The sequence below is a fragment of the Streptomyces violaceorubidus genome (assembly GCF_000717995.1).
Taxonomy (GTDB): domain Bacteria; phylum Actinomycetota; class Actinomycetes; order Streptomycetales; family Streptomycetaceae; genus Streptomyces; species Streptomyces violaceorubidus.
This window is the reverse complement of sequence record NZ_JODM01000016.1, coordinates 56,391-111,827: the sequence shown is the minus strand read 5'-3', so window position 1 is coordinate 111,827 and position 55,437 is coordinate 56,391. Positions and strand designations below refer to the sequence as shown.

Here is a 55,437-nt window from a genome sequence, read left to right as displayed (position 1 = left end):
TCACCCGAGCGCCGCCGCCAGCGCCGCCCGCAGGTGGCCGCCGGACTCACCCAGCAGCCGGGCGGCCGTCGGGCCGTCCACGTCGGCCAGCAGGACCAGGACGGCATGCTTGACCTCGCCGTCGGTCGCCGCCAGGGCGCGCTCGATGTCGTCCTCGGCGGCCCCGGTGGCGAGCGCGACGATACGGCGCGAGCGGGCCCGCAGCTTCTCGTTGGAGGCGCGGACGTCCACCATCAGATTCCCGTACGTCTTGCCGAGCCGGATCATCGTGATCGTCGACAGCATGTTCAGGACCAGCTTCTGCGCCGTGCCCGCCTTCAGCCGCGTCGAGCCGGTGAGCAGCTCGGGCCCGGTGACCACCTCGATGCCGTGCTCGGCGGCGGCGGCCAGGGCGCTGCCCCGGTTGCAGGCGAGGCCGACGGTCAGGGCGCCGAGCGAGCGGGCGTACTCGACGGCGCCGACGGCGTACGGGGTGCGGCCGGAGGCGGACACGCCGACCACCGTGTCGTCGGCGGTCAGCGCGAGGGCGTCCAGGTCGGCGCGGGCCAGCTCGGGGGAGTCCTCGGCGCCCTCGATCGAGGTGACCATGGCGTCCGGGCCGCCCGCGATCAGGCCGACGACCTGCCCGGGGTCGGTGTTGAAGGTGGGCGGGCACTCCGAGGCGTCCAGCACGCCCAGTCGGCCGGCCGTACCGGCGCCCGCGTAGACCAGCCGCCCGCCGCGCGCCATCCGGGCGGCCACGGCGTCGATGGCGGCGGCGATCTCGGGCAGCCGCGCGGCGACGGCGGCGGGCACGGTGGTGTCCTCGGCGTTCATCAGCCGTGCGATGTCGAGCGTCGGCAACTGATCGATCTCGGCCAGCTCCGGCCGGAACGCCTCGGTGGCCAACGTCTCCAACTGGAAACGCAGATCGGGGTGATGGGGGGTGGAGGTCATAGGAATGCGGCCCTTTTCGACGTGCGATGCCTGTACCGACCCAGCGGCGCGGGTCTGTTTCGATGTGCGGCTCCGCCGCGTGGGCGCGGCCAGCCACACTCGGCCCGCAGCCGCCCACAATGATCAAGCCCTACGGTCCCCCGCCCCCGCCCCCGCGCGGAGCGCCCCGTGCCGATGCGCCAACGCCTCGTAGGACGCCGCCAGAGCCGGCGCGGCCGACTCGTAGATCCGCTGCGCCACCCCCACGAACAGGCAGTCCACGACCAGCAGCTGACTGGTCCGCGACGACATCGCCGCCGGCCGCAGCTCGCTCTCCCGGGCGGTGGACGTGGTCAGCACGTGGTCGGCGTACTGGGTGACGGAACTGTCGGGGCGGCCCGTGATGGCGATGGTCGTCGCGCCCCGCTCGAAGGCGACCCGGAGCGGTTCGATGACGTCCCCCGTCGAGCCGGAGTGCGTGATCGCCAGGGCCACGTCCCCCGCGCGCAGCTGCACCGCGTTGGTGACGGCGAGGTGCGGGTCGCCCGGGGCGTGGGCTATGAGCCCTATGCGCAGCATCTTCTGGGTGAGATCCTGGGCGACCAGGTTGGAGGCGCCGATGCCGTACACGTCGGTGCGCCGGGCGGCGGCCAGGGCGGCGACGGCCGCGCCGAGCTGGACGGTGTCCAGACCGGCGGCCGTGTCCGCGAGGGTCTGCTGCTCGTCGTAGGCCAGCTTGGCGACCACGTCGGCGATCGGGTCGTCGACCGCGATGTCCGTGGTGATGGCGGGGGCGCGGCCGGACTGCTGCTGGGCGGCCAGCCCGGCGAGCGCGAGGCGCAGGTCGCGGTAGCCGGGGTAGCCGAGCAGCCGGGCGGTGCGTACGACGGTGGCCTCGCTGGTGCCGGTCAGCTCGGCCAGGCCGGTGACCGTGAGGGCCGCGCAGCCGGCCGGGTCGCCCGCGACGGCCTCGGCGACCCGCTGCATGGACCGGGTCATCGACGGTGCCAGGGTGCGGACCTTGGCCGCGAGGGCGGCGGGCGCGGGCGGTGCGCTCGTGCCCCCGGCGGCACGGCGGCCCCCGGAGGCACTCGCGAAAGTTTCCTTCACTTCATGGGTCACTCGTGAAAGATATTTTCGTTTCGGTCCGCGGGTCAAGAGTGCGCACAATGGGTGCATGAACCCCATCAGCCCCCTGGAGCAGGCGCTGCACGCCGCGCGCGCCCTCGTGCTCGCCGACCTGGTGGCGGGCGAGGTCGCCGAACCGGACGTCGTCTCGCTGGTCGAGGAGTCCGTCGTGCAGCGGCGCTGGTGGGTCGAGCAGTGGCCCGAGGGCGCGGAGTTCGTGGCCGGGCTGGTCGCCCAGGACGTGCAGGACGCCCTGCTGGAGCGGTACGGCCGCTGGCCGCTGTGCCCGGTGTGCGGCTCCGGCGACCCGCACGCGCTGGACGTCGAGCCGGAGCTGGGCCCCGACCCGCACTGGGTGTGCGGCAAGGCCGGCGTGAAGGTCGCGGCCGTCGGCTCGCTGGGCGCGGCCACCGGCGGCGCCCCCTCGTGAGGACCCGCCGATGACCCTCTACATCGACCCGCCGACCTGGCCGGGCCACGGCCGCCTCTGGTCCCACCTGGTCAGCGACGTCTCCTACGCCGAACTCCACGCCTTCGCCCAGGCCCTGGGCGTGCCGCGCCGCGCCTTCGAACGCGACCACTACGACCTGCCCGCCCACCGGTACACCGACGCGGTGTCCGCCGGCGCGCTGGAGGTCAGCAGCCGCGAGGTCGTACGGCTGCTGCACGGGGCGGGACTGCGCCGCCGCAAGGGGGACTTCCGCGGCGCACCGGGTGCTCAGCCGCGCAGCTCGTAGGTGAACTGCCCGGCGCCCTCGCCGCCTTCACCGCCTGCACCGCCCTCGGAGTGCTCCGCGGCGATCCGGACGAACCCGGCGCGGGCGATGACGGCCTGCGACGCGGTGTTGTGCGGCTCGGTCGTCGCGCGCACGGCCGTCACCGTCTCCCGTGCCAGCGCCCACGCGGACAGCGCGCGCAGACCCTCGGTCGCGTAGCCGTTGCCCCGGGCCGCCTCGACCAGGTCGTAGCCGATCTCCACCCGGCCCTCCTCGTCCGGCACCCCGTGGAAGCCGATGCCGCCGACCGCGCGCCCGTCCTCGCGCCGGACGAGGACGAAGACCCCCCACACCGGGCGGTGGACCCCCGTCTCATAGGCCTTCAGCAGCATTCCGGCGGCGTCCCGGGTGCCCTGGAAGGGGCCGCCGCCGACCCACGCGAAGCCGCCGTCGCCGCCCGCGACGAGATCGGCGGCCGCGGCGGGCGTGACGCCCTGGAGGGTGAGCCGTTCGGCCGGGATCACCAGGTTGTTGCGCCAGCGCCACTCGGTGACCGGGGCCCGCCCCGGCAGGTCGCCGCGGCCGGTGGCCCACAGCAGGGTGCGCCAGGGATCGGCGCCGGGCCGCACGTGCGGGAAGAGCCGGGCGAGGAGGTCCGCGCACCGCTCGGCGGGCGGTTCGTAGCCCAGCCCGAGACCCTCGGCGATGTCGTACGTGTGCAGGAACACCTCGGTGATCCCCATCGCGGCGAAGCCTTCGCGGTCCGCGCTGCGGAAGGGGTACGGGTGGAAGGCCCGGACCTCGCGGGGGGTGGTGCGCACGGTGGCGGCGAGCAGCGCGCCGGCCGTCTCCACCACCTGGAGCACGTCCTCGTTGCCGGTCCCCTCGTCCAGGGTGATCTCGAAGGGGACCCACGCCTCGGTGGCACGTCCGGCGAGCTGGCCCGCGTAGGCGAGGAGGACGCCGGCGACATGCTCGGCCGTGTACCGGGGGCTCCACTGCGGCCCCCCGCCCGGCGTCGCCTCCCAGTCCCGGTCCGTCGCCGTCCGCAGCAGCGCCACGGCCTCCGCCACGGCCTCTTCCACCTGTTCCCCGCCCAGTGTTCGCATGCGGGGCAGGCTAGAGGCCCGGGGTGTCGGGGAGCGACAGCATTTCCAGCTCGCCGGCGAGGTTGTGGCGGGCGGTCGCCTCCCACGCGCGCCGTCCGTGCGGGGTGTGGAAGAGGCTGGGCAGGCCGAGCAGTTGGCGCAGGATCGCGGCCCGGCCCTCGCGGAAGGCGTCGTTCGGCACGAAGTGGTACTCCTCGCGGACGGCCGCCGTGTACGCCGCGTACGCCGACGGCGGCGAGGCGAGCACCGCCAGGTCCGCGTCGCACAGCACCTGCCCGTCCCGGTCGTCGTCGGCCGGCGCGTGGGTGACGGTGAGCCGCACCAGCCGGGCCACCTCGGCGGTCTTCCCCGCCGGCACCCCGGCCTCGGGCAGCGCGCGCTCGGCGAGCCGGGCCGAGCGCTCCTCGTTCTCGGACCGGTCGGGCCGGTAGACGGCGTCGTGGAACCACGCGGCGAGGCGTACGACGTCCACGTCGTCGGCGTGCGCCGCCAGGACGTCGACGTGGTCCAGGACCGCGGTGAGGTGCGCCAGGGTGTGGTAGCGCCGCTGGGGCTCCTGCCAGCGGGCGAGCAGGTCGTCCGCGTACGGGGCGGGATCGGGTGCGGGGGCGGCAGCGGGGCCGGTACCGGGGGCGGTGGCTCCCGCCATGGCGAGGGCGAAGCGGGAACGCAGGGCGTCGAGGTCGGCCATGGGTGCATTCTTCCAGATAATGTTCGTGATAGCTTCTAACCAAAGTGCCCGCGTCCCCGGCCGGGCGGCCGGGCGGGACCCGAGAGGCGGCGGACGGACCATGCCACAGGCGCGCACCAGCACCCCGCGCGAGCGGTACCGCACCCAGGTGCGCGCGGAGATCAAGGAACACGCCTGGGAGCAGATCGCCACGGCGGGGGCCTCGGCGCTCTCCCTCAACGCGATCGCCAAGCGGATGGGCATGAGCGGGCCCGCGCTCTACCGGTACTTCGACGGCCGCGACGAGCTGATCACGGAACTCATCCGGGACGCCTACCGCAGCCAGGCCGACACCTTGCGGGCGGCGGCCGGGGCGGGCGCCGACCTGGCCGGCCTCGCGCACGCCCTGCGCGCCTGGGCCCTGGCCGACCCGCAGCGCTACTTCCTCATCTTCGGCACCCCCGTCCCCGGCTACCACGCGCCCGACGACATCACCGAGATCGCCGCCGAGACCATGGCGGTCATCCTCGACGCCTGTGCCGCACGGCCGTCGTCGGACGGGGTTGACGGGGCGTTCGACGCGCACCTCGACACCCACCGGCAGTGGGCGGGGGAGCGTCCGGTGCCCGCCCCGGTCCTCCACCGCGCCCTGTCCTTCTGGTCCCGGCTGCACGGCGTGCTCTCCCTGGAACTCGCCGGGCAGTTCACCGGCATGGGCTTCGACCCCGCACTTCTCTTCGAGGCCGAACTCAAGGACCTGCTGGGCCCCTAACGTGGAGTCCATGACGACTCCCGCAGACCTGCACGACGTACGCGACCCCGAGCGGCCCGGCCGGCTGCTGGCCCTCGAACGCGACGAGCTGGTGCCGCTGCTGCGCTCCCGTCCCGACGCCGACTTCGCGCTGCCGGTGGTCGCGTGTCCGGGCTGGACCGTGCGCGACACGCTGGCGCACTGCTCCAGCGCACTGATCCGGGTGGTGGAGAAACGCTTCGAGAAGGGCGTCTTCTCGCCCGAGTGCAACGACCGCGACATCGCCGAGCGCGCCGACTGGAGCACCGCCCGGGTCGTCGACGAACTGGAGCGCGGCATGACCGAGGCCGGGCCGGTGATCGCGCGCTCGGACGGCAGGCTGGACGCGGTGGCGCTGGGCGAGTGGGTGCACGCCGGTGATGTACGGGTCGCCTTCGGCGAGCCGGGGGCGTACGCGGGGCGCGGGCTGCCGGAGGCACTCGCGCTGCTCGGCACGATCACCCGGGCACGCGGTCACCTGCCGCTCCACGCCGACCTGGACGACCTCGACGAGCCGCTGAAGCTGGGCGGGGCGAGCGGTGAGCGTCCGCCGGGCCGGTTCATCGGCGACGGCCCCACCCTCCTGCGGCTCTACGCGGGCCGCCCCCTGGACGGCGCGGCCGGCGCGGCCGGTGCGCCGGCGTACGAGCTGGCCGGGGTGGAGGCGGCGGAGCTGAACATCTTCGGCGACTGAGCGGCGGCGCGGGCATCCGGGTCCGCCGTGGGGGCGTAGTCTTGGATTGGACTAGACCTGTAGCGGCCGACGAATGGGGTCCCATGAGCAAGCGTGCAGTCCTGGAGGTGATCGCCCTCGACGTCGAGGACGCGGTCGCCGCCCAGGCCGGAGGCGCGGATCGCCTCGAACTGGTCACCGACATGGCGGCCGACGGACTCACCCCGTCGGCCGCGACCGTCACCGCGATCCGCGCCGCCGTCGACATCGACGTACGGGTGATGCTGCGGCTCGCCGACGGGTTCGCCGCCGGTGACGTCGAGCGCCTGACCCGCGTCGCCGGTGAGCTGCGCGAGGCCGGGGCCACGCAGTTCGTGCTGGGGTTCCTGGACGCGGCGGGCGACGTGGACCTCGGCGCGGTGGAGCGGATCGCCCAGGTGCTGGACGGGTGCCGGTGGACCTTCCACCGCGCGATCGACCGGGCCGCGAACCGGGACGCGCTGCGCAAGCAGCTCGCGGACTTCCCGGGCCTGGACACGTATCTGACGGCCGGGGCGGCCGGCGGCGTGGACGACGGCCTGAACGTGCTGCTCGCGGAGGCGCGGCGGCGGGGGGAGCAGGGGTACGAGCAGCAGTTGCTGGTCGGCGGCGGCCTGCGCCTGGACCACGTGCCGGGGCTCCTGGACGCGGGCATCGACGGCTTCCACATCGGCGGCGCGGCGCGCCCGTCCGGGTGGGAGGGGCCGGTGTCGGCGGAGGCGGTTTCGCAGTGGCGGCGGGTGCTCGGGGGTTGAGCGGTGCACCCGCGCCGTGCACCCGCGCCGTGCACCCGCGCCGTGCACCCGCGCCGTGCGCCCACCCGTGCCGCCCCAGCCGCATGACGGCCCGCGGCAGCGGCGGGCGACTGCCCGCAACTAGGTGAGCTGGGGCGGCAGTTCCGTCGCGTGGGTCACGATGAGGCCCGACACCGCACGGGTCAGCGCGACGTACAGGCGCCGTAGCCCCGTCCGTTCGTCCGGCTCGCCGTCGACCACGGCCCGGGGCTCGTCCAGGACCACGTAGTCGTACTCCAGGCCCTTGGCCAGCGAGGCCGGGACCAGGGTCAGGCGGGTGGCGTGGGTGGTCTCCTCCCCGGGGCCGACGTGGCCGATCCCGGCCGCCGCCAGGGCCGCCGCCAGCTCCGGCACCCGCGCGTCGGCGGCGATGAGGCCGACCGAGCCCTCCCGCTCCAGCAGCTCACGGCAGGCCCCCAGCACGTCGGCTACTCCGTTCGGGGCCGTACGGATGTCGAAGAACCCCGGGTTCTCGCGGATCGACGCCACCGGCGTCAGACCCGGCGCGATGTGCGGCAGCAGCCGGGAGGCGTACGCGATGACGTCCGTCGGCACGCGGAAACCGGCCGTCAGCTCCTCGACCACCGCCTCGCCCTTGCCCAGGTGCCCCAGCGCCTGAGCCCAGCTCCGGGTCGCCCACGGCGTGGTGCCCTGCGCCAGGTCGCCCAGGACGGTCACCGAGCCGGTGGTGCAGCGCCGGCCCACCGCGCGGTACTGCATCGGTGACAGGTCCTGCGCCTCGTCCAGGACCACGTGGCCGAGCGAATGGGTGCGCTCGATCAGGTCGCTCGCCTCGTCGATCAGCACGGCGTCGGCCGGTGACCACTTGGCCGACCTCACCGAGCGGGCAGGCTTCGCCCACAGCACCGCCTTCTGCTCGTCCTCGGTGAGGATCCCCCCGGCGTGCTCGGCGAGGAAGTCCGCGTCGGCGAGCAGACGCAGGACCAGCCTGGCCGGGTCGACCTGCGGCCAGACCGACTTCACCAGCGCCTTCACGGCGGCGTTGCGCGCTACCGCGTTCTGCACCCGGTCGTCCGGCGCCTCGCCCGCCCGCTCCATCTGCACCAGCACGGCGTGCGCGACCCGCTGCGGCAGCGCCTCACGGGCGGCGCCGTAGCGGATGTCCCGGGCGAGCAGCTCGCGGACGATCTCCTCCAGCTCGTGCACCGGCACCCGCCAGCGGCGCGAACCGCGCACCACGACGACGCCCTCGGTGGGCGGGGTGACGTGGGAGTACAGGGCCCGGCGCAGCACCTCGGCCATCCGCGCGTCGCCCTTGACCACCGCCGTCGCCGCCTCGTCCGTGCCGCGCACCTCGACATGGGCGACCAGGTCGTCGACGGTGGCCTGGCGGACCGTCAGCTCGCCGAGCGCCGGGAGGACCTGCTCGATGTAGTGCAGGAAGGACCGGTTCGGGCCGATGACCAGCGTGCCCGTGCGGGCCAGGCGCTCGCGGTGCGCGTACAGCAGATAGGCGACGCGGTGCAGGCCGACGGCGGTCTTCCCGGTGCCGGGACCGCCCTGCACGCAGACCGAGCCGGCCAGCCCGGCGCGCACGATCTCGTCCTGCTCGGGCTGGATCGTCGCCACGATGTCCCGCATCGGTCCGACACGGGGCCGCTCGATCTCCTGCTGGAGCAGCCTGCTGGTGGCCGCCGCCTCGGCCGGGTCGAGCAGGTGCTCGTCCTCGTACGCGGTCAGGTCCCCGCCGGTGTAGCCGAAGCGGCGGCGCAGCGAGACGTCCTGCGGGTCCTTCTTCGACGCCCGGTAGAACGGCTGGGAGACCGGTGCCCGCCAGTCGATCACCATCGGGTCGCCGTCCGCGTCGTGCACGTGCCGCCGCCCGACGTAGAAGCGTTCCCCTTCCCCGCCCTCCGCCTGCTCGGCGCCCGGGGCGTGCAGGTAGTCGAGCCGGCCGAAGAACAGCGGGGTCTCGCTGAGGTCCGCGAGCGCCTTGATGCGCTGCTCGATCTGGCTCTCCAGGACGGCGGCGTTGACCCAGTTCGCGGTGACGTCGGTGATGTCGAGCGACTCGACGTCCTCGCGCATGGCGCGCAGCGCGGAACGGGACGCGGCCAGGTGGGAGCGCTCTTTGGAGAGGGGGTCGTCGTGGACGGGCGTGGACAAGGGGGTGCCTCCGGATGACCTGCGGTGCGGTGGGCGCGCTGTCGGCGCGCGACGAACCGTCCGGTTTCCGTCCGGACGGCGGCACTCCGTGGGGAGGCGGGCAAGAGCGGAGATTGTAGGGGAGCGGGTGCGGCGCGGGCCAACCGTTTTTCTCCGCCCCGCGGCCGACCCCTAGGGGATCACGTCATCCGCTCCGGGGGATGCGCTCCACCCAGGGTCGTAGCGCAGGCGGGTGCGGGTTGGGTCCGCAGACCGATGCCGGTCGGGGGGTGGCGGTCGCACCATGGAGACATGAGCGCAGCAACCATCTCCCCCGCCCCGGCACCGGGCCGCGCGTCCGGTGCCACGCCCGTGGCCGGCAGCCACCGGCACCGGCTCGGTGACACCCTGCGCGCCGTCAGGGTGTTCGCGGGCGCCGCCTTCGACGTGGTCATCCTCGGCGAGTACGGCGAGGAGGCCGGCGTCCGCCGCCGCTGAGCGTCAGCCGAGGACCTCGTCCGCGTCCATGATCCGGTAGGCGTAGCCCTGTTCCGCCAGGAAGCGCTGGCGGTGGGCGGCGAAGTCCTGGTCGAGCGTGTCGCGGGCGACGACCGAGTAGAAGTGCGCCTGGTGGCCGTCGGCCTTCGGCCGCAGCACCCGGCCCAGGCGCTGGGCCTCCTCCTGCCGCGACCCGAAGGTGCCCGACACCTGGATGGCGACCGTCGCCTCCGGCAGGTCGATCGAGAAGTTCGCCACCTTCGACACGACGAGCACGCTGATCTCGCCCTGCCGGAAGGACTCGAAGAGCTTCTCCCGCTGGGCGTTGGACGTCTCGCCCTTGATGACCGGCGCCCCCAGGTGCTCGCCCAGTTCGTCGAGCTGGTCGATGTACTGGCCGATGACGAGGATCTGCTGCCCGGCGAACCGCCGCACGATCGCCTCCGTCACCTTCCGCTTGGTGTCGGTCGTCGCGCAGAAGCGGTACTTCTCCTCCGCCTCGGCGGTGGCGTACGCGAGCCGCTCCGCGTCGGTGAGGTTGACCCGGACCTCCACGCAGTCGGCGGGCGCGATGTAGCCCTGCGCCTCGATCTCCTTCCACGGCGCGTCGAAGCGCTTGGGACCGATCAGCGAGAAGACGTCCGACTCGCGGCCGTCCTCCCGCACCAGGGTCGCGGTCAGCCCGAGCCGCCGCCGGGCCTGGAGGTCGGCGGTGAACTTGAAGACCGGCGCCGGCAGCAGGTGCACCTCGTCGTAGACGATCAGGCCCCAGTCCCGGGAGTCGAACAGCTCCAGGTGCGGGTAGACGCCCTTGCGGCGGGTCGTCAGCACCTGGTAGGTGGCGATGGTGACCGGCCGGATCTCCTTGCGCGTACCGCTGTACTCGCCGATCTCGTCCTCGGTCAGCGAGGTGCGCTTGACCAACTCGTGCTTCCACTGCCGGGCGGAGACGGTGTTGGTGACCAGGATCAGCGTCGTCGACTTGGCCTGGGCCATCGCGCCCGCCCCGACCAGCGTCTTGCCCGCGCCGCAGGGGAGCACGACGACGCCGCTGCCGCCGTGCCAGAAGTTCTCCACCGCCTGCTTCTGGTACGGGCGCAGCGTCCAGCCGTCCTCGGCCAGCTCGATGGGGTGCGCCTCGCCGTCCACGTACCCGGCGAGGTCCTCGGCGGGCCAGCCCAGCTTCAGCAGCGTCTGCTTGATCTGCCCGCGCTCGGAGGGGTGCACGGCCACCGTGTCGGCGTCGGTGCGGGCGCCGACCAGCGGGGCGATCCGCTTCGACTTCAGCACCTCCTCCAGCACCGGGCGGTCGGTGGTCGTCAGGACCAGGCCGTGCGCCGGGTGCTTGGAGAGGGTGAGGCGGCCGTAGCGGTCCATCGTCTCGGCGATGTCGACCAGCAGCGCGTGCGGCACCGGGTAGCGGCTGTACTCGACGAGCGCGTCCACGACCTGCTCGGCGTCGTGGCCCGCCGCCCGCGCGTTCCACAGGCCCAGCGGGGTCACCCGGTAGGTGTGGATGTGCTCCGGCGCCCGCTCCAGCTCCGCGAACGGCGCGATCGCCCGACGGCAGTCGGCGGCCTGCTCGTGGTCGACTTCCAGGAGCAGGGTCTTGTCGGACTGGACGATCAGCGGACCATTCACGGGCGGCACCCCTTCGCGTGCGTACGGCCGGACGACGGCTCGGCCAAACGTCCAGTGTGCCTGATCGCGGGGCCGGGCCTACCCGAGAGCGACGCTGATGTTGTTGATGAGCGGCCCCTCCACCGCGGCTGCCTTGGGGGCGAGGGCCCCGAACAGCGCCGCGGCGGTGATCAGAGCGGCGACGGAGACGGCGACGGCGGAGCGGGCCGTGGAACGGGCTGGGGAACGGGCTGGGGAAGGTGCGGTGGACCGGTCGGGACCTGGGGCAGCGGTCTTGCCGCGCATGGGGGCCTCTCAGGGGTTCTCGGGGGGACGGCGGGCCGGGCCCGGAAGGGCCGGGGGTCCGGCCCGCCGCCGGGGACGTGGTGGGCGGTCGGTCAGAGGGTGAGGCCTCCGCCGAGGTCGATGCCGACCGCGGCGGCCTCGGCGGTGAACGCGGCGACCAGCGCCGCGGTGGAGGCCAGGACGGTGGCGAGACGGCGAACTGCAGTGCGCATCGGGCTCTTCCTTTCGCTTCGGTGCGGGACAACCGGTGGCTGCCCGAGCCCCGACGGCTCGATGCGGTTTATGAAAAAAGCTCCCTCTCAGGTGCGAATCACCCGGCGCGGCGTGCATGGATCACGCCGTACACCCGAAAGAGGGGCGCCGTGCGCAGAACGCCCGTCAGCCCGCGTCGTCGGCCAGCTCGGCCACGCCCGTGACCCGGTGCAGCGGATAGGTGCGCACCTCGTCCGCCGTGTGGTCGTACGCCGTGACGAAGCCGCCCTCGACCCGGATCGGCGCGATCACGCGCTGGCTGGCGGCGCCCTCGGCGTTCACGTAGCCGATCCACAGCGCCTCGCCGGTCAGGACCGCCGCCTGCATCGTGGCCAGCGTCTCGGCGGCGGACGTGCGGGGCAGCGCGCCCCCCGGCGCCCCGGCCTCGCCGCCACCGCCGTCGCTCGCCCCGCTCCCCGGGCCCGGCTTGCGCGGGGCCGTGGAGGCCAGGTCACCGGCGCGCACGGCGCGGATCGCGGCGGCCAGCAGCGTGTCGTCGGGCGCCGGCGGGCCGTCCGGGACCGGCTCCGGGGCCGCTCTCGGCGGCGTGCGGTGGGAGTCCGCACGGGCGATCAGCACATCGCCCGCGGCGGACTCGGCGGCCGGCGCGAACCCGATCGCGCGCAGCCCGTCGAGCAGCGCCGCCGGGTCGGCCTGCGCGGCCAGCACGGTGGGCGCCAGACGGCGCAGGCCGAGAGCGGCGGCCCGCTTGTCGGCGAGGATCTCGTCCAGCGTCGCGTCGTCGTCGCAGCGCACGTACGCCGAGGCCGCGCCCACCCGCAGCCGTCCGTGCCGCCGGGCCACGTCGTCGATCAGGTACGTCAGGGGCTGCGGCACCGGCGTACGGGAGTGCCGGGCCAGGAAGGCGTGCAGGTCGGCCGCGCTCCGCCCGGCGTCCAGCGCACGGCGTACCGACCCCGGCGTGAACCGGTAGACGGTCGCCCCGCCCTTGGACTCCACGTCCGCGAGCATCCCCAGCACGTCGGCCAGCCCGCGCTCCAGCGGCCCCGGCGCCACCGCCGTCAGGTCGGCCTGGAGCAGCACGTGGTCCAGCGGCTCGGGGAAGAGCGGGGCGAGCAGCCGGGCGGCGGTCGTGGTGGCCGCGGCCCGTTCGGCGACGGTCGGGGGAGCGGTCGCCGTGAGCGCGCGGTGGTGGTGCACGGGGAGCTTGTCCCCCGGACCCTCGGGCTCCTCCATCTCCCCCTCCGCCGCCGGACGGGGTGCCTCGGGGGCGCCGATCAGCGCCCGCCCCGGCGCCGCCAGCGCACCGCGCCCGGTGACGCCCAGCAGCTCGGCCTCGGACAGCGTCCACCGCGCGATCCGGCTCCGCAGGTCGTCGCCCCGGCCGTCACCGGATCCGGCCTCCCGCTGCTGCGGGCCGCGCAGCGGGCGCTCCCAGCGCAGCCGGGCCAGCACCGACTCCTCGACCGGCGAGGCGCCCTCGGGCAGCCCCGCCAGCAGGGCCAGCACCCGGTGCCGCACCTCCGGCGCCGCCGAGCGGTCCAGGTTCGGGCCCAGCGCCGAGAGCGTGCGCTCCTTCGCGTCCCGCCCGCCGACCACGCCCGGCGTCCGGGTGGCCGTCAGCCACGTCCCCGCGAGCCGCGCCCAGCGCTCGGCGGGCGGCAGCTCGCGCCACTCGTCGTACGCCGGGGTCGCCGCGTACCGCTCCTCGGCCTCACCGTCGGAGGCGATCAGACCGGCACCGTAGGCCAGTTCGACCCAGAAGGCGGCGACCGGCTCGGGCACGTCCAGGGCGACGGCGGTCCGCTTCAGGTCGCGCACGCTCAGGCCGCCGGCCCGCAGCACCGAGGGGCCTCCCTCGTCCCACTCCTTCAGCAGCTCCTCGACGGTCGCCAGCGCCGCCAGGGCCTGACCGGCCGCGGTGGCGTCCACCACCTGGGGACGGTGCGTGGCGGCGGCCTCCACCGGCGGCGGCACCGGCTCCGGCGCGCGGTGCGCCCGGCCCGCGCGCAGGTGCAGCGCGACCTCCCGGGGCAGGACGACCGTGCCGGGCGCGGTCGGCAGCAGCAGGCCGCGGTCGAGCAGCGCGCGCAGATGCGCGGCGGGGTCGTGGGTGACCTGGCCGTACGGCGGCCCCCACACCAGCCGGTCCAGCACCTCCCGGGACTCCTCCGGCAGCCCGGCCAGCAGCGCGGCCATCCGCCGCCGGTCGGCGAACAGGGCGGCGAGCGCGGACACGGCGGAGACGGAGTCGTGGGTCGAGGGCAGCCGGACGGCGGCGAGGATCTCCTGGATGCGCCCCGGGGACATGCCCGCCGTCGCCTCCCGCACCGTGGGACCGAGCCCCGTCGGGGACGGGTGCTGCGGGGAGGGCGCGAGCAGCTCGCGGGCGGTGCGCACCAGCCGCAGCCGGTCGTCGGCGCCCCACACCAGCGCCTGTTCGCGCAGCAGGGCGGCGGCCCGGGGCAGCGCGGCGGCGACCGCCGGGTCCTGCTCGTCGCCGCCCATCAGGGCGAGCAGTTCGCCGTACGACGCCGGGTCCGGGGCCACGGCCAGCGCCTCGGCCGTCTGGAGCGCGAACCGGTCCAGCCGCTCCAGCGCCCGCACGACGGAGGCGCGGGTCCCGGCGCGGGTGGCGAGCTGGGTGAGGTCGGTGGGCACGGGGGTGATGAGGTCGGGACGGCTGCGCAGGAGGGCGGCCAGCGAGACGTCGTCCCTGACGCGGAGGGCTTCCGCCAGGGACCGGGGGGCCGCGGACTTCTCCTCGGTGCTCATCCGGTCCACGTTAGCGGGTGGGTCGGACGGCGGGGGTGCGTGTGCGACGGTGCGGTGCCGTCGGCCGGACGGACCGGATTCGGTACCTTCGTCCGACGGGGTACGCCGGAGTACCGCAACGCACCGCCCCGGAGGGGAACGTGGGGATCGAGAGCGACCAGGTCGTCTTCGAGTATCTGAGCCGCGTCGGCGACGTGGCCCAGCAGCGGCAGCTGCCGTCGGCCACCCGGATGCGGCTGGTCTCGGAGCTGCGCAACGAGATCGACCGGCACCGGGCGAAGACCACCGTGGACAGCCCCGCGGCCGTCCGCCGCATCCTGGACCGGCTCGGCGACCCCGACGACATCGTCACCGCGGCCGGCGGCACGAGCGCCGTGGGCCAGCAGGCGGCGCCGCCGCCCACCGCCGTGCCCGAGCAGCGGGACACCGAGGCCCGCGACGCCGAGCGGCGCAAGGGCCGGCGGCGCCCCGCACCCGAGCCCCCGGCCGCGCGCCCGGCCGCCTCCCCGCCCCACCTGGCGAGCGCGCGGGAGCTGGGTGACGTCGGCGACGGGCAGCCGGACTGGTGGCGGGTCGACGACGGCCCCTTCGCCGGTGGGGGGCTGGGCGACAGCGTGCCCGGGTTCGTCGGCGGCGTCGAGATCCCGGAGCTGCTCAGGAAGCCGCCGAGCGCGGAGGACGAGGCGGGGCGGAAGGACCCCGCGGGGCCAAGGACGCCGGTGGCGGAGGCCGAGGAGCCGGCCGCCGGGGCCGTGGAGAAGCGGGGGGTCCGCCGCCTGCCCCGGCCGTGGCCCGAGGGCGGCTGGAACAACCCCCTCCTCCTGCTCGGCGCGGCCCTCCTGATCGTCGGCGCCGCGCTCGGCAGCCTCGTCCCCCTCGGCCTGGGCTGGCTGATCGCCTACCTCTCGCGCCGACTGACCCCGGCCCAGTCGAAGTGGGCCGTCCTCGGCCTGCCCGGCACGGTCGCCGCCGCCGGCGTCGTCTGGCTGTGGGGCCGCACCGAGGGCCGCTGGGGCGACCCGGTCGCCGAGGGCCACATGAACGACGCGATCACCGAGACCTGGCCCTGGGTCCTGCGCACCGCCGCCGTGGCCACCGCCCTCTACCTCCTGTGGCGCTCCCGCCGCCCTCACGGGTGAGCGGCCTGGCGGGTGAGCGGCCTGGCGGGTGGTCGGCCCGGCGGGTGAGCGACCTGGCGGGTGAGCGGCCCTTGCGGGTGAGCGACCCCGTGGGTGGTCGGCCCGGCGGGTGGTCGGCCCGGAGAGTGACCGCTTCTGCGGCTGACCGGCCCGGCGGGTGGTCGGCCCGGAGAGTGACCGCTTCTGCGGCTGACCGGCCCGGCGGGTGGTCGGCCCGGAGAGTGACCGCTCCTGCGGCTGACCGGCCCGGCGGGTGGTCGGCCCGGAGAGTGACCGCTCCTGCGGCTGACCGGCCCGGCGGGTGACCGCCCCGCGACTGACCGCCCCCGCGACTGACCTCCCCCGCGGCTGACCGACCCGGTGGCCGGCCGGGTCCGGCGGGGGGCCCGGCACAATGGGGGCCATGGCATCCACGACCCGCCCCGCGCCCACCGTCGGCTTCGACCTCGACATGACGCTGATCGACTCGCGGCCCGGCATCCGTGCCTGCTACCTCGAACTGAGCGCGCGCACCGGGACGCACGTCGACGCGGACCTGGCCGTCACCCGGCTCGGGCCCCCGCTGGCCGAGGAGCTGGCCCACTGGTTCCCGGCCGGGGAGATCGAGGCCGTCGCCGACCTGTACCGGGAGATCTACCCGGCGTACGCGATCGAGCCGACGCTCGCCATGCCCGGCGCCCGCGAGGCCGTCGCCGCCGTGCGCGAGGCCGGCGGGCGGGCCGTCGTCGTGACCGCCAAGTACGAGCCGAACGCCAAGCTGCACCTGGCCCACCTCGGCATCGAGCCGGACGCCGTGATCGGCGGCCTGTGGGCCGAGCAGAAGGCCGTCGCGCTGCGCGAGCACGACGCGGACGTCTACGTAGGCGACCACGTCGGCGACGTACGGGGGGCCCGCGCCGCCGGTGCCCTGTCGGTGGCCGTGGCCAGCGGGCCGTGCGACGCCGGGGAACTGCGCGCGGCGGGCGCCGACGTGGTCCTCGCCGACCTCGCGCCGTTCCCGGCGTGGCTCGCGGCCTACCGGGACGGCGAGGGCGACGCCGCGGGACTCGACGCGGCGCGCGCCTGACGCCGCCCGGCGGCGATCGACCGCAGCACCCCGGCACCGGCGACCAGGAAGCCCACTCCCATCAGCATGCTCAGCCCGAACATGTAGGTGGGGAAGGGCGTCGTGCCCAGCAGCAGCGGGGCCACCGTGACCAGAGTGGCCACGGCGCCGACGAAGAAGACGATCGCACCGGCGCGGATCAGCCGGTCGCCGGGCGCGGCGGAATTCGTTTGGGTTTGTTCACGCACTCGACCAGGGTAGTTCCCAGGCCTGGGGAACAACCGGGGGACGTCTTGTCACCGGCCTGAAGACCATTAGCCTTGGTACCGGCGGGTCAGGACGACCCGCCCAAGTGCTATCAAGAGCCGTTTCCGAGCAATTTTCGACGAGTGCGAGGAGGAGACGTGCCTACCGGCAAGGTAAAGCCGGTTACCTAGGCACACAGACTCCGCTAGCCTCTCCTCATGACACTCGGTCTGCGCTACCTCGCCTGTCTCCGCCTGTCTGCCGACTCGGACGGCTCGACGTCCATCGAGTGGCAGCGTGGCGTGATCCGACACCACGTCAGTTCTCCTCACCTCTCCGGCGTCCTGGTGGGAGAGGCAGAGGACACGGACGTCTCAGGGTCCATTAGCCCCTTCAAGCGCCCCAAGCTTGGACGCTGGCTCACGAAGCGAGCCGATGAGTTCGACGTGATCATTGCAGCCAAGATGGACCGGCTTACCCGTCGCTCAATGCACTTCAACGAACTCTTGGAGTGGGCACAGGAGAACGACAAGTTCATTGTCTGCGTAGAAGAGGGATTCGACCTCTCCACCTCTCAGGGGAAGATGATGGCTCGCATGACTGCCGTCTTTGCTGAGGCCGAGTGGGACGTCATCCAGGCACGCATCCTGAACGGCGTACAGACACGTCTAGAGAACCGTTCTTGGCTTACCGGCGCTCCTCCTACCGGCTACCGGATCAAAGCTACAGAGGGCGGTAAGCGCAAGATCCTGGAGATTGACCAGGACTTCTACCCGTACGTGGAGGAGATCTTCCGCCGAGTCAGTGAGGGGCAGTCCACTCACCGGATTGCACGTGACTTCAACGGCCGAGGAATTCTGACATGGGGAGACCACCTCCGGAAATTGAAGGGGGAGGAGGCCAAGGGAACTCAGTGGCAGGCAACCATCATCAATAAGTTCATCCGCTCCTCTTGGGTTCCCGGTATCTACACCTACAAGGGGGAAGCCGTTCTAGATAACGACGGGGAACCCATCGTTCTCCCCGAGAAGCCTCTAGCGTCCATGGATGAATGGACAGGCTTGGTGGACCGGATCAAACCGGAACCCAGGCCGGAGGGAGCCCCTACGGGAAGCCGGAACAGCGCTAAGAGTCTCCTGTCCGGCATTGGCCACTGTGGGGAGTGTGGAGCGCCGTTCACTTCTCTCATGGGCTCTGGGCACACCAGGAAAGACGGCACGAAGGTTCCCGGACACAGGTACTACCGCTGTTCCAACAAGTTCAAGGGCGGCGCGTGTACTACCGGAGCGTATATCCGGGCGGACGTACTAGATGCATGGGTTGACCAGGAAGTAAATGGCTCTATCGGTAAGTGGGAGATGTACGAGAGGGCGGGTAAGGGTCCGTCTCAGGAAAGGGAACTCCAGTCGGCTAAAGCGCGTCTGGCAAAGCTGGAAGCGGATTACGAGTCTGGGAAGTACGACGGAGAGGGGCAGGATGAGTCCTACTGGCGTATGAACAAGAACCTTTCAGGGAAAGTTGCTCTCCTGACTAAGCAGGAAGAGGAAAGGGCAAACCCGACTCTGAAAGCCACGGGTAAGAAGTACGGGGAAGTCTGGGAGTCGAAAGACCAGGAAGACCGTAGGGAATTCCTCCGCACCTATCAGGTCAAGGTGCACGTCTGGAGCAAGGGGGCGGATGAGAAAGAACCGGGATTCGTCATGGATCTGGGAGATATCCAGACCATGGCGCAGGAACTGTCTATTTCGCACCCCTCCCCGGGGGGAAAGCTGAATAGGCTGGTCGCCGCCCATAACGTTCCAGAGAAGTACCGGCGCAAGCATCTGGGTGCTGGAGCTATTCTGCACCCCTGAGAGGTCGCTAGACGCTCCCGAGAGCAGAAGAGAGCCCCTGGATACCTTCCCGAGTATGGAAGGGCGTCACAGGGCTTTCTGCTGTCTGTGGTCGGCTAGCTAGTCGTGCGGCTCGAACCAAACAGTCTTGCCGTTCAGGTAGTTACCGTGTCCGTCGTTGAACTCTCGGTGCTTCACTCCCCACTTGTCGGCAAGGTGATGAACGAGGATTAAACCCCGTCCGCTCTCTGCCTCAACTCCGGAGGCAGCGATGACAAGGTCTTTGGGGGAGGCATCGTCAACCTCAACCCGAATGAAGCCATCAAGGCGAAACCAGCTCTGAGAAGAGAAGGCTTCCGCTCTCCTCATGCTGGTTGGCTTCTACTCGTGCCAACCACTTCTGGAAGACATGACGCGAGAGCGGCGCGCTTCCCTCAACAGCCGACCAACGCCATGCCTTGGCCGATGCCCCGCCTGGTCTCCTTCGTGGCTAGCGCTTCGCTTGGGGAGGGCAGTAGCCGGATGGGGGTCGTGTGTCCGTTTGCCCTCATGTGCAGGTGGGGAGAGGGCCGGTAGGCTGGTTCGACGGCCGACGGACAGCAGTACCAGGGCGTACCTGGGGTGACCGAGGGAGTGTGTGCTTTGCCGACTGGCAAGGTCAAGTGGTTCAACAGTGAGAAGGGCTTCGGCTTTCTCTCCCGCGACGACGGCGGTGACGTCTTCGTCCATTCCTCGGTCCTCCCCGCCGGAGTCGAGAGCCTGAAGCCGGGGCAGCGCGTCGAGTTCGGTGTCGTCGCCGGACAGCGCGGCGACCAGGCCCTGTCGCTTGCCCTGCTCGACCCGGCCCCCTCGGTCGCGGCGGCGCAGCGCAAGAAGCCGGACGAGCTGGCCTCCATCGTGCAGGACCTGACGACGCTCCTGGAGAACATCACGCCGATGCTGGAGCGCGGCCGCTACCCGGAGAAGACGGCGGGCAAGAAGATCGCCGGGCTGCTCCGGGCGGTCGCCGACCAGCTCGACGTCTGACCGCCGTCCCGCCGGGGGCGCCCCGTTAGGGGAACGCCAGCGCGTCCGGGCCGAGGGCCGGTACCAGGCCCTCGGCCGCGGCGCGGGTCAGCAGGCCGCGGATCGCCGCGTAGCCGTCCTCGCCGAGGTCGGCGGTGAACTCGTTGACGTACAGCCCGATGTGCTGGTCGGCGACGGCCGGGTCCATCTCCTGCGCGTGCTCCATGACGTACGGCCGGGAGGCCTCCGGGTCGTCCCAGGCCGCGCGGACGGAGCCGCGGACGGCGTCGGCGAGGCGGTTGAGCGTCTCGGCGCCCAGCGAGCGCTTCGCGATGATCGCGCCGAGCGGGATCGGCAGCCCGGTGGTCCGCTCCCAGTGCTCGCCCATGTCGGCGAGCTTGTGCAGCCCGTAGTTCTGGTACGTGAAGCGCGCCTCGTGGATCACCAGCCCCGCGTCGACCTTCCCGTCCCGCACGGCCGGCATGATCTCGTGGAAGGGCATGACCACGATCTCGCCGACCCCGCCGGGCACGGTCTCGGCCGCCCACAGGCGGAAGAGCAGGTAGGCGGTGGACGTCTCGCTGGGCACCGCGACCGTACGGCCCCGCAGGTCCGCGTCCGCCCGACGGGTCAGCACCAGCGGACCGCAGCCCCGGCCCAGCGCACCGCCGCACGGCAGCAGGGCCCAGTCGTCCAGGACGTAGGGCAGCACGGCGTACGACACCTTCAGGACGTCGAACTCGCCGCGCTCGGCCATGCCGTTGGTGATGTCGATGTCCGCGAAGGTCACGTCGAGAGCGGGGGCGTCGGGGGCGCCCGGGACGCGGCCGTGGGCCAGGGCGTCGAAGACGAAGGTGTCGTTCGGGCAGGGGGAGTACGCGATCCGCAGGGGTTCAGTCGTCATGTGGGTTCCAACTCGTGAGGACGGGTGCGAGCTTCCCGAAGGCGTCCGTGAGTGCCGCGAGCGCCTCGCCGACGCGCCAGGCGGCACGGTCGCGCGGGCCGACCGGGTTGGAGACCGCGCGCAGTTCCAGGACGGGCACGCCGTGCGCGGCGGCGGCCTCGGCGACGCCGAAGCCCTCCATCGCCTCGGCCAGGGCGCCGGGGTGGCGCTCGCGCAGCAGTGCGGCGCGTTCCGCGGTGCCGGTGACGGTGGAGCCGGTGAGGACGGTGCCGGGCCGGGCCCCGGTCGCCTCGGCGACGGCGCGGACCAGACGGGCCGGCGGGAGATGGGTGACGGTGCCGAAGCCGAGGTCGGTGACCGGCAGGAAGCCGTCGGCGGTCTCGGCACCCAGGTCGGCCGCGGTGATCGCGTCGGCGACGACGAGCGAGCCGACCGGTGCGCCCGGGGCGAAGCCGCCGCCGATCCCGGCCGAGACGACCAGGTCGTAGGGGGCCGCGTCGAGGGCCGCGGCGGTCAGCGCGGCGGCCGTGGAGGCGGCGGCGAGGGCCGGGCCGACCCCGGCGGCCAGCAGGTCCCAGCCGTCCGGCAGCCGGTGCAGGACGATCCCGGGGCGCGGGACCTCGGTGCCCGGCGCGGGGAACGCCCGAGCCACCGCGTCCCGTTCGACGGGGACCGCGGTGGCCACGAGGAGGTGCACGGAGGACGTGGGCGGTCAGTCCTTCTTCAGCTTGAAGACCCACACACCGGTGATGTTCTGGCTGTCGTCCTTGCCGTCCCGGGCCGCGACGGCGACGTTCGTCGAGTTGCCCTGCGCGCCGTACTGCGCGTTGAAGAACACGCTGCCCGGCACGGTCCGGTAGGTCTTGTCGCTGTCCTCGACCAGCTGCTGACCGTTCATCAGGATCGTCCAGTGCTTGTCGGCGACGTCCGGGTCGACGCCGAACCGCACGGTCTCGTCCTGGTCGACGGTGATGGTCTTCGCGTCCTTGTCCTTCAGGCACTTGTCGATCTCGGCGGCCGAAAGGGTCTTGCCCTCTCCGCCGCAGGTGGCCTCGGAGCTGACCGAGTCACTGCCGACGGTGATCGTCGCGATCGGGGTCGGCTCGTCACAGGCGGACAGCAGGAGAAGTCCGGCGGACACGGCGCCTGCGGCGGCGACGGCGCGGCGGCGTCGCGCAACGCGGTGTCCGAGAGCGGCGGTGCCGCGGGGCAACGTGGTCATGGCCGAAGGCTATACGGCGCCCCGGGCCCGTCCCCCACCTGGGTACGGCGTGGCGTGGTCACGCCACTCTCGGCCGAGTCCGTCCCCCGTGCCGGGCCGAGTCGAGCAGTCCCCGTACGGTCGTCAGCCACCCGGCGGCGATGATCGCGGCGGCCACCGACAGGCCCAGCGTGCCGTTGAGCGGCAGCACGATGCCGACCGCGCCGCCGAGCACCCAGGAGACCTGGAGCAGTGTCTCGGAGCGGGCGAACGCCGACGTGCGCACCAGTTCCGGCACGTCGCGCTGGATCAGCGCGTCCAGCGACAGCTTGGCCAGCGCCTGCGCGAACCCGGCGACCGCCGCCAGGCACGCCACCAGGAAGGCGCTGAAGAACACCGCGGCGACCACCGCCGCGCCCAGCACGATCGCGACCACCGCCACGATGATCACTTCCGGGGCCCGGGAGCGCAGCCACGCCCCGACCGCGGTGCCCAGCGCGTTGCCCGCACCGGCCGCGACGCCCACGATTCCCAGCGACACCGCGGCGCTCTGACCGGTCATCGGGTGCACCCGCAGCAGGAAGGCCAGGAAGAAGATCAGGAAGCCGGTCAGACAGCGGATGGCGGCGTTGGCGGCCAGCGCGTGCGTCACCGCCGGGCCCACCGTGCGCAGCCCGGGTCGCTTGCCCCGCTTGCGCAGCGGCCCCGGCAGGTGCTCCTCGTCCGCGGCGAGCAGGGCCCGGTCCTCGCCGCGCGCGGAGTCCACCTTCCGCGGCAGCGTGAACGACAGCACGGTGCCCGCCACGAAGATCACGAAAGCGCCGTACAGCGGCCAGCGCGGTCCCACCTGCTGGAGCCCCGCCCCGATCGGGGCGGCGACGCCGGTGGCCAGCAGTCCGCACAGGGTGACCCGCGAGTTCGCCTTCACCAGGGAGACCTTGGGCGGCAGCAGCCGCGGCACCACCGCGCTTCTGACCACCCCGTACGCCTTCGAGGCGACCAGCACGCCCAGCGCGGCCGGGTACAGCTCGATGCCGCCGGTGACCACCGCGCCGGACAGCACCAGCGCGAGCACCGCGCGGGCGGCCATCGCGCTCGCCATCGCGGCGCGGCGGCCGTGCGGCAGCCGGTCCAGGAGCGGACCGATCACCGGCGCGAGGAGGGTGAAGGGCGCCATGGTGATGGCGAGGTACAGCGCGACCCGCCCGCGTGCCTCGTCGGTGGGGACGGAGAAGAAGACGGTGGAGGCCAGGGCGACGGTGATCATCACGTCCCCGGCGCCGTTCACCCCGTGCAGTTCGATCAGTTTGCCGAGGCCCGACTCGCCGGCGCCGTGCGCGTGTGTCGCCCGCCGGATGCCGCGCGCCGTCCCGGTCACCGGCAGGCGCAGCGCCCGGCCGAGCGCACGGAACCGGGGGCCGGGGCCGCGCCCACGGCTCCCGCGCTTGAACTCCGTCCGTGCGGCTGCCACCCCGTCATAGTGCCCCGTCAGCGGCGGCTGTAGCGTCGATACGGCACGTATGGCGGTGATCGGGTCGGGTGACCGGGAGGCCGGCACCGCTCGGGAACACAGGCTCGTACCCCGCCGAAACTCCCGTCGGTGTAGGCCCAGGGCACATGAGCAGGTAGCGTGCGTAGCGCGCCGTGGCGAACGTTCTCGGCCGCGCGCCGTACGGCCATCCCGCAGAATGGATGACGTAGGTGCGCCCGAGCGCGATCGGGCGCGGACGTCGACGCGGTCCACAGGTCCGCTCCGTCCGCCCCTCGCACTCAGCGGCGCACTCGTGAGACGGCGTATGGAGAGAAGCGATACCTGTGAGCGCAGCGACAACGCGAAGCCGCACCCCTGACCGTCTGTGCGCCGAGGCCGTCGACCTCGCCCGCGCCGCAGCCGAGGAGGCCGCCGCCCCCGGCGTCGTCGGCGAGCACGAGGGCATGGTGTCGGAGGGCGACCGGGTCGTCACGCACTACTTCGCCTGCAAGGAGCTGGGGTACCGGGGCTGGCGCTGGGCCGTGACGGTGGCCCGCGCCTCCCGCGCCAAGATCGTCACGGTGGACGAGGCGGTGCTGCTGCCCGGCCCCGACGCGCTGCTGGCCCCCGAGTGGGTGCCGTGGAGCGAGCGGCTGCGGCCCGGTGACATGGGTCCCGGGGACCTGCTGCCCACCGACGCGGACGACCTGCGGCTGGAGCCGGGCTGGACGGGTGAGGACGAGCCGCCGCCGAACTCGGTCGTCTCCCACGAGATGGCCGACCTGGTCGAGGCCGAGGATGCCGAGGTGACCTCCGGGCCGCCCGCCGAGCTGTCGACCGTCCCGGCCCGCGGCACGATCTCGGCGGTCGCCGAGGAGCTGGGCCTGCGCCGCACCCGGGTGCTGTCCCGGTACGGCCTGCACGTCGCCGCCGACCGCTGGGAGGAGGGCTACGGCCCGAAGACCGCGATGGCCCAGGCGGCCCCCGCCTCCTGCGTCAGCTGCGGCTTCCTCGCCCGGATCGGCGGTTCGCTCGGGCAGGCCTTCGGGGTCTGCGCCAACGAGTTCTCCCCGGCCGACGGCCATGTCGTGTCGCTGGCCTACGGGTGCGGCGGGCACTCCGAGGCGGCGGTCATGCCCAAGCCGCCGCGGGTGGCTCCGCCGGTGATCGACGAGACGCGGGTGGACCCGTTCCCGTTGCGGCCCGCCGCGGATTCCGGCTCGGTGCCGGTGAGCGAGGACCAGGCGTCGGCGGAGCTGGGGCACTCGTAGCGCGGGTGCGGTCTTCGGCGCGGGTGCGTCGTGGCTGGGGTCCCCGGGGGCTGCGCCCCCCGGTCCCCCCCTTCGGCCTTGACGGCCTCGTCCTCGAACTCCCCCGGAGGGGGCACCCCCCGACGGGCTGGTTGGGCGGTACCTTCGTGGTCCGTCGATGAGGAGAGTCACCGTGAGCATGTTCGTACGGCCTGCCGCCGAGGGTGCGGATCCGTTCGGGACGGCACGTCTGCGGCGCGGGGTGCTGGACGCCTGGGCGACGAGCCCGGCCCGGTTCCGTGAGGACGCCAACGCGGAGGAGGACCTCGTCCTCGGCGGTTACCGCGACCGGCTGGTCGTCGAACTCGCGCAGAACGCCGCCGACGCCGCCGCGCGGTCCGGCGTGCCCGGCCGGCTCCGGCTCACCCTGCGCGACGGCGTCCTCGTCGCCGCCAACACCGGCGCCCCGCTGGACGCGACCGGCGTCGAGTCGCTGTCCACGCTGCGCGCCTCCGCCAAACGGGACACGGAGCAGGGCGCGGTCGGCCGGTTCGGGGTCGGCTTCGCCGCCGTCCTGGCCGTCACCGACGAGCCCGCCGTCGTCGGCCGGCACGGCGGGGTGCGCTGGTCCCTGGCCGAGGCCCGGGACCTGGCCGCCGACACCGCCCGGCACAGCCCCGGCCTGGGCGACGAGATCCGGCGGCGCGACGGGCACGTCCCGCTGCTGCGGCTGCCGTTCCCCGCCGAGGGCAGCGCCCCCGCCCCCTACGACACGGCCGTGATCCTGCCGCTGCGCGACACAGCCGCCGCCGACCTCGCCGAACGGCTCCTGCACGGCGTGGACGACGCCCTGCTGCTCGCCCTGCCGGGCCTGGCGGAGGTGGTGATCGAGGCCGGGGACGAGGTCCGCACCCTCTCCCGTCGGACCGAGGGCGGCCTGACCGTCGTGGCGGACTCCGGGGAGGGCACCACCCGCTGGCGCACCGCCGCCGCGCACGGCCCCCTCACCCCCGACCTCCTCGCCGACCGGCCGGTCGAGGAGCGGCTGCGCCCCCACTGGTCGGTGACCTGGGCGGTGCCCGTCGACGCCGACGGCGCCCCCGCCCGCCCCCGCACCAGCCCCGTCGTGCACGCCCCGACGCCCAGCGACGAGCCCCTCGGGGTGCCCGCCCTGCTGATCGCGTCCTTCCCGCTGGACGCCACCCGTCGGCACACCGCGCCGGGACCGCTCACCGACTTCCTGACGGAACGGGCCGCCGACGCCTACGCCGGGCTGCTCGCCGACTGGCGGCCGGTCACCGCCGGTCTCATCGACCTCGTGCCCGGCGCGCTGGGCCGGGGCGAACTGGACGGCGCGCTGCGGCAGGCAATCCTCGACCGGCTGCCCCGTACGTCCTTCCTGCCGCCCGCCCTACCCTCCGCGGGCCAGGACGCGGAGGACGACCTTCCGGAGTCCCTGCGGCCGCGCGACGCCGAGGTGGTGGAGGGCGCGGGCGCCGACACCGTGCGGGTGCTGGCCGAGGTGCTGCCGACGCTGCTGCCCGCCGGTCTGGAGCGCCGCGCGGAGCTGCGCTCGCTGGGCGTGGCCCGGGCGCCGCTGACCGACGCGATCGACCGGCTGGCGGGCCTGGAGAAGGCGCCCGCCTGGTGGCGCGGACTCTACGACAGCCTCGCCGGCGTCGACCCCGACCGGCTGTCCGGGCTGCCGGTGCCGCTGGCCGACGGCCGGACGACCATCGGGCCCCGGCAGACGCTGCTGCCCTCCCCGGAGGCCGCCTCCCTCGACCCGGAGGTCCTCACCCGCCTCGGTCTGAAGGTCGCCCATCCGGACGCCGCGCACCCGCTGCTGGAGAAGCTCGGCGCCCTCCCGGCCACCCCGCGCGCCGTGCTCACCACCCCGCAGGTCCGGGCGGCCGTCGCCGCCTCCCTGGACGAGGAGGGCGGGACGAACTGGGAGGAGGACGCCCTGGACGCCGAGGAGTTGGCCGACACCGTCCTCGGCCTGGTCCAGGGCGCCGGGCTCGACCCCGGGGACGAGCCCTGGCTGGGCGCGCTCGCCCTGCCCGACGAGGACGGCGAACTCTCCCCGGCGGGCGAACTCGTCTTCCCCGGCGGACCGTTCGCCCAGGTCATGCGCGAGGACGAACTCGCCGCCGTGGACGGCGAACTCGCCGCCAAGTGGGGCCCCGAGCCGCTGGCCGCCTGTGGGGTCCTCGTCACCTTCGCCCTCGTGCGCGCCACCGACGTCGTCCTGGACCCCGACGAACTGGAGCCCCGCGAAGGGGACTTCGCCGAGCCCGACGACGCCGGACTCCTCGACGCCGTGGACGTGTGGAGCGAGGACGTCCTCGACCGCTTCCCGGACACCCCCGTCCCGCCGGTCGCCACCGAGATCGTCGCCGTGCGCGACCTCGACCTCGTGGACGACGACCACTGGCCCGAGGCGCTCGCCCTGCTGTCCCGGCCGCCGCTGCGCGACGCGCTCGTCCAGCCCGTGCGCGTCCTGCTGCCCGACGGCACCCACGAGGTCGTCCGGCCGTACACCGCGTGGTGGCTGCGCGGGCACCCGGTGCTCGGCGGACGCCGCCCGGCGGGCCTGCGCGCGGCGGGCGGCGACCCGCTGCTGCGGGGCCTGTACGACGAGGCCGACGCGACCGGCTTCGAGGACGAGCAGGTGCTGCGGGCGCTGGGCGTGCGCACCTCGGTCGCCGCGCTCCTCGACGAGCCCGGCGGCGCGGCCGAACTCCTGGACCGCCTCGCCGACCCCGACCGCCCGGTCACGGCCGCCCAACTGCACGCCCTGTACGGGGCGCTGGCCGAGCTGGACCCGGAGCGGGTCACCCTGCCGGACGAGGTGCGGGCGGTGCTCGACGGCGAGGTGCGCGTGGTGGACGCCGCCGACGCGGTCGTGGTCGACTCGCCCGACCTGCTGCCGTTCACGTCGGGCGTGCCGCTGCTGCCGGTCCGCCCGGCCCGGGCCGCCGAACTGGCGGAGCTGTTCCAGGTGCGGCGGCTGAGCGAGTCGGTCACCGGGCGCGTGGACTCCGAGGGCACCGAGCACGACGTACCGGAGCCGGTGCGGGTACTGCTCGGGGCGCGGACCCCGGCGTCGTACGTGGAGCACGGGGAACTGGTCGTCGACGGGGTGGAGATCGACTGGCGGCTGACGAACGACGGTGCGGTGCACGCGGCGACGCTGGAGGGCGTGGCGGCCGGTCTCGCCTGGGCGGCGGGCCAGTGGCCGCGGCGCTTCGAGGTCGCGGCCCTGCTGGAGGACGAGACGCGCACGGCGGAACTGGCCCGGGACCGCTGGTTCGACTGAACCGCTCCGCCCGAGGAGACCTGATGTGAAGGTGCGCACACCATTCCTTCACTTCCCGTACAACCATCGCGCCGTGCCGTGGATCTATGAGGCGAGTCAGCAGACTCACGACCCTCCGGGTCCCGTCACGGTGACGACCGCCGGGGCCCCTTGTACCGACGTGGGGAACACATGCGCACACGAGTCCTGGTGGCGGCCGCCACCGGCGCCCTGGCCCTGACCGCCCTCGCCGTCCCGGCCGCCCAGGCCGACGGCGGAAGCGGCGACACCCGGATCACCAAGGTCGTCGTCGACGGCGACAACAAGGTGTCCATCGGCACCGGCAGCGCCAAGACCTTCTCGGTCAGCGTGACCGCCACCGACGACTCCGGCATCCTGGGCGCCGACTCCTTCGACCTGAAGGGCCCGGGGTACGGCTACGAGTCGACGGGCAAGCCGACCTGCAAGAAGGTCAGCGCGACCACCTCCACCTGCACGGCCTCGGTGAAGATCGACCCGCGGACGGACTACCTCGCCAACGCGATGGCCGGCACCTGGTACGTCGACGCCTGGATCGACGCCAAGGACGGCGACTTCGTCTGGAAGAGCAAGGCCGGGTCCTTCAAGTTCCAGCGCGGCAGCGCCCTGACGACCAACGCCTCGCCGGAGCCGGTGAAGAAGGGCAAGACCCTCACGGTCACCGGCAAGCTGTCCCGGGCCAACTGGGAGACGCTCAAGTACGGGGCGTACTCCGGCCAGTCGGTGCAGCTCCAGTACCTGAAGAAGGGTGCGAAGGCGTACATCGTGCTGAAGACCGTCAAGAGCAACTCGGCGGGCAACCTCAGCACCACCGTCAAGGCCGGCGCGGACGGCTACTACCGCTACGTCTTCGCCGGCAACTCGGCGTCCGGGGCGATCACCTCGGTCTCCGACTTCGTCGACGTGAAGTAGCCCGCTACGCGGGGAAGCGGCGGCCGACCCACCTCCACAGGAGTTCCAGGACGGCCGCCGCGACCACCGCGATGCCGACGGCGGCCCACGGCAGGGTCACGCCCACCAGCTTCAGCGCGAAGAAGTCCTGGAGCCACGGCACCACCAGCACGATCAGGAAGCCCAGCCCCATCGCCGCGACCAGCAGCACCCGCCACCACGTGTACGGCCGGGCGATGATCGCCAGGACCCACATCGAGACCAGGAACAGCGTCAGCGTCGCCGCGCTGGTCTCCGCGTCCAGCGCGCCCGGTCCCGAGTAGTGCTGCCGGGCGACGAGGTACGTCACGAAGGTCGCCGCACCCGCCACCACGCCGCCCGGGATCGCGTACCGCATCACACGCCGGACGAAGTGGGGCCTGGCCCGTTCCCTGTTCGGGGCGAGGGCCAGGAAGAACGCGGGGACGCCGATGGTGAGCGTCGAGAGCAGGGTCAGGTGGCGGGGCAGGAAGGGGTACTCGACCTGTGAGCAGACCACCAGGATCGCCAGCAGCACCGAGTACACGGTCTTGACCAGGAACAGGGTCGCCACCCGCGTGATGTTGCCGATCACCCGGCGGCCCTCGGCCACCACCGACGGCAGGGTGGCGAAGCTGTTGTCGAGCAGCACGATCTGCGCGACCGCCCGGGTCGCCTCCGAGCCGGAGCCCATCGCCACGCCGATGTCGGCGTCCTTGAGCGCGAGGACGTCGTTGACGCCGTCGCCGGTCATCGCGACCGTGTGGCCGCGCGACTGGAGAGCGCCCACCATGTCCCGCTTCTGCTGCGGGGTGACCCGCCCGAACACCGTGCCCTCGTCGAGCGCGCCGGCCATCTCCTCCCGCTCGGCGGGCAGCCGGCGCGCGTCCACGGTGGCCCCGGTCAGCCCCAGCTTGGCGGCGACCGCGCCGACCGACACCGCGTTGTCGCCGGAGATGACCTTGGCGCGCACGTCCTGGTCGGCGAAGTAGCGCAGGGTGTCGGCGGCGTCCGGGCGCAGCCGCTGCTCCAGGACGACCAGGGCGGTGGGTTCCGCCCCCTCGGCGACCCCGGGGTCGTCCAGGGCGCGGGTGGTGCGGGCCAGCAGCAGGACCCGCAGGCCCTGCTCGTTGAGCCGCCCGGTCTCGGCGAGCGCCGGGTCGTCCTCGGCCAGCAGCACGTCCGGCGCCCCCAGCAGCCAGGAGCCGGTGGTGCCGTCGCCCTCGTCGAAGGTGGCGCCGCTGTACTTGCGGGCGGAGGAGAAGGGCAGCGACCCCGTGCACTGCCACGCCCCGGCGGACCCGTCGACCGGGTAGGTGTCGATGATCGCCTGGAGGGAGGCGTTGGGGCGCGGGTCCGAGGCCCCGAGGGAGCCGAGCACGGTACGCACGTAGGGCTCGTCGGCGCCGTCGAGCAGGCGCAGGTCGGTGACGTCCATGCCGCCCTCGGTGAGGGTGCCCGTCTTGTCCAGGCAGACGGTGTCCACCCGGGCCAGCCCCTCGATGGCGGGCAGCTCCTGCACGAGGCACTGCTTGCGGCCGAGCCGGACGACGCCGATCGCGAAGGCGACGGAGGTGAGCAGCACCAGGCCCTCGGGGACCATGGGCACGATGCCGCCGACGGTGCGCGCGATCGAGTCGTCCAGCTCGTTGTCCTCGGCGAGCAGCTGGCTCAGGATCAGGCCGATCGCGGTCGGGACCATCATCCACGTGACGTACTTGAGGATGGTGGAGATGCCGGAGCGCAGCTCGGACTGGACCAGCGTGAAGCGGGAGGCCTCCTCGGCGAGCTGCGCGGCGTACGCCTCGCGGCCCACCCTGGTCGCCCGGAAGGCGCCGCCGCCCGCGACCACGAAGCTGCCCGACATGACCTGGTCGCCGGGCTGCTTGACCACCGGGTCGGCCTCACCGGTCAGCAGCGACTCGTCGATCTCCAGGCCGTCCGCCTCGACGCACACTCCGTCGACCACGGCCTTGTCGCCGGGGCCGATCTCGATGACGTCGTCGAGCACGATCTCGGAGGTACTGATCTCGGCGGGCTTCCCGTCCCGGCGCACCGTCGGCCGGACCTCGCCGATCACGGCCAGCGAGTCGAGGGTCTTCTTGGCCCGCCACTCCTGGACGATGCCGATGCCGGTGTTGGCGAGGATCACGAAGCCGAACAGGCTGTCCTGGATCGGCGCGACGAACAGCATGATCACCCAGAGCACGCCGATGATCGCGTTGAACCGGGTGAAGACGTTGGCGCGGACGATGTCGGGCAGGGAGCGGCTGCTGCGCACCGGCACGTCGTTGACCCGGCCGCGCGCGACCCGTTCGGCGACCTGGGCCGCCGTGAGTCCGGTCGCGGGCGAAGAGGCGTCGACGGCGTGCGCCGCGTGCGCGGGATCGCGTCTGTCCGCGTCGAGATGCGTCATGCATTCGACGGTACGTGCGGTTTTGCGGCTTCACCCACCGAGTGCGCGGAAGACCCGACCTGGGTACGAGGCGTACCGGCGCGGTGTGCTGCTCTGGTACTACGCGGTGGGACGGTCCGCCTGCGCGCCCCGGGGTCCCTGTGCGGCGGCGTCCCGCTTGATCGCGGCGTCGCGCCCCCGGACGTACCAGATGCCGATCAGGCCGAGTCCGGCCCCGGCCAGGCAGGTCCACACCCACCAGGTGTGCCCGTGGTCGTCGAACCAGCCGTAGAAGGGCAGCTGCACCAGGAAGAGGACGAACCAGAGGATGGTGCCGCCGACGATGGTCGGGACCACGGGGCCCTCCAGGGGCTCCGGCGCCTCGTGCGTGGGTGTCCACTTCGTCATGCGTACAGCTTACGAGGCGCGTGCGAACGGGTTGACGGTGCGGCGCCACACGGTGCTTATGCGGGTCTACGCGCGGAGATAGCGATCTGTGGCTCATACGTTCATACTGAACCCGTTTGTCTCTGACCACTTTCATTCGTAGAAAACACCAATAGGAACACCGACAAGGCCGTGGGGGAACCTGTTGGTGATGAGGTCTCCGCATGTCCACCTCGGCCTCCGCCAAGGTCCCCCCGTCCCCCGAGCCGCCGCAGGACCGGCGCCCCCCGCAGAACGGTCTCGACCGTTACTTCAAGATCTCCGAGCGCGGCAGCACCCTGCCCCGTGAGATCCGCGGCGGTTTCGCCACCTTCTTCGCGATGGCCTACATCATCGTGCTGAACCCGATCATCCTGGGCAGCGCGAAGGACATGTACGGCCACCAGCTCGACAACGGCCAGCTGGTCACCGCCACCGCGCTGACGGCCGCCTTCACGACGCTGCTGATGGGCGTCATCGGCAACGTGCCGATCGCGCTCGCCGCCGGTCTCGGCGTGAACTCCGTCGTCGCCCTCCAGCTCGCCCCGCGGATGTCCTGGCCGGACGCCATGGGCATGGTGGTGCTGGCCGGTTTCGTCGTCATGCTGCTGGTCGCCACCGGGCTGCGGGAGCGCGTGATGAACGCGGTGCCCTACGGACTGCGCAAGGCCATCTCCATCGGTATCGGCCTGTTCGTCATGATCGTCGGCCTCGTCGACTCGGGCTTCATCACCCGCATCCCCGACGCCGCGCAGACCACCGTCCCGCTCCAGCTGGGCGTCGGCGGGCATCTGCACGGCTGGCCGGTCCTGATCTTCGTCCTCGGCGTGCTGCTGACCCTCGCGCTGATCGTCCGCAAGACGCCGGGCGCCATCCTGATCTCCATCGTGGTGATGACGGCCCTCGCGCTGATCATCAACGCGCTCGTCGACATCCCGTCCTGGGGCCTGACCACCCCCGAGTGGCCCGGCAACCCCGTCGCCACTCCCGACTTCGGGCTGGTCGGCGAGGTCAGCCTGTTCGGCGGGTTCGACAAGGTCGGCGTCCTGACCGGTGTGCTGTTCGTCTTCACCGTGCTGCTGTCGTGCTTCTTCGACGCGATGGGCACGATCATGGGCGTCGGCGACGAGGCGAAGCTGACCGACGGCGAGGGCCAGATGCCGGGCATCAACAAGGTCCTGTTCGTCGACGGCATCGCGGTCGCCGCGGGCGGTGCCAGCTCCTCCTCCGCCACCACCTGCTTCGTGGAGTCCACGGCGGGCGTCGGCGAGGGCGCCCGCACCGGCTTCGCCAACATCGTCACCGGTGCGCTGTTCGCCCTGGCGCTGTTCCTCACGCCGGTCGCCACCATGGTCCCGTCGCAGGCGGCGACCCCGGCGCTGATCGCGGTCGGGTTCCTGATCCTGGCCGGTTCGATCAGGGAGATCGACTGGTCGGACTTCACGATCGCCATCCCGGCCTTCGTGACGATGCTGATGATGCCCTTCACCTACTCGATCACCAACGGCATCGGCATGGGCTTCATCACCTTCGCGGTGCTGCGCCTGGCGGCCGGACGGGGCCGCGAGGTGCCGGTGGCGATGTACGTGGTGTCGGCGGTCTTCGCCTTCTACTACCTGATGCCGGCCCTGGGCCTGACGTGATCCCGCGGGGTCACGGCACCCCGTAGAACCGTTCCGTCTCCTCCACGGCGGACTGGAAGCGCTGGTCGAAGTCATCGCGAATGAGCGTCCGGACGACATAGTCCTGGACGCTCATTCCTCTTTTCGCCGCATGGTCCCGGAGCCGGTCGAGCAGCTCCCCGTCTATGCGCAGGCTGAGCACGCTGGTCCCCATGGGCACGAGGGTCGCCCCGGGCGCCCGGGTGATGCTCCGTTTCCGGAAATGACTCACTCGTACGGGTGAACTGCGGGTTTCAGTGGCGGGCGTCACGGGCACACGGCCGGTCGAGCGTTGGTATTTCGCTAGCCTAATGAGTTACGCTAAGGAACATGCCGGACCTCAAGCATGGCGACGACGCCGCCGCCGTGAACTCCCTGCGCTCCGCCGTGATGCGGTTGTCCCGTCGGCTCAAGCACCAGCGGGTCGACGAGTCGCTCAGCCCCACCGAGATGTCGGTGCTGGGCACCCTGTCCAACTGCGGCAGCGCGACCCCGGGCGAGCTGGCCCGCAAGGAACACGTGCAGCCGCCGTCCATGACCCGCATCGTGGCACTCCTCGAGGCCAAGGGCCTGGTCCGGCTGGAGCCGCACCCCGAGGACCGGCGCCAGAAGGTCGTGACACAGACCGAGCAGGCCGTGGTGATGCTCGAGGAGAGCCGCCGCAAGCGGAACGCGTTCCTGGCCACGCTGGTCGAGGGGCTCGACGAGGACGAGTGGGCGAAACTGCGCGCCGCCGCCCCCGTGCTGGAGAAGCTCGCACACAAGTAAGCAGTTCTCGCGAGGAGGCGAACCTTTTGAGTACGGGATCCGGAGCAGCTTCCGCCCCCGCACCTGACGGCCACGACACCCCGACCACCACCCCCGGCGGCCCCCGCAGGACGTCGATGTTCGCCTCCCTGAAGGTCAGGAACTACCGCCTGTTCTTCCTGGGCCAGGTCGTCTCCAACATCGGCACCTGGATGCAGCGCATCGCCCAGGACTGGCTGGTGCTCAGCCTCACCGGCTCCTCGGCCGCCGTCGGTATCACCACCGCCCTCCAGTTCCTGCCGATGCTGCTCTTCGGCCTCTACGGCGGCGTCCTCGTCGACCGCCTGCGCAAGCGGCCCACGCTGCTGGTCACCCAGTCCGCGATGGCCCTGACCGCGCTCGCCCTCGCCGTCCTCACCCTGAGCGGCCACGTCCAGGTCTGGCACGTCTACGTCGCCGCCTTCGCGATGGGCCTGGCCACCGTCATGGACAACCCGGCCCGCCAGTCCTTCGTCTCCGAGCTGGTCGGGCGGGACCAGTTGCAGAACGCGGTCAGCCTGAACTCGGCCAACTTCCAGTCCGCCCGGCTCGTCGGCCCCGCCGTCGCCGGTCTGATGATCACCGGAGTGGGCACCGGCTGGGCGTTCCTCGCCAACGGCCTGTCCTTCGTGGCGCCGCTCAGCTGCCTGCTGCTGATGCGCGCCCGCGAGCTGCACACCGTCCAGCGCGCCCCGCGCGGCAAGGGCCAGCTGCGCGAGGGCCTGCACTACGTCGCCGGGCGCCCCGAGCTGATCTGGACCATCGTGCTGGTCGGATTCATCGGCACCTTCGGCTTCAACTTCCCGGTGTTCCTGTCCGCCTTCGCCGACGACGTCTTCCACGCCGGAGCCGGGGCGTACAGCCTCTTCAACACCCTCATGGCCGTCGGCTCCCTGGCCGGCGCGCTGCTCGCCGCCCGCCGCGGCACGACCCGGCTGCGTGTCCTGATCGCGGCGGCCCTCGGCTTCGGCGCCCTGGAGATCGTCGCCTCGACCGCGCCCGAGCTGTGGCTCTTCGCACTGCTCATGGTCCCCATCGGCGTCTTCAGCATGACGGTCAACGTCACCGCCAACACCAGCATCCAGATGTCCACCGACCCGGCCATGCGGGGCCGCGTGATGGCCCTGTACATGATGGTCTTCCTCGGCGGCTCCCCGGTCGGCGCCCCGATCGTCGGCTGGGTCACCGACACCTACGGCGCCCGGGTGGGCTTCGCCGCGGGCGGCGCGGTGGCCGCCACCGCCGCACTCGTCATCGGCCTGGTCCTGGCCCGCGTCGGCAACCTGCGCCTGTCGGTCGGCTGGCACCGCGGCCACCCCCAGGTCCGGTTCGTACCGCGGGAGCGACGGGAGGCGCTGGCACCGGTGGCGTAGGCCGGTTCAGGTGCCGGTGCGGTGCCGGTGCCCGGTCAGTCGCGGGGGAAGTCGTCGGTCTTCAGGGCGAGACCGACGACGGTGCCGGTCAGGTCGACGTCCTCGCCGAAGCCGAAGCTGACGGCGGCGTGGTACTTGCCGTCCCGCGGCAGGGTGTGCAGGTGCCACTCGCCGGCGTACGGGTCGACGATCAGGTACACCGGGACGCCGGCGGCGGCATAGGCGTCCTTCTTGGGACCGTGGTCGTTGCCCGCCGTGCTCCGGGAGACGACCTCGGCGACGAACTCGACGTCGTCGGGACGCCAGTGGCCCCTGTCGTCCTTCCGGGCCCCTTCGGCCAGGGCCACGACGTCGGGGGCGAAACCGTTGAGATACCCCGGGTAGTCCATGCGGACGTCGGACAGAAGGCGTCTGCGGGCGTACCTGGCACGCAGCTGCTCGAGAAGGGCCATGGTGATGTCCCAGTGGGTGTCCCGCTGGGGCCACAAGAAGATGTGGCCACCGACGATCTCGGACTTGTGGCCCTCGGGAACGGGCATTCTCTCCAGCCAGTCGAACAGCTCGTCGAGCGTGAGTTCGCCCCTGCCGTAGGTCATGCGTGTCCTGCCTTCCCGGAACCGGCGCGGCCGCCCGGTACAACGACGCGGACGACGCCAGGGGTGTGCCGGGCAGACTGTGGTCCATGAGACTGTTCGCCGCCGTACTGCCGCCCGAGGACGTCACCGCCTCGCTCGCCGACGAGGTGGCCGCGCTGCGGCGGCTGCCCGGGGCGGACGGGCTGCGTTGGACCGGTCGCCCCGGGTGGCACCTCACGCTCGCCTTCTACGGCGAGGTCGACGACGGGCTCGTACCCGATCTGTCCGCCCGTCTGGAGCGGACGGCGCGCCGTACCGCGCCCTTCGAACTGGCGCTGCGCGGCGGCGGCCAGTTCGGGCACGGGCGGGCCCTGTGGGCGGGAGCGGAGGGCGGGCTCGCGACGCTGCGGCTGCTGGCCGACCGGGCCGAGTCGGCGGGACGCAGGGCGGGCGTCGAGATGGGTAAGCACCGGCGCCACCACCCCCACCTGACCCTGGCTCGCAGCAGGCAGGCGATCGACGTCCGCCCCTACGTCGAGGCGCTGGCCGGCTTCACCGGTCCCGCCTGGACCGTGACCGACCTGGCGCTGGTCCGCAGCCACCTGCCGGGGTCAGGCGTGCCGGGCGAGCAGCCCCGTTACGAGGCGGTCGCCCGCAGCCCGCTCGGCGGCGCCGGTTAGGCTCGGGGCGTGGACCCGAAGACCCGTAACCGGATCATGGCCGGTGTGCTCGTGCTGATGCTCGTGGTGGTGGCGGTGGCGGCGGCCCTCGGCTGACCGGCCCCGGGGGCGGCCGCCGCCCCCGCTCACCCCCTCGTCCCGCTACCAGGCGAAGGCCTCCGGAGAGGGCCCCGTCCCCGGGAAGATCTCGTCGAGCCCGGTCAGCAGCTCGTCCGACAGCTCCAGCTCCACGGCCCTGAGCGCCGAGGCGAGCTGCTCGGCCGTCCGCGGCCCCACGATCGGACCCGTCACCCCGGGCCGGGTCAGCAGCCACGCCAGCGCCGCCTCGCCCGGTTCGACCCCGTGCTTGTCGAGCAGGTCCTCGTACGCCTGGATCTGCGCCCGCTTCGCGGGGTCGGCCAGGGTGTCGGCCGTCCGCCCCGAGGCCCGGCGCCCGCCCTGGACCTCCTTCCTGATGATCCCGCCGAGCACCCCGCCGTGCAGCGGCGACCACGGTATGACGCCGAGGCCGTACTCCTGCGCGGCCGGGATCACCTCCATCTCGGCGCGGCGCTCGGCCAGGTTGTAGAGGCACTGCTCGCTGACCAGCCCGATGGTCCCGCCGCGCCGGGCGGCCGTCTCGTTGGCCTGTGCGATCTTGTACCCGGGGAAGTTCGACGACCCGGCGTACAGCACCTTGCCCTGCTGGACCAGGGTGTCGACGGCCTGCCAGATCTCGTCGAACCCGGTGGCGCGGTCGATGTGGTGGAACTGGTACAGGTCGATGTGGTCGGTCCGCAGCCGCCTGAGGCTGGCGTCGACCGCACGCCGGATGTTCACGGCGGACAGCTTGTCGTGGTTGGGCCATGCCACGCCGTCGGCGGCCATGGTGCCGTACACCTTGGTGGCGATGACCGTCTTGTCGCGCCGGTCGCCGCCCTGGGCGAACCAGTTGCCGATGATCTCCTCGGTACGGCCCTTGTTCTCGCCCTGGCCGTACACGTTGGCGGTGTCGAAGAAGTTGATGCCGGCGTCCAGCGCCGCGTCCATGATGGCGTGGCTGTCGGCCTCGTCGGTCTGCGGACCGAAGTTCATCGTGCCGAGGACGAGCCGGCTGACCTTGAGTCCCGTGCGTCCGAGCTGCGTGTACTCCATGGTCCCCCAGCCAACGGCTTGGAGTGCGCTCCAGGCAAGCGGGGACGCTGGTTTCGGCGGCGAACTCGAGGATCCGGGGCTCCGGGGCTCCGGAGCTCCGGAGGGCCTACGGGGCGGGGGAGTAGGGCCCGCCCAGCCCCCACTCCTCGTCCATCGCCGTCGCGAACGCCTCCGCGATCCGGTGCTCGCCGCTCTCGTTGGGGTGCGTGCCGTCGTAGGTGTCCGTGTGGTAGTCGTACGCCGCCGGGGGCGGGACGAGCAGCAGCGGGGAGCGCGGGTCGTCGTGGTCGGCGAGGGTCTTCGCGAGGAGTTCGTTGAACTGGGCGACCTGCCCGGCGAAGGACTCGTCCGCCTCCACCCGGATGTTGTGCAGCACCGTCATCACGGCCACGCGGACGCGCGGGTTGGCCGAGCGGGCGTTCGCCACGAAGGCGCGGACGTTGGCGGCGGTCTGCTCGGCGTTGGTGTAGAAGCCGAGGTCGATCAGGCCCAGGGAGACCAGGAGCACGTCCGCGCGGCAGGTCCGTACCGTCTCCCCGACCAGCGGGGTCATGTGGTGCCAGCCCTCGCCCCAGCCGGCCAGGTGGGCGCGGGGGAAGTCGGGATCGGCGTAGGCGTACGAGGTGGGGGCGTCCGTCACCTGGTCGTGGAGGGTCTCGCGGGGGCCGACGAAGGTGAAGGGGCGGCCGTAGGAGTCGCGCAGGTGCTGCCACAGCCGGTAGCGCCACGTGTGTTCGCCGGCGCTTCCGATCGTCATGGAGTCACCGACGAACATGAACCTGAGCATCCGCTCATCATGGACGATCGGCCTGGCCGGCGCGATGTGAGCCCGACCACGCAGGGTGACCGGCGACGTGAACGCCCGCGCGGGATGGCAGGCTTGGCGCATGCGCCGACCCTTCGCCCTCCTCGCCTCGGCCCTTCTCGTGGGCGCGTTCGCCGTGCCCGCCTCCGCAGCGGACGGGGACGCCGCGCCCGCCGGGAGCGACGGCTTCACGATCAAGGACCCGCGCATCACCGAGTCCAGCGGTCTCGCCGCCTCCCGCCTGCACCCCGGCGTGTACTGGACGCACAACGACCAGGACACCGGGCCCTACCTCTACGCCGTGGACGGCGCCACCGGCGAGACCGTCGCCCGCGTCGCGCTGTCCGGCGTCGGCACGCCCCGGGACGTCGAGGCGATCGCCATCGGTCCCGGCAACAAGATCTTCGTCGGCGACATCGGCGACAACGACGGTGTGACCTGGCCGTACGTGTGGATCTACGAGCTGCCCGAGCCGACGGAGCTGAAGGACCAGACCGTCAGGGCGACGCAGTACGTCGTGAAGTACACGGACGGTTCCCGCGACGCGGAGTCGATGGTGGTCCACCCGAAGACCGGGCGGGTGTACCTCATCGACAAGCACGAGGACGGCGGGCACCTGTACGAGGGCCCGGCGAAGCTGTCGTCCTCCGGCACCAACGTCTTCAGGCCCACCGTGCCCGTGGACCTGTGGGCCACGGACGCCGCGTTCTCCCCGGACGGCGAGCAACTCGCCGTGCGCGGCTACCTCGGGGGCATCTGGTACGACTGGAACGGCGGGAAGATCCGGCGCGAGGACCGGATCAGCGTGCCCCTCGGGCAGGGCGAGTCCGCCACCTACACCATCGACGGCAAGAAGCTGCTGCTCGGCATGGAGGGCGCGAACAGCCCCGTGAAGGCCGAGGACGTGCCCGGGGCCGACGGTGGCGCGGGCGGCGGCGGTTCCGGCTCCTCCGGGGACTCCGACGGGTCCGACGGCCCGGGCGGGATCACGCTCCAGGCCGGCGCGGTCGGGCTGCTCGTCGTCCTCGTGGCCCTCTTCGGCCTGCGCCGGGCCTTCCGCCGCCGCTGAGCCGCCCGCCGCGGCCGGGCCCCGAACTCCAGGCGGTCGAAACCCGGTGCGGAAAGCCTCCTCGGAGAGGGGCGGCTCGGGGTCGGTCATCGCGCCGCCGGGTGCGGGTGTCCCCGTTGTCGACGCCCAGCCGTCCGGCATAGGCCGTCGGCATGTTCACTCATACGGCTGAGCCTGAGTCGGACGTCAGCGCATAGTGCGTCCACGAGATTACGTTCCGTCGCATGGTCAGTTCACCGCACGAAGCGTTGCACCGGATCTTCCGGGTGGATCCGGGGCTCTTCGCCCGACTTCTGCCGCGGGCGGGCATCGGTTTTCCGGAGCACACGGCGATCGAGCCCCTGGACACGGATCTCACGGAGATCAGGCCACTGGAGCGCCGAGTGGACAGTGTGTTCCGGGTACATGTGGCCGGTGAGGAGGGCGGCTTCCTGCTCGCCGTCGAGTCGCAGGGCAAGCCGGATCCGGAAAAGCACAACAGCTGGACGTACTACCTGGCCCACATGTACGCCAAGTACCGGCTGCCGCCGTTCCTTCTGGTGGTGTGCAAGGACAAGGCGACCGCGGCCTGGGCGGCGGAACCGATTCGTGTCGGGCGCGGGTTCCACACGAGCATGGTTGTCTTTCCGCTGGTCCTGGGGCCCGGAGTTCTCCCTGTGATCACTGACGCGGACGAGGCGGCCCGAGACCTTGGAGTCGCTGTCTTCTCCGCACTCGCCTATGCCACGGACCCGGGCCTGACTGCGATACTGGACGCGCTGGCGTCAGGAGTGGCGGACAACGCCGACAAGCCCGGGTCCGGGGACGTGGACCGTGTGGACTGGGCGGAGATCGTTGAAGTCGGGCTGGGCGAGGGCCCGGGTCGTGACTACTGGAGGAAACTGATGGCCACTTACACGCCGAACTTTCCGGGTAGCAACTCGATCGTCGAGGAGTCCTGGCTCGAGGGCCGTGCCAAGGGGCAGACCGAGGGCAAGGCAGAGGGCAAGGCAGAGGGCAAGGCAGAGGACATCCTGCGCATTCTCGAGGTGCGGGGGATCGAGATCCCCGACTCCGTCCGGGAGCGGATCACCGACTGCACCGATCTCGACGTACTGGTGACCTGGCTCGACCGCTCCCTGAGCGCGGTGCGGGCCGAGGAGCTGTTCGTCGAGGAGTAGGGCCCGCGGATGCGCCAAGGGCGCCCGGCGGATCGTCCGCCGGGCGCCCTTCGTCGTCGTAGCGGTGACGACTACAGCTTCTCGATCACGTAGTCGACGCACTTCGTGAGCGCCTCGACGTCCGCCGGGTCGATCGCCGGGAACATCGCGACGCGCAGCTGGTTGCGGCCGAGCTTGCGGTACGGCTCGGTGTCGACGACGCCGTTGGCGCGCAGCACCTTGGCGACGGCGGCGGCGTCGATGTCCTCGGAGAAGTCGATCGTGCCGATGACCTGCGAGCGCTTGGCCGGGTCGGAGACGAACGGGGTGGCGTACTTCGACTCGTCGGCCCACGTGTACAGGCGGGACGAGGAGTCCTTGGTGCGGGCCGTGGTGAAGTCCAGGCCGCCCTGGCCGTTCATCCAGTCCAGCTGCTCGCCGAGGAGGAACAGCGTCGCGAGCGCCGGGGTGTTGTACGTCTGGTTCTTGCGGGAGTTGTCGATCGCGGTCGGCAGCGAGAAGAACTCCGGGACGTGGCGGCCGGACGCGTGGATCCGCTCGGCGCGCTCGATCGCGGCCGGGGAGAACACACCGACCCACAGGCCGCCGTCGGAGGCGAAGGACTTCTGCGGGGCGAAGTAGTAGACGTCGGTCTCGGCGATGTCCACCGGCAGGCCGCCCGCGCCGGACGTCGCGTCGACCAGCACGAGGGCGCCCTCGTCGGCACCGGCCACGCGCTTGATCGGCATGGCGACGCCGGTGGAGGTCTCGTTGTGCGTGAGGCCGTACACGTCCACGCCGGCCTCGGCACGCGCCTCGGGGTGCGTGCCCGGGTCGCAGGAGACGACGGTGGGCTCGGCCAGCCACGGGGCGAGCTTCGCGGCCTTGGCGAACTTGGAGGAGAACTCGCCGAAGCTCAGGTGCTGCGACTTGTTCTCGATCAGGCCGTGGGTCGCCACGTCCCAGAACGCGGTGGAGCCGCCGTTGCCGAGGATCACCTCGTAGCCGTCGGGGAGCCGGAACAGCTCGCGGATTCCCTCACGGACCTTGCCGACCAGGTTCTTGACGGGCGCCTGGCGGTGGGAGGTGCCGAGCAGGGACGTGCCGGTGGCGGCCAGGGCGTCCAGCGCCTCCACCCGCACCTTGGAGGGACCCGCGCCGAATCGACCGTCCGCGGGCTTGATGTCAGCAGGAATCTGGATCTCAGCCACGAGCCGGAGGGTATCGCCTCGGCCGAACCGGGCGACGACATGTCCGTCCGATGAGACGAGATCTCCGCCGTGCGGACCTGTACGGAGCTACGAGAGACCATGCTGGAGGGCATGACCGATCTGGAGGCAGCACTGCGCAGCGCCGTCCGCGGCGAGGTCGGGTTCGACACCACCTCCCGGGCGCTGACCACCATGGACGCCTCGAACTACCGGCGGGTCCCGCTCGGTGTCGTGGCGCCGAGGGACGCCGACGACGTGGCGGCGGCACTGGAGGTGTGCCGGGAGCACGGTGTGCCGGTCGTGGCGCGGGGCGGCGGGACCTCGATCGCCGGGCAGGCGACGGGCACGGGCGTGGTGCTGGACTTCACCCGGCACATGAACCGGCTGGTCGCCCTCGACCCGCAGGCGCGCACGGCCGTCGTCCAGCCGGGGCTGGTCCTGGACCGGCTCCAGGACGCCGCCGCGCCGCACGGCCTGCGCTTCGGCCCCGACCCCTCCACCCACAGCCGCTGCACGCTCGGCGGCATGATCGGCAACAACTCCTGCGGCTCCCACTCGGTGGCGTGGGGCACGACCGCCGACAGCGTGCGGGAGCTCTCGGTCCTCACCGCACGGGGACGGCGGCTGCGGCTCGGACAGGACTGGTCCGGGGCGCCGGAGGGCCTGCGCGCGCTGGTGGAAGGAGACCTGGCCCGCCTGCGCACCGGCTTCCCCGACCTGCCCCGCCGCATCTCCGGCTACGCGCTGGACGCCCTGCTGCCGGAGCGGGGCGCGGACGTGGCCCGCTCCTTCTGCGGCTCGGAGGGCACCCTGGGCGTGCTGACGGAGGCGGTCGTAGGACTCGTCGAGTCGCCCCCCGCGCGGGCGCTGGCCGTACTGGGCTACGCCGACGAGGCGGACGCGGCGCAGGCGGCGGCCGGACTGCTGCCGCTGGGCCCGCTGACGGTGGAGGGCATGGCGGTGGACCTGGTGCCGTCCACCGAAGGGCTGCCGCGGGGCGGGGCCTGGCTGTTCGTGGAGACCGGCGGCGACACGGAGGCGCAGGCGCGGGCGCGCGCGCAAGCGGTGGTGCGGGCGGCCGAGGTCGTGGACGCCCTCGTGGTCACCGACCCGGCCGGGCAGCGGACGCTGTGGCGGATCCGGGAGGACGCCAGCGGCACGGCGACCAGGATGCCGGACGGGAGCGAGGCGTGGCCGGGGTGGGAGGACTGCGCGGTGCCCCCGGCCCGACTCGGCGGCTACCTGCGGGACTTCAGGGCGCTGCTGACCGCCCACGGCCTGCGCGGCACGCCGTACGGGCACTTCGGCGACGGCTGCATCCACGTACGCATCGACTTCGACCTCTGTCGGCGGACGGTGTGGCGCGCTTCCGCCGCTTCTCGCAGGAGCTGGCGGACGTGGTGGTGGCGCACGGCGGTTCGCTGTCCGGGGAGCACGGGGACGGGCAGGCGCGGGCGGAGCTGCTGCCGAGGATGTACGGCGCGCGGACGGTCGCCCTCTTCGAGCGTGCCAAGGCCCTCTGGGACCCGGACAACCTCCTCAACCCCGGCATCCTGGTCCGCCCGGCGCCGCTCGACGCGAACCTGCGCTTCTCCGTCCTGCCGCGCGAACCGGTGGACGTGGAGTTCGGCTACCCGTCCGACGGCGGCGACTTCTCGGCGGCGGTGCGCCGCTGCGTGGGGGTCTCCAAGTGCCGTACGACGTCGGTGCCGGGGGCGGGCGTGATGTGCCCGTCCTTCCGCGCCACGGGGGACGAGCGGCACTCCACGCGCGGCCGGGCCCGCCTGCTGCACGAGATGCTCGCGGGTGAGCTGGTGACGGACGGCTGGCGCTCGCCGGAGGTCCGGGACGCCCTGGACCTGTGCCTGTCCTGCAAGGGCTGCCGTTCCGACTGCCCGGTCGAGGTCGACATGGCCACGTACAAGGCGGAGTTCCTGCACCACCACTACGCCGGGCGCCGCCGCCCCGCCGCCCACTACACGATGGGGTGGCTGCCGGTGTGGCTCGGCTGGGCGGCACGGGCGCGGGTGGCGCCGGTCGTCAACGCGCTCGCGTCGGTCGGGCCGCTCGCCGCGGTGGCGAAGCGGTTGGGCGGGATCGCGGGGGAGCGGCAGGTGCCGCGGCTGGCACGGGAGACGTTCAGCCGGTGGTGGCGGCGGCGGGGCGGTCCGGGTGGGGTCGGGGACCTGGTGGTCCTGTGGCCGGACACCTTCACCGAGCACCTCTCGCCCTCCGTCGGCAGGGCGGCCGTACGAGTGCTGGAGGCTGCGGGGCTGCGGGTGGTGCTGCCGCCGACGCTGCGGGGCCGTGCGGTGGTCGGGGACGGCAGGTCGAGGTCGCCGCTGGCGCTGCCGGCGGCCCGCCGGGCCCGGGTCTGCTGCGGCCTGACCTACGTCTCGACGGGCCAACTGGACCGGGCCCGGGCGGTGATGCGCCGCTCGCTGGACCTGATGGCCCCGGTGCTGGAGACGACCGCGCCGGTCGTCGTCCTGGAGCCCAGCTGCGCCGCCGCCCTGCGCACGGACCTGCCCGAGCTGCTGCCCGACGACCCGCGCGCGGCCCGGCTGGCGGCGCGGGTGCTGACCTTCGCGGAGGTGCTGGAGCGCCACGCCCCCGACTGGACCCCGCCCGCCGTGGACCTTCCGGTGGTCGGCCAGACCCACTGCCACCAGCACGCGGTGCTGGGCGACGCGGCCGACCGGCGCCTGCGGGAGTCGGCCGGCCTGACCGGTGAGCTGAGCGGCGGCTGCTGCGGTCTCGCGGGCGACTTCGGCTTCGAGGCCGGCCACTACGAGGTGTCCGCCGCGTGCGCGGAGGACCAGCTCCTCCCGGCGGTGCGCGAGGCCCCGGACGGCGCGGTGGTCCTAGCGGACGGGTTCTCGTGCCGGACCCAGCTGGAGCAGTTGGCGGGGGTGCGGGGGCGGCACCTGGCGGAGGTGCTGGCGGAGGGGTTGGGGGAGGAATGAGGGTGGGGCAGGAATTGCGGTGACACCCCGGTGGGGAGACGTGCCAGAGATTGCCGGAGGCCGGCCATGTGCACGGCATGGGAACGGAACTGCTCGCCCACGCCCGCCAGGTCCTCGGCGCGGGCTGGACCTGGCGGCTCAGACGGTTCCGGCTTGGGGCCGGAGGCTCCAGGGCCGTCGGCCAGTCGTCAGACGGGGCCGCCGCTGTCGTCGGTGATCAGGTAGCAGGGCTTGTCGTCGGGGCCGGACCAGGGGAGGAGCCGGGGCTCGCGCGGTGTCGTCATGCCGCCGCCTGTAGTTCGTAGGGCGCGTGCGTGAGGAGGTACGGGCGGACGGCCGCGGTCTCGGTGCCGTCGAGAATGGTGGGCAGACCGTAGGGGCTGCGGTGGGAGGGGAGGGGGAGCGAGCGGATGACTGCCGGATTGAGCAGTGGGGGGCGCGGGGGCGGTCGTGGTCGGGTGCGGCGGTGGGCGCCTCGGGGCTTGAGCAGCAGACTCACCCACGTGACGAGGCGGCCGACAGGCTCTGTCATGTCATCAGCTCCTTTGGGTTTGGCTCGGCGCCTTCCGCTGTTGCGTAGTCCTCGTGAGACTGGACCGGTGGACCGGTCCAGTCAAGTGGATCGTCAGTAGTCGTCGTCCGCTCACTCCTGCGGAACGCGCGGCTGCCAGAAGCTGGTTGACGTGTTGACACCAACCGGCAGCTCTTCCCCGCCAGGGCGCTTGGGCGCCGATGGCAGGCGCCGGGTTCTGCGGCGGTGTCGCTGTGTGTGAAGGGGCGCGCCTCTAGCCCATGGGATAACTGTCGATCTGCTCGAAGGCGTGGGCCGGGGTGACCCCCTCCTCGCACACCAGCGCGTGGTGCCGTTGGTCGAACGCCGTGTGCAGGACGACGGCCACCGCTGCGGGCCGCTCCACGTCCAGGTGCCGTGCTTCCTCGTCCGTGGCCAGTCGCACCGTGGTGATGTCGACGCCCTCGACCGGGAAGCGGCCCGTCTCGCGGCGGACGTAGTGGGTCGTGCCCTCGGCGATCGGCCCCTTCGCGGACAGTCGCGGTGCGGCGTCCGCCACGGAGGCCGGAAACCATGCGGTCACCAGGCTGTGTGGAGCACCGTCGTCGAGGAGCACGAGCCGGACACGACGCAAGGCTTCCTCGCCTTGCGTCAGTCCCAAGGCCTCGGCGACGTGGCCGGGTGGCACCGCGCGGTCCGGCGCGCCCAGGCGGCGGTACGGCGCTCCTCCCGACAGGCGGGTGGAGCCCGCCCGGCGTCCCCCGGCGGGGCGGGCGACGGGTGTCTCCGTCACGACGTAGCCGGAGCCCTGCCGGGCGACCACGAGCCCGTCGTGACGCAGAGTGTCGTACGCCTTGACGACGGTGGCCCGTGACACGCCCCACTGTTCGGCCAGGTCACGGCCCGACGGCAGGAGGTCGCCCGTCCCGAACTCGCCGTTCGCGATGCGGGTGCGCAGATCGTCGGCGATCTGCTCGTACTTCAGCAGCGGCATGGCGCTCCTTCCCGATCACTGGACCGGTCCACCGGTTCGCCGTAACAATGTACGGATGACGAGCCCTGAGGTGACGCCGGAGATCGTGAGGTTCTACAGCGAGACCGTCGACGAGGCGGACCGGTTGGTCAGCACCGCCGACGGGCGTCTGGAGATGGTACGCACGCAGGAGTTGCTTCGCCGTCACCTCCCCTCGCCGCCGGCCCGGGTGCTCGATGTCGGTGGCGGTCCCGGCACACATGCGCGGTGGCTGGTTGAGGGCGGGTACGAGGTGCACCTGGTCGATCCCGTTCCCCGCCACGTCGCACAGGCCGTGACCACCGGTGCGACGGCCGAGTTGGGCGACGCCCGACGTCTCACGGCCGACGACGGGGCCTACGACGTCGTACTCGTGCTGGGCCCGATGTACCACCTGCCGCAACGAGCGGACCGGGACCGCGCGCTGGCGGAGGCACTTCGGGTGCTCCGGCCGGGCGGGCTCCTGGCGGTCGCCGGGATCAACCGGTACGCGTCCTTGTTCGAGCACGCCGCCTACGCGCACCTGCACCAGGAGTCGATGCGGGAGAGCATCGGGACCATTCTCGCGACCCAGATCCACGACGGGAGGAAGGCGTTCACCACGGCGTACTTCCACACCGGGGAGCAGCTGCGCGAGGAGGTGGCGGCGGCGGGGTTCCTGGACGCATCCGTCTTCGGGATCGAGGGGCCCGCCTGGTCCCTGCTCGCGGCGGCGGAGCGGAACACCGGTCAGTCGTTCCGCGAGTCGGCCCTGTTCGAGTCGGTCCTCACCGCGGCTCGTATGGCTGAGCCACACCCCGAGTTGCTGGCGGCGAGTTCGCATCTGCTGGCCGTCGCGCGGCGGCCCGTCTGAGGAGTCGGAACCGCGTGCGGCGCCCGACACTTGCTCGTTCGTAGGGACGGTTCGGGTGGGCGGGCGGAGGCGTCGCGGCGGCGGGGAGCTCGCCCACTAGTCACCCGGCCCGCCTCACCCGGAAGCCTCACGATCTAGGACCTGATCTGACCTAGACGACTCCTAGCGTGGTCCTCGACCGACGGAGCAGGAACAGCAGCAGGAACAGCAGCAGGAACACGCAGCAGGAACACCGGAAGGCGGAGACCATGACCACCGACGCATCGAGCACGAGCGAGTCCACCACCCGCGACCTGACCGGGGCCCCGGCGCCCACCGGCGAGCGCGCCGACCTGCTGGACATGCTGGCCAAGCACCGGCACTTCCTGCGCTTCACCACGCGCGACCTCACCGACGAGCAGGCCGGGCTCCGGACCACGGCCAGTGAGCTGTGTCTGGGCGGGCTGATCAAGCACGTCACCTCGGTCGAGCGGAGCTGGGCCGGCTTCATCGTGGACGGTCCCTCGGTGATGGGGGACTTCACGGCCATGACCGAGGCCGACTGGGCGCGGCGGACCGACGAGTTCCGCATGCTGCCCGGCGAGACGCTGGCCGGTGTGCTGGCCGACTACGCCGAGGCGGCCCGCCGGACCGACGAGCTGGTCGTCGGCCTGCCCGACCTGGGGGCCACCCAGCCGTTGCCGAAGGCGCCGTGGTTCGAGGCAGACACCGAGTGGTCGGCGCGCCGGGTGCTGATGCACATCGTCGCCGAGACCGCCCAGCACGCCGGCCACGCCGACATCATCCGGGAGTCCCTGGACGGCGCCAAGAGCATGGGCTGACCGGTGGCGTCCGGCCGGGGTCCGCTCACGGCACCGTCTCGCCCCGCACCAGCGGGCGGCACACCGGCTGGGCGTCCTCGGGGAGTTCGTCCGGGCGGCACCAGCGGGCCTCCAGGATCTCGAACGGGTCCAGGCGCAGCTCGCCGCCCAGGAGCCGGGCCTCGTACGCCACTTCCAGGCGGGTGCGCAGGCCGCTGCTCAGCATGACCAGCCGGCCCACCGCCACGTCGAGGCCGGTCTCCTCCCTGACCTCGCGGACCACGGTCTGCCGGAAGTCCTCGCCCTTGTGCGCGAAGCCGCTCGGCAGACCCCACTGGCGGCCCGGCGCCCACATCCGGTGCTTCAGCATCAGCACCCGCCCCTCGTCGTCCCGTACGACGCCGGTCACACCGACCACGAACTTCGCGTTCACCAGCCACATCAGGCGGCTCTGGACGGGGCGCAGCAGGCGCCAGACGCGGGTCAGGAGTCGTCTCACCCGGTGGACGGTACCCGTTCGGTCCGCGGCCGTGACCGGGCGGTCCCGGCTCGCCTGGCGGACGTGCGTTGACAGCCGTACGCCTCGGCCCCGACAGTTGCGTAAAAGCGCTACACGCCTGTCAACGTTCATCGCGCTGTACTGTGGAGTGCAGCGCACTGAACGACGTCCACCCGCACACCGTCCCGGAGCCCCCGTGAGTACCCCCAGCGCCACCCCCGGCACCTCGTCCCCGGCCCCGGCCGCCGCGCCCACCGCGCCCGCCGTCGGCCACGCGTCCGTGTCCGACGGTGCGCCGGGCGGCCGGTTCGGCTCCCTCGGCCCCGTCGGGCTGGTCCTCGCCGGTGGCGTCTCCGTGCAGTTCGGCGCCGCGCTGGCGGTGAGCCTGATGCCGCGGGCCGGCGCCCTCGGCGTGGTGACCCTGCGGCTGGCGGTGGCCGCCGTCGTCATGCTCCTGGTGTGCCGGCCCCGGCTGCGCGGCCACTCCCGGGCCGACTGGGGCACGGTCGTCGTCTTCGGCATCGCCATGGCCGGGATGAACGGCCTCTTCTACCAGGCCGTCGACCGCATCCCGCTCGGCCCCGCCGTCACCCTGGAGGTGCTCGGCCCGCTCGCCCTGTCCGTCTTCGCCTCCCGCCGCGCGGTCAACCTGGTCTGGGCCGCGCTCGCCCTGGTCGGCGTCTTCCTGCTGGGCGGCGGCGGCTTCGCCGACCTCGACCCGGCCGGTGCCGCCTTCGCCCTGGCGGCGGGCGCCATGTGGGCGGCGTACATCGTCTTCAGCGCCCGCACCGGACGCCGCTTCCCGCAGGCCGACGGACTGGCCCTGGCGATGGCGGTCGGGGCCCTGCTGTTCCTGCCGCTGGGCATCGCCGAGTCGGGGGCGAAACTGATCGACCCGGTGACGCTCGGGCTGGGCGCCGGGGTCGCCCTGCTCTCCTCCGTCCTGCCCTACACCCTCGAACTCCTCGCCCTGCGCCGCCTGCCCGCGCCGACCTTCGCCGTCCTCATGAGCCTGGAGCCCGCCATCGCCGCGGCGGCCGGTTTCCTCATCCTCGACCAGGCCCTGAGCGCCACGCAGTCCGCCGCCATCGCGCTGGTCGTCGCGGCGAGCATGGGCGCGGTACGGACCCAGGTGGGACGCCGGCGGCCGAAGGCACTCCCCGAGCTGCCGTGACCGCCCCGGCGACGGCCCCGGCGGGCGGGCCCCGGACCCGCACCGCATAGGCTGCGTACCTGGTCAGCTCATCGGGATCATGGGGAGGGAACCGATGAACCACCCGGCCGGGGTCTTCCAGCCCCTGCAGGACGACGATCCGCGCACGGTGGCCGGTTACCGTCTCGCCGCCCGGCTCGGAGCGGGCGGCATGGGCCGCGTCTACCTGTCGCACACCCGGGGCGGCCGGCCCGTGGCCATCAAGGTCGTACGGTCGGAACTGGCCGACGACGCGGTCTTCCGCCGCCGCTTCGGCCGGGAGATCAAGGCGGCCCGCAGGGTGAAGGGCGCCTACACCGCCGAACTGATCGACGCCGACCCGGACGGCGCCCCGCCCTGGCTGGCCACGCTGTACGTGCCCGGGCCCTCCCTGGCGGGCGCCGTCGCCCGGAGCGGGCCGCTGCCGGTGCCCGCGGTGCTGTGGCTGGCGGCGGGGATCGCCGAGGCGCTACAGGCCGTCCACGGCGCGGGGATCGTGCACCGGGACCTCAAACCGGCCAACGTGCTGCTGGCCCACGACGGACCGAGGGTCATCGACTTCGGCATCTCGCTCGCCGCCGACAGCACCGCGCACACGGCCACCGGAGCCACCATCGGCACGCCCCAGTACATGGCACCCGAGCAGGCGTCCGCGGGTGACATCACGGCGGCCACCGACGTCTTCTCGCTCGGTCAGACGGTCGCCTTCGCGGCACTGGGCAGGCCGCTGTACGGCGACGGCCCGGCCGCCACCGTGCTGTACCGGATCGTCCACTCCGAGCCCGACCTGTCCGAGGTGCCGGAGGGCCTGCGCGGCCTGCTCGCCCGGTGCCTGGCCGCCGACCCCGGCCGGCGGCCCGCCCCGGCGGAGATCGTCGAGTGGTGCCGCCGGGAGCTGGGCCGGGACGGCGGGGCGGAGACCGGCCCGGCCGTCTGGCGGGAGATCGCCGGGCCGCCGGTGAGGGTTCCGCCGCCGGTCGCGGCCACGGGACCGGCGACCGCCGCGGCTCCGGTCGCGGCCGCGGGCCCGACCGCGGTGCGCACGGCGCCGTGGACTGCCCCGCAGGGGACCGTTCCGGCTCCCTGGCAGGCCGCCCCCGGGCCCTGGCCCGGCGCCGCCGGACCGGGCGGGCCGACCGTGCCGCCCGGTGCGCAGCGGCCCGTCGGGCCGGAGGAGCGCAGGCGCCGCAGGAGGAACGCCGTCCTGATATCGGCCGCCGCGGTCGTCGCGTGCGGCCTGGTGATCGCGGCGGGGTCGGCGCTCCTGGACGCGGCGGGACGGGGCTTCGACCGGGCCCGGGACGCGGTCGCGTCTGCGTCCGGCTCCGGATCCGGCTCCGGCTCCGGCTCCGGAGCGTCCGGGGCCGCGTCGCCGTCCGGTACGCACCGTCCGGTGGCGGAGGGATCGGGGGCGGCCGGGGAGGGCGCGTCGGGGGCCGACCCGTCGGCCGGACGGCCAGGCGGAGGGTCCGACGGCCCCGCCGCCGGGACGACGCCGCCGCGGGCCCACGCCTACGGCGCCCTGCTGGTGAACGGGGACAACTCGATCAGCCTCACCGACGGCACGATGCGCGAGGACCGCAAGGGGGACGTCCGCTTCGACTGCGCGAACGCGAGCTGCGCCCTGGAGAGCGACACCAGCGTCTTCACCATTCTCTTCGGTGACCCGGGCGCCGACTACGAGGAGTGCCGCCGGATGACCGCCGACCAGGACGCCCACCGCCTCCCGCTGGCCGCCGCGTCCGCCGGACAGGAGATCTGTGTCCGGCGGAACAACGGGGACATCGCACTCTTCGTCGTCCAGGTGAAGTCGACCGCGCTGCCGGAAGCCGCCTTCGTCACCATGGACACGACCGTCTGGCCGGCCCGGTGACCCCGGGGGCCTGAAGCCGTTGCGACCAGGACCCCGGTCGTCAGCGCCCGAAAATCATGCAAGCGTGCTTGATTGTTAATCACCGCCCTGCCATGCTCCACACCACACCGCGCCGCACGCCGCCGTGCCCGAGGGGAGCGACCGTGTCCGACCCGACGCCCGTGATCGACGACCTGCGCGAGGAGGGCGAGGAACTCGACGCCCTGGTCGCCGGGTTGGACCCGGAGGAATGGCGCCTGGCCACCCCGGCGCCCGGCTGGACGATCGCCCACCAGATCGCGCACCTGAACTGGACCGACCGGGCCTCCCTGGTCGCCGTCACCGACGAGGACGGGTTCAAGGGGCTGATCGAACAGGCCCTCGCCGCCCCCGACCGGTACGTCGACGACGGCGCCGAGGAGGGCGCGAAGCAGGACCCCGCCGTGCTGCTGGCGTCCTGGCGGGACGACCGCGCCGCCCTCGACGGGGCACTGCGCGCCGCCGCCCCCGGAGCACGCTTCCCCTGGTACGGCCCGCCCATGGCCACCGCCTCACTGGCCACCGCCCGCCTGATGGAGACCTGGGCCCACGGCCTCGACATCGCGGCGGCCCTCGGTGTGTCCCGCCCGGCCACCGACCGCCTGCGGCACGTCGCCCGGATCGGCGTCCGCGCCCGGGACTTCGCCTACGCCGCCCACGGACTCACCCCGCCCGCCGAGCCGTTCCGCGTCGAACTCACCGGACCGGGCGGCGACCTGTGGACGTACGGCCCCGAGGACGCCCCGCAGCGCGTCACCGGACCGGCGCTCGACTTCTGCCTCCTGGCCACCCAGCGCGCCCACCGCGCCGACCTCGCCCTCACCGCCGAGGGCCGGGACGCCGACCGCTGGCTGGACATCGCCCAGGCCTTCGCCGGACCGCCCGGAGCCGGACGCCCGCCGAAGGGGGCCTCCCGGTGAGCGTGCTCCGCGTCGGCAACGCCTCCGGGTTCTACGGCGACCGCTTCGACGCCATGCGCGAGATGCTCACCGGCGGCCCGCTGGACGTCCTCACCGGCGACTACCTCGCCGAGCTGACCATGCTCATCCTGGGCCGGGACCGGCTGAAGGACCCCGGCGCCGGATACGCCCGCACCTTCCTGCGGCAGCTGGAGGAATGCCTCGGGCTCGCCCACGAGCGGGGCGTGCGGATCGTCGCCAACGCGGGCGGCCTCAACCCCGCCGGACTCGCCGGCGCCGTACGCGCCCTGGCCGAGCGGCTCGGCATCCCGGTGCGCGTCGCGCACGTCGAGGGCGACGACCTCACCGCCGCCCACCCCGGAGCGCTGGCCGCGCACGCCTACCTCGGCGGCTTCGGCATCGCCGCGTGCCTGCGGGAGGGCGCGGACGTGGTGGTCACGGGACGCGTCACCGACGCCGCGCTGGTCTCCGGGCCCGCCGTCGCGCACTTCGGCTGGGGGCCGACGGAGTACGACCGGCTCGCGGGCGCGGTCGTCGCCGGGCACCTGCTGGAGTGCGGGGCGCAGGCGACCGGCGGCAACTACGCCTTCTTCCAGGACGGCGACGTACGGCGGCCCGGCTTCCCGCTCGCCGAACTGCACGCCGACGGCACCTCGGTGATCACCAAGCACGACGGCACCGGCGGCTTCGTCGACGTCGGCACGGTCACCGCCCAGCTGCTGTACGAGACGGGGGGCGCCCGGTACCCCGGGCCCGACGTCACCGCCCGGCTGGACACCGTGCGGCTCAGCCGGGAGGGCCCCGACCGGGTCCGCGTCGAGGGCGTGCGCGGCGAGGCACCGCCGCCCACCCTCAAGGTCGGCCTCAACCGCCTCGGCGGCTTCCGCAACGAGGTCGCCTTCGTCCTCACCGGCCTCGACATCGAGGCCAAGGCCGAGCTGGTCCGGGCGCAGATGGCACCCGCCCTCGGCAAGATCGCCGACGTCCGCTGGGAGCTGGCCCGCACCGACCGGCCCGACGCCCCCACCGAGGAGACGGCCAGCGCGCTGCTGCGGCTCGTCGTCCGGGACCCCGACCCGCGGGCCGTGGGGCGGGCGGTGAGCGGTGCCGCGATCGAGCTGGCCCTGGCGGGCTACCCCGGGTTCCATGTGCTGGCGCCACCCGGGAAGGGCGCGCCCTATGGGGTCTTCGAGGATGTGTACGTCCCCCATGGGGCCGTCGACCATGTGGCCGTCCTCCATGACGGGCGGCGCGTGACCGTGGCCTCACCACCGGCCCCGGACACCGCCGTACCGGAGCCGGGACCCCTGCCGGAACCGCCCCTGCCGCCGCCCCTCCCCCCGGGACCCGTGCGCCGCGCCCCCCTCGGCCTCGTCGCCGGTGCCCGCAGCGGCGACAAGGGCGGCAACGCCAACGTCGGTGTGTGGGCGCGCACCGACGACGCCTGGCGGTGGCTCGCCCACGAGCTGACCGCCGACCGGTTCCGCGAGCTGATCCCCGAGGCCCGCGCGCTGCCCGTCACCCGGCACCGGCTTCCCCACCTGCGCGCCCTCAACTTCGTCGTCGAGGGCATCCTCGGCGAGGGCGTCGCCGCGCAGGCCCGTTTCGACCCGCAGGCCAAGGCGCTCGGCGAATGGCTGCGCGCCCGGCACCTGGACATCCCGGAGGTTCTCCTGTGACCGTCCTCGCCTCCGCCCTCGACCCCGCCGACGCCGACCACCGGGCCAACCGGGAGGCCATGCTCGCCAGACTCGCCGACCTGGACGCCGAACACGCCAAGGCCCTCGCGGGCGGCGGCGAGAAGTACGTCGCCCGGCACCGCGGGCGCGGCAAGCTCCTCGCCCGCGAGCGCATCGAGCTGCTCCTCGACCCCGACACGCCCTTCCTGGAGCTGTCACCGCTGGCGGGCTGGGGCAGCGAGGCCCCCGGATACACCGTCGGCGCCTCGCTCGTCACCGGCATCGGCGTCGTGGCGGGCGTGGAGTGCCTGATCACCGCCAACGACCCGACCGTACGCGGCGGCGCCAGCAATCCCTGGTCGCTCAAGAAGGCCCTGCGCGCCAACGACATCGCCCTCGCCAACCGGCTGCCCTGCGTCAGCCTCGTCGAGTCCGGCGGCGCCGACCTGCCCTCCCAGAAGGAGATCTTCATCCCCGGCGGCGCGATCTTCCGGGACCTCACCCGGCTGTCGGCGGCCGGAATCCCCACCGTCGCCGTCGTCTTCGGCAACTCCACCGCCGGGGGCGCCTACATCCCCGGCATGTCCGACCACGTCATCATGGTCAAGGAGCGCGCCAAGGTCTTCCTCGGCGGACCGCCCCTGGTCAAGATGGCCACCGGCGAGGAGAGCGACGACGAGTCGCTGGGCGGCGCCGAGATGCACGCCCGCACCTCCGGCCTCGCCGACCACTTCGCCGTGGACGAACCCGACGCCCTGCGCCAGGCCCGCCGCGTCGTCGCCCGCCTCAACCACCGCAAGGCGTACGCCGATCCGCCCCTGGCCGAGCCGCCCAAGTACGACCCCGAGGAACTCCTCGGCATCGTCCCGGGCGACCTGCGCACCCCCTTCGACCCGCGCGAGGTGATCGCCCGGATCGTCGACGCCTCCGACTTCGACGAGTTCAAGCCGCTGTACGGGACCAGCCTGGCCACCGGCTGGGCGAGCCTGCACGGCTATCCGGTGGGGATCCTCGCCAACGCCCGGGGCGTCCTGTTCAGCGAGGAGTCGCAGAAGGCGGCGCAGTTCATCCAGCTCGCCAACCAGCGCGACATCCCGCTCCTGTTCCTCCACAACACCACCGGCTACATGGTCGGCAAGGAGTACGAGCAGGGCGGCATCATCAAG

51 protein-coding genes and 1 pseudogene (1 of these 52 cut by a window edge) are annotated in these 55,437 nt (G+C 73.0%); 28 read left to right on the top strand and 24 right to left on the bottom strand.

Translation table 11 applies throughout. The features are described from left to right. Both murQ and IE94_RS0120185 read right to left on the bottom strand, forming a co-directional pair. On the bottom strand, window positions 1–936 hold the full coding sequence (gene murQ / locus IE94_RS0120190) for an N-acetylmuramic acid 6-phosphate etherase (RefSeq protein ID WP_030186273.1): 936 nt from the start codon (window positions 934–936) through the stop codon (window positions 1–3). Between the two features lie 123 nt (window positions 937–1,059). Further along, window positions 1,060–2,037, bottom strand: coding sequence for a MurR/RpiR family transcriptional regulator (locus tag IE94_RS0120185; protein ID WP_030186271.1), 978 nt, complete (start codon window positions 2,035–2,037; stop codon window positions 1,060–1,062). Between the two features lie 55 nt (window positions 2,038–2,092). On the opposite strand from IE94_RS0120185, the gene IE94_RS0120180 reads away from it, so the two are divergent. Then, window positions 2,093–2,473: a hypothetical protein gene (locus IE94_RS0120180; protein ID WP_030186269.1), complete on the top strand. Its 381-nt coding sequence runs from the start codon at window positions 2,093–2,095 to the stop codon at window positions 2,471–2,473. Window positions 2,474–2,483: 10 nt separating this feature from the next. Next, the gene (locus IE94_RS0120175; RefSeq protein ID WP_030186267.1) at window positions 2,484–2,780 is read left to right on the top strand and encodes a DUF4031 domain-containing protein; all 297 of its coding nucleotides are present in this window, start codon (window positions 2,484–2,486) and stop codon (window positions 2,778–2,780) included. On the opposite strand, the gene IE94_RS0120170 is transcribed toward IE94_RS0120175, so the two are convergent. Together IE94_RS0120170 and IE94_RS0120165 are read right to left on the bottom strand one after the other, a co-directional pair. Next, complete coding sequence (locus IE94_RS0120170; RefSeq protein ID WP_106977923.1) at window positions 2,762–3,868, bottom strand: GNAT family N-acetyltransferase; 1,107 nt, start codon at window positions 3,866–3,868, stop codon at window positions 2,762–2,764. The two genes, IE94_RS0120175 and IE94_RS0120170, sit on opposite strands and share 19 nt — an antisense overlap. A 10-nt stretch (window positions 3,869–3,878) precedes the next feature. Next, window positions 3,879–4,559 (bottom strand): HD domain-containing protein, encoded by a 681-nt coding sequence (locus IE94_RS0120165; RefSeq protein WP_030186265.1) that lies wholly within the window; start codon window positions 4,557–4,559, stop codon window positions 3,879–3,881. A 100-nt stretch (window positions 4,560–4,659) separates the two neighbouring features. Here IE94_RS0120165 and IE94_RS0120160 point away from each other — a divergent pair, with 100 nt between their 5' ends. The 3 genes from IE94_RS0120160 (at window position 4,660) to IE94_RS0120150 (ending at window position 6,795) form a co-directional block, all read left to right on the top strand. Further along, on the top strand, window positions 4,660–5,310 hold the full coding sequence (locus IE94_RS0120160) for a TetR/AcrR family transcriptional regulator (protein WP_030186263.1): 651 nt from the start codon (window positions 4,660–4,662) through the stop codon (window positions 5,308–5,310). 10 nt (window positions 5,311–5,320) lie between these two features. Further along, complete coding sequence (locus tag IE94_RS0120155) at window positions 5,321–6,022, top strand: maleylpyruvate isomerase family mycothiol-dependent enzyme (protein WP_030186262.1); 702 nt, start codon at window positions 5,321–5,323, stop codon at window positions 6,020–6,022. An 83-nt stretch (window positions 6,023–6,105) separates the two neighbouring features. Beyond that, window positions 6,106–6,795, top strand: a complete 690-nt coding sequence (locus tag IE94_RS0120150; RefSeq protein ID WP_030186259.1) for a copper homeostasis protein CutC — start codon at window positions 6,106–6,108, stop codon at window positions 6,793–6,795. 120 nt (window positions 6,796–6,915) lie between these two features. On the opposite strand, the gene IE94_RS0120145 is transcribed toward IE94_RS0120150, so the two are convergent. Next, entirely contained in the window at window positions 6,916–8,961 is a 2,046-nt protein-coding gene (locus IE94_RS0120145; RefSeq protein ID WP_030186257.1) for a HelD family protein, read from the bottom strand. A gap of 291 nt (window positions 8,962–9,252) precedes the next feature. On the opposite strand from IE94_RS0120145, the gene IE94_RS0120140 reads away from it, so the two are divergent. Beyond that, window positions 9,253–9,438: a hypothetical protein gene (locus IE94_RS0120140; protein ID WP_030186255.1), complete on the top strand. Its 186-nt coding sequence runs from the start codon at window positions 9,253–9,255 to the stop codon at window positions 9,436–9,438. 3 nt (window positions 9,439–9,441) lie between these two features. Here the strand turns inward: IE94_RS0120140 and IE94_RS0120135 are convergent, their stop codons facing one another. The 3 genes from IE94_RS0120135 to IE94_RS0120120 form a co-directional block, all read right to left on the bottom strand. Beyond that, a complete protein-coding gene (locus IE94_RS0120135; protein WP_030186253.1) occupies window positions 9,442–11,079 on the bottom strand; it encodes a DNA repair helicase XPB in 1,638 nt (545 codons plus the stop codon). 78 nt (window positions 11,080–11,157) lie between these two features. Continuing rightward, on the bottom strand, window positions 11,158–11,364 hold the full coding sequence (locus tag IE94_RS0120130; protein WP_030186250.1) for a hypothetical protein: 207 nt from the start codon (window positions 11,362–11,364) through the stop codon (window positions 11,158–11,160). A gap of 378 nt (window positions 11,365–11,742) precedes the next feature. Further along, on the bottom strand, window positions 11,743–14,352 hold the full coding sequence (locus IE94_RS0120120; RefSeq protein WP_030186248.1) for a helicase-associated domain-containing protein: 2,610 nt from the start codon (window positions 14,350–14,352) through the stop codon (window positions 11,743–11,745). A gap of 140 nt (window positions 14,353–14,492) precedes the next feature. On the opposite strand from IE94_RS0120120, the gene IE94_RS0120115 reads away from it, so the two are divergent. Together IE94_RS0120115 and IE94_RS0120110 are read left to right on the top strand one after the other, a co-directional pair. Then, the gene (locus IE94_RS0120115; protein ID WP_030186247.1) at window positions 14,493–15,491 is read left to right on the top strand and encodes a membrane protein; all 999 of its coding nucleotides are present in this window, start codon (window positions 14,493–14,495) and stop codon (window positions 15,489–15,491) included. Window positions 15,492–15,894: 403 nt separating this feature from the next. Beyond that, the gene (locus IE94_RS0120110) at window positions 15,895–16,557 is read left to right on the top strand and encodes an HAD family hydrolase (RefSeq protein ID WP_106977926.1); all 663 of its coding nucleotides are present in this window, start codon (window positions 15,895–15,897) and stop codon (window positions 16,555–16,557) included. Here the strand turns inward: IE94_RS0120110 and IE94_RS0120105 are convergent. After that, on the bottom strand, window positions 16,506–16,784 hold the full coding sequence (locus IE94_RS0120105; RefSeq protein WP_030186242.1) for a hypothetical protein: 279 nt from the start codon (window positions 16,782–16,784) through the stop codon (window positions 16,506–16,508). The two genes, IE94_RS0120110 and IE94_RS0120105, sit on opposite strands and share 52 nt — an antisense overlap. 216 nt (window positions 16,785–17,000) lie before the next feature. Between IE94_RS0120105 and IE94_RS0120100 the strand changes: the two genes are divergently transcribed. Further along, entirely contained in the window at window positions 17,001–18,635 is a 1,635-nt protein-coding gene (locus IE94_RS0120100) for a recombinase family protein (protein ID WP_030186241.1), read from the top strand. 99 nt (window positions 18,636–18,734) lie between these two features. Here IE94_RS0120100 and IE94_RS40410 read toward each other — a convergent pair whose 3' ends face one another. Beyond that, window positions 18,735–18,983: an ATP-binding protein gene (locus IE94_RS40410; RefSeq protein WP_167343971.1), complete on the bottom strand. Its 249-nt coding sequence runs from the start codon at window positions 18,981–18,983 to the stop codon at window positions 18,735–18,737. Between the two features lie 273 nt (window positions 18,984–19,256). Here IE94_RS40410 and IE94_RS41555 point away from each other — a divergent pair, with 273 nt between their 5' ends. Continuing rightward, window positions 19,257–19,640: a cold-shock protein gene (locus IE94_RS41555; protein ID WP_003974650.1), complete on the top strand. Its 384-nt coding sequence runs from the start codon at window positions 19,257–19,259 to the stop codon at window positions 19,638–19,640. A gap of 25 nt (window positions 19,641–19,665) precedes the next feature. Here IE94_RS41555 and IE94_RS0120090 read toward each other — a convergent pair whose 3' ends face one another. From IE94_RS0120090 to IE94_RS0120075, 4 genes are read right to left on the bottom strand one after another with little or no spacing between them, the layout of a single operon-like run. Further along, window positions 19,666–20,523, bottom strand: coding sequence for a 1,4-dihydroxy-6-naphtoate synthase (locus IE94_RS0120090; protein ID WP_030186239.1), 858 nt, complete (start codon window positions 20,521–20,523; stop codon window positions 19,666–19,668). Continuing rightward, window positions 20,513–21,220, bottom strand: a complete 708-nt coding sequence (locus IE94_RS0120085) for a futalosine hydrolase (RefSeq protein WP_037923021.1) — start codon at window positions 21,218–21,220, stop codon at window positions 20,513–20,515. The genes IE94_RS0120090 and IE94_RS0120085 overlap by 11 nt, the downstream gene beginning before the upstream one ends. A gap of 15 nt (window positions 21,221–21,235) precedes the next feature. Beyond that, window positions 21,236–21,745: a hypothetical protein gene (locus tag IE94_RS0120080; protein ID WP_030186234.1), complete on the bottom strand. Its 510-nt coding sequence runs from the start codon at window positions 21,743–21,745 to the stop codon at window positions 21,236–21,238. Window positions 21,746–21,803: 58 nt separating this feature from the next. Beyond that, the gene (locus tag IE94_RS0120075) at window positions 21,804–23,195 is read right to left on the bottom strand and encodes an MFS transporter (RefSeq protein ID WP_030186233.1); all 1,392 of its coding nucleotides are present in this window, start codon (window positions 23,193–23,195) and stop codon (window positions 21,804–21,806) included. A 344-nt stretch (window positions 23,196–23,539) separates the two neighbouring features. Here IE94_RS0120075 and IE94_RS0120070 point away from each other — a divergent pair, with 344 nt between their 5' ends. From IE94_RS0120070 to IE94_RS0120060, 3 genes are all read left to right on the top strand, one after another. Beyond that, a complete protein-coding gene (locus IE94_RS0120070; protein WP_030186231.1) occupies window positions 23,540–24,466 on the top strand; it encodes a DUF3027 domain-containing protein in 927 nt (308 codons plus the stop codon). Window positions 24,467–24,638: 172 nt separating this feature from the next. Further along, window positions 24,639–27,767 (top strand): sacsin N-terminal ATP-binding-like domain-containing protein, encoded by a 3,129-nt coding sequence (locus IE94_RS0120065; protein WP_030186229.1) that lies wholly within the window; start codon window positions 24,639–24,641, stop codon window positions 27,765–27,767. A 171-nt stretch (window positions 27,768–27,938) separates the two neighbouring features. Continuing rightward, entirely contained in the window at window positions 27,939–28,697 is a 759-nt protein-coding gene (locus tag IE94_RS0120060; RefSeq protein ID WP_030186227.1) for a hypothetical protein, read from the top strand. Between the two features lie 4 nt (window positions 28,698–28,701). On the opposite strand, the gene IE94_RS0120055 is transcribed toward IE94_RS0120060, so the two are convergent. Both IE94_RS0120055 and IE94_RS0120050 read right to left on the bottom strand, forming a co-directional pair. Beyond that, window positions 28,702–31,110, bottom strand: a complete 2,409-nt coding sequence (locus IE94_RS0120055) for an HAD-IC family P-type ATPase (RefSeq protein ID WP_030186225.1) — start codon at window positions 31,108–31,110, stop codon at window positions 28,702–28,704. A gap of 99 nt (window positions 31,111–31,209) precedes the next feature. Continuing rightward, on the bottom strand, window positions 31,210–31,497 hold the full coding sequence (locus IE94_RS0120050) for a DUF2530 domain-containing protein (protein ID WP_030186222.1): 288 nt from the start codon (window positions 31,495–31,497) through the stop codon (window positions 31,210–31,212). Window positions 31,498–31,700: 203 nt separating this feature from the next. Here IE94_RS0120050 and IE94_RS0120045 point away from each other — a divergent pair, with 203 nt between their 5' ends. Next, window positions 31,701–33,158, top strand: a complete 1,458-nt coding sequence (locus IE94_RS0120045; RefSeq protein ID WP_030186218.1) for an NCS2 family permease — start codon at window positions 31,701–31,703, stop codon at window positions 33,156–33,158. A gap of 10 nt (window positions 33,159–33,168) precedes the next feature. Here IE94_RS0120045 and IE94_RS0120040 read toward each other — a convergent pair whose 3' ends face one another. Beyond that, on the bottom strand, window positions 33,169–33,351 hold the full coding sequence (locus IE94_RS0120040; RefSeq protein WP_171987311.1) for a ribbon-helix-helix protein, CopG family: 183 nt from the start codon (window positions 33,349–33,351) through the stop codon (window positions 33,169–33,171). Between the two features lie 155 nt (window positions 33,352–33,506). Between IE94_RS0120040 and IE94_RS0120035 the strand changes: the two genes are divergently transcribed. Both IE94_RS0120035 and IE94_RS0120030 read left to right on the top strand, forming a co-directional pair. Beyond that, complete coding sequence (locus IE94_RS0120035) at window positions 33,507–33,944, top strand: MarR family winged helix-turn-helix transcriptional regulator (protein ID WP_003974639.1); 438 nt, start codon at window positions 33,507–33,509, stop codon at window positions 33,942–33,944. Between the two features lie 26 nt (window positions 33,945–33,970). Continuing rightward, window positions 33,971–35,335, top strand: a complete 1,365-nt coding sequence (locus tag IE94_RS0120030; RefSeq protein ID WP_030186215.1) for an MFS transporter — start codon at window positions 33,971–33,973, stop codon at window positions 35,333–35,335. A gap of 35 nt (window positions 35,336–35,370) precedes the next feature. Here IE94_RS0120030 and IE94_RS0120025 read toward each other — a convergent pair whose 3' ends face one another. Next, entirely contained in the window at window positions 35,371–35,931 is a 561-nt protein-coding gene (locus IE94_RS0120025; RefSeq protein WP_030186213.1) for a Uma2 family endonuclease, read from the bottom strand. Window positions 35,932–36,017: 86 nt separating this feature from the next. On the opposite strand from IE94_RS0120025, the gene thpR reads away from it, so the two are divergent. Further along, entirely contained in the window at window positions 36,018–36,590 is a 573-nt protein-coding gene (gene thpR, locus IE94_RS0120020) for an RNA 2',3'-cyclic phosphodiesterase (RefSeq protein WP_030186210.1), read from the top strand. A 141-nt stretch (window positions 36,591–36,731) separates the two neighbouring features. On the opposite strand, the gene IE94_RS0120010 is transcribed toward thpR, so the two are convergent. Next, window positions 36,732–37,724 carry an aldo/keto reductase gene (locus IE94_RS0120010; protein ID WP_030186206.1) on the bottom strand — a complete coding sequence of 331 codons (993 nt, stop codon included), beginning with the start codon at window positions 37,722–37,724 and terminating at the stop codon, window positions 36,732–36,734. 106 nt (window positions 37,725–37,830) lie between these two features. Next, window positions 37,831–38,511: a GDSL-type esterase/lipase family protein gene (locus IE94_RS0120005; protein ID WP_030186204.1), complete on the bottom strand. Its 681-nt coding sequence runs from the start codon at window positions 38,509–38,511 to the stop codon at window positions 37,831–37,833. 100 nt (window positions 38,512–38,611) lie between these two features. Here IE94_RS0120005 and IE94_RS0120000 point away from each other — a divergent pair, with 100 nt between their 5' ends. Further along, on the top strand, window positions 38,612–39,598 hold the full coding sequence (locus IE94_RS0120000; protein ID WP_030186202.1) for a hypothetical protein: 987 nt from the start codon (window positions 38,612–38,614) through the stop codon (window positions 39,596–39,598). Window positions 39,599–39,822: 224 nt separating this feature from the next. After that, on the top strand, window positions 39,823–40,758 hold the full coding sequence (locus tag IE94_RS39935) for an RpnC/YadD family protein (RefSeq protein ID WP_030186199.1): 936 nt from the start codon (window positions 39,823–39,825) through the stop codon (window positions 40,756–40,758). A gap of 71 nt (window positions 40,759–40,829) precedes the next feature. Here IE94_RS39935 and serC read toward each other — a convergent pair whose 3' ends face one another. Then, window positions 40,830–41,948, bottom strand: a complete 1,119-nt coding sequence (serC, locus tag IE94_RS0119990) for a phosphoserine transaminase (protein ID WP_030186197.1) — start codon at window positions 41,946–41,948, stop codon at window positions 40,830–40,832. A 99-nt stretch (window positions 41,949–42,047) separates the two neighbouring features. Between serC and IE94_RS41900 the strand changes: the two are divergent. Both IE94_RS41900 and IE94_RS41895 read left to right on the top strand, forming a co-directional pair. Continuing rightward, a pseudogene (locus tag IE94_RS41900) lies at window positions 42,048–43,438 on the top strand (FAD-binding oxidoreductase); the annotation flags it as partial. A gap of 186 nt (window positions 43,439–43,624) precedes the next feature. Next, entirely contained in the window at window positions 43,625–44,914 is a 1,290-nt protein-coding gene (locus IE94_RS41895) for a (Fe-S)-binding protein (protein WP_425337976.1), read from the top strand. A gap of 280 nt (window positions 44,915–45,194) precedes the next feature. Here the strand turns inward: IE94_RS41895 and IE94_RS39930 are convergent, their stop codons facing one another. Next, window positions 45,195–45,446: a hypothetical protein gene (locus tag IE94_RS39930; RefSeq protein ID WP_078606531.1), complete on the bottom strand. Its 252-nt coding sequence runs from the start codon at window positions 45,444–45,446 to the stop codon at window positions 45,195–45,197. A 253-nt stretch (window positions 45,447–45,699) separates the two neighbouring features. Then, complete coding sequence (locus IE94_RS0119975) at window positions 45,700–46,419, bottom strand: GntR family transcriptional regulator (RefSeq protein WP_030186195.1); 720 nt, start codon at window positions 46,417–46,419, stop codon at window positions 45,700–45,702. A 55-nt stretch (window positions 46,420–46,474) separates the two neighbouring features. On the opposite strand from IE94_RS0119975, the gene IE94_RS0119970 reads away from it, so the two are divergent. Both IE94_RS0119970 and IE94_RS0119960 read left to right on the top strand, forming a co-directional pair. Then, on the top strand, window positions 46,475–47,290 hold the full coding sequence (locus tag IE94_RS0119970) for a class I SAM-dependent methyltransferase (protein ID WP_030186194.1): 816 nt from the start codon (window positions 46,475–46,477) through the stop codon (window positions 47,288–47,290). A 248-nt stretch (window positions 47,291–47,538) separates the two neighbouring features. Further along, on the top strand, window positions 47,539–48,111 hold the full coding sequence (locus IE94_RS0119960) for a DinB family protein (protein ID WP_030186193.1): 573 nt from the start codon (window positions 47,539–47,541) through the stop codon (window positions 48,109–48,111). Window positions 48,112–48,136: 25 nt separating this feature from the next. Here IE94_RS0119960 and IE94_RS0119955 read toward each other — a convergent pair whose 3' ends face one another. Continuing rightward, window positions 48,137–48,589 (bottom strand): NUDIX hydrolase, encoded by a 453-nt coding sequence (locus IE94_RS0119955; protein ID WP_030186192.1) that lies wholly within the window; start codon window positions 48,587–48,589, stop codon window positions 48,137–48,139. A 196-nt stretch (window positions 48,590–48,785) separates the two neighbouring features. On the opposite strand from IE94_RS0119955, the gene IE94_RS0119950 reads away from it, so the two are divergent. The 5 genes from IE94_RS0119950 to IE94_RS0119930 all read left to right on the top strand — a co-directional run. Next, a complete protein-coding gene (locus IE94_RS0119950) occupies window positions 48,786–49,763 on the top strand; it encodes an EamA family transporter (RefSeq protein ID WP_030186190.1) in 978 nt (325 codons plus the stop codon). A 94-nt stretch (window positions 49,764–49,857) separates the two neighbouring features. Next, complete coding sequence (locus IE94_RS0119945) at window positions 49,858–51,654, top strand: serine/threonine-protein kinase (protein ID WP_030186188.1); 1,797 nt, start codon at window positions 49,858–49,860, stop codon at window positions 51,652–51,654. A 143-nt stretch (window positions 51,655–51,797) separates the two neighbouring features. Then, window positions 51,798–52,592 carry a TIGR03084 family metal-binding protein gene (locus IE94_RS0119940; RefSeq protein ID WP_030186186.1) on the top strand — a complete coding sequence of 265 codons (795 nt, stop codon included), beginning with the start codon at window positions 51,798–51,800 and terminating at the stop codon, window positions 52,590–52,592. Continuing rightward, on the top strand, window positions 52,589–54,271 hold the full coding sequence (locus IE94_RS0119935) for an acyclic terpene utilization AtuA family protein (protein WP_030186184.1): 1,683 nt from the start codon (window positions 52,589–52,591) through the stop codon (window positions 54,269–54,271). Before IE94_RS0119940 ends, IE94_RS0119935 begins: the two co-directional genes overlap by 4 nt. Continuing rightward, window positions 54,268–55,437, top strand: partial view of an acyl-CoA carboxylase subunit beta gene (locus IE94_RS0119930; RefSeq protein WP_030186182.1) — the 5' portion only. It continues 438 nt past the right edge of the window; the window shows 1,170 of its 1,608 coding nt (coding positions 1–1,170); it begins with the start codon at window positions 54,268–54,270; its stop codon lies beyond the right edge, outside the window. Before IE94_RS0119935 ends, IE94_RS0119930 begins: the two co-directional genes overlap by 4 nt.

What these genes read in the sequence shown, in the direction of transcription:
- IE94_RS0120140 (WP_030186255.1), top strand. Translation starts at nt 9,253, where the DNA reads ATGAGCGCAGCAACCATCTCCCCCGCCCCGGCACCGGGCCGCGCGTCC.
- IE94_RS0120100 (WP_030186241.1), top strand. Translation starts at nt 17,001, where the DNA reads ATGACACTCGGTCTGCGCTACCTCGCCTGTCTCCGCCTGTCTGCCGAC.
- IE94_RS0120060 (WP_030186227.1), top strand. Translation starts at nt 27,939, where the DNA reads ATGCGCACACGAGTCCTGGTGGCGGCCGCCACCGGCGCCCTGGCCCTG.
- IE94_RS0120155 (WP_030186262.1), top strand. Translation starts at nt 5,321, where the DNA reads ATGACGACTCCCGCAGACCTGCACGACGTACGCGACCCCGAGCGGCCC.
- IE94_RS0120150 (WP_030186259.1), top strand. Translation starts at nt 6,106, where the DNA reads ATGAGCAAGCGTGCAGTCCTGGAGGTGATCGCCCTCGACGTCGAGGAC.
- IE94_RS39935 (WP_030186199.1), top strand. Translation starts at nt 39,823, where the DNA reads ATGGTCAGTTCACCGCACGAAGCGTTGCACCGGATCTTCCGGGTGGAT.
- IE94_RS0120025 (WP_030186213.1), bottom strand. Translation starts at nt 35,931, where the DNA reads ATGACCTACGGCAGGGGCGAACTCACGCTCGACGAGCTGTTCGACTGG.
- IE94_RS0120180 (WP_030186269.1), top strand. Translation starts at nt 2,093, where the DNA reads ATGAACCCCATCAGCCCCCTGGAGCAGGCGCTGCACGCCGCGCGCGCC.
- IE94_RS0120170 (WP_106977923.1), bottom strand. Translation starts at nt 3,868, where the DNA reads ATGCGAACACTGGGCGGGGAACAGGTGGAAGAGGCCGTGGCGGAGGCC.
- IE94_RS0120040 (WP_171987311.1), bottom strand. Translation starts at nt 33,351, where the DNA reads ATGGGGACCAGCGTGCTCAGCCTGCGCATAGACGGGGAGCTGCTCGAC.
- IE94_RS0119975 (WP_030186195.1), bottom strand. Translation starts at nt 46,419, where the DNA reads ATGCCGCTGCTGAAGTACGAGCAGATCGCCGACGATCTGCGCACCCGC.
- IE94_RS0120165 (WP_030186265.1), bottom strand. Translation starts at nt 4,559, where the DNA reads ATGGCCGACCTCGACGCCCTGCGTTCCCGCTTCGCCCTCGCCATGGCG.
- murQ (WP_030186273.1), bottom strand. Translation starts at nt 936, where the DNA reads ATGACCTCCACCCCCCATCACCCCGATCTGCGTTTCCAGTTGGAGACG.
- IE94_RS0120120 (WP_030186248.1), bottom strand. Translation starts at nt 14,352, where the DNA reads ATGAGCACCGAGGAGAAGTCCGCGGCCCCCCGGTCCCTGGCGGAAGCC.
- IE94_RS0120035 (WP_003974639.1), top strand. Translation starts at nt 33,507, where the DNA reads ATGCCGGACCTCAAGCATGGCGACGACGCCGCCGCCGTGAACTCCCTG.
- IE94_RS0120045 (WP_030186218.1), top strand. Translation starts at nt 31,701, where the DNA reads ATGTCCACCTCGGCCTCCGCCAAGGTCCCCCCGTCCCCCGAGCCGCCG.
- IE94_RS0120050 (WP_030186222.1), bottom strand. Translation starts at nt 31,497, where the DNA reads ATGACGAAGTGGACACCCACGCACGAGGCGCCGGAGCCCCTGGAGGGC.
- IE94_RS40410 (WP_167343971.1), bottom strand. Translation starts at nt 18,983, where the DNA reads ATGAGGAGAGCGGAAGCCTTCTCTTCTCAGAGCTGGTTTCGCCTTGAT.
- IE94_RS0120130 (WP_030186250.1), bottom strand. Translation starts at nt 11,364, where the DNA reads ATGCGCGGCAAGACCGCTGCCCCAGGTCCCGACCGGTCCACCGCACCT.
- IE94_RS0120055 (WP_030186225.1), bottom strand. Translation starts at nt 31,110, where the DNA reads ATGACGCATCTCGACGCGGACAGACGCGATCCCGCGCACGCGGCGCAC.
- IE94_RS0120000 (WP_030186202.1), top strand. Translation starts at nt 38,612, where the DNA reads ATGCGCCGACCCTTCGCCCTCCTCGCCTCGGCCCTTCTCGTGGGCGCG.
- thpR (WP_030186210.1), top strand. Translation starts at nt 36,018, where the DNA reads ATGAGACTGTTCGCCGCCGTACTGCCGCCCGAGGACGTCACCGCCTCG.
- IE94_RS0119945 (WP_030186188.1), top strand. Translation starts at nt 49,858, where the DNA reads ATGAACCACCCGGCCGGGGTCTTCCAGCCCCTGCAGGACGACGATCCG.
- IE94_RS0120080 (WP_030186234.1), bottom strand. Translation starts at nt 21,745, where the DNA reads ATGACCACGTTGCCCCGCGGCACCGCCGCTCTCGGACACCGCGTTGCG.
- IE94_RS0120010 (WP_030186206.1), bottom strand. Translation starts at nt 37,724, where the DNA reads ATGGAGTACACGCAGCTCGGACGCACGGGACTCAAGGTCAGCCGGCTC.
- IE94_RS0120160 (WP_030186263.1), top strand. Translation starts at nt 4,660, where the DNA reads ATGCCACAGGCGCGCACCAGCACCCCGCGCGAGCGGTACCGCACCCAG.
- IE94_RS0120090 (WP_030186239.1), bottom strand. Translation starts at nt 20,523, where the DNA reads ATGACGACTGAACCCCTGCGGATCGCGTACTCCCCCTGCCCGAACGAC.
- IE94_RS0120005 (WP_030186204.1), bottom strand. Translation starts at nt 38,511, where the DNA reads ATGCTCAGGTTCATGTTCGTCGGTGACTCCATGACGATCGGAAGCGCC.
- IE94_RS0119960 (WP_030186193.1), top strand. Translation starts at nt 47,539, where the DNA reads ATGACCACCGACGCATCGAGCACGAGCGAGTCCACCACCCGCGACCTG.
- IE94_RS0120175 (WP_030186267.1), top strand. Translation starts at nt 2,484, where the DNA reads ATGACCCTCTACATCGACCCGCCGACCTGGCCGGGCCACGGCCGCCTC.
- IE94_RS0120110 (WP_106977926.1), top strand. Translation starts at nt 15,895, where the DNA reads ATGGCATCCACGACCCGCCCCGCGCCCACCGTCGGCTTCGACCTCGAC.
- IE94_RS39930 (WP_078606531.1), bottom strand. Translation starts at nt 45,446, where the DNA reads ATGACAGAGCCTGTCGGCCGCCTCGTCACGTGGGTGAGTCTGCTGCTC.
- IE94_RS0119970 (WP_030186194.1), top strand. Translation starts at nt 46,475, where the DNA reads ATGACGAGCCCTGAGGTGACGCCGGAGATCGTGAGGTTCTACAGCGAG.